The 56,417-nt window shown below is 39.8% G+C and carries 69 protein-coding genes, 2 rRNA genes and 2 other annotated features (2 of these 73 only partly in view); all 71 genes read left to right on the forward strand.

Annotated features, from left to right (window positions below):
- Positions 1–2,524 (forward strand): 23S ribosomal RNA (locus tag QUF93_RS02895); it begins 398 nt to the left of the window's first position.
- A gap of 49 nt (positions 2,525–2,573) precedes the next feature.
- A 5S ribosomal RNA gene (gene rrf / locus QUF93_RS02900) occupies positions 2,574–2,689 on the forward strand.
- Positions 2,690–2,900: 211 nt separating this feature from the next.
- Positions 2,901–3,362 carry a transcriptional regulator CtsR gene (gene ctsR / locus QUF93_RS02905; protein ID WP_002115277.1) on the forward strand — a complete coding sequence of 154 codons (462 nt, stop codon included), beginning with the start codon at positions 2,901–2,903 and terminating at the stop codon, positions 3,360–3,362.
- A gap of 169 nt (positions 3,363–3,531) precedes the next feature.
- On the forward strand, positions 3,532–4,080 hold the full coding sequence (gene mcsA / locus QUF93_RS02910) for a protein-arginine kinase activator protein McsA (protein WP_128283394.1): 549 nt from the start codon (positions 3,532–3,534) through the stop codon (positions 4,078–4,080).
- A 4-nt stretch (positions 4,081–4,084) separates the two neighbouring features.
- A complete protein-coding gene (gene mcsB / locus QUF93_RS02915; RefSeq protein WP_289357813.1) occupies positions 4,085–5,149 on the forward strand; it encodes a protein-arginine kinase McsB in 1,065 nt (354 codons plus the stop codon).
- Positions 5,150–5,171: 22 nt separating this feature from the next.
- Complete coding sequence (clpC, locus tag QUF93_RS02920; RefSeq protein ID WP_002115282.1) at positions 5,172–7,607, forward strand: ATP-dependent protease ATP-binding subunit ClpC; 2,436 nt, start codon at positions 5,172–5,174, stop codon at positions 7,605–7,607.
- 94 nt (positions 7,608–7,701) lie between these two features.
- Positions 7,702–9,078, forward strand: coding sequence for a DNA repair protein RadA (radA, locus tag QUF93_RS02925; RefSeq protein WP_002115283.1), 1,377 nt, complete (start codon positions 7,702–7,704; stop codon positions 9,076–9,078).
- A gap of 3 nt (positions 9,079–9,081) precedes the next feature.
- On the forward strand, positions 9,082–10,155 hold the full coding sequence (disA, locus tag QUF93_RS02930; protein ID WP_212935129.1) for a DNA integrity scanning diadenylate cyclase DisA: 1,074 nt from the start codon (positions 9,082–9,084) through the stop codon (positions 10,153–10,155).
- 160 nt (positions 10,156–10,315) lie between these two features.
- A complete protein-coding gene (locus tag QUF93_RS02935; protein WP_002115284.1) occupies positions 10,316–11,419 on the forward strand; it encodes a PIN/TRAM domain-containing protein in 1,104 nt (367 codons plus the stop codon).
- A 16-nt stretch (positions 11,420–11,435) separates the two neighbouring features.
- Entirely contained in the window at positions 11,436–12,116 is a 681-nt protein-coding gene (gene ispD / locus QUF93_RS02940) for a 2-C-methyl-D-erythritol 4-phosphate cytidylyltransferase (protein WP_002115286.1), read from the forward strand.
- Between the two features lie 117 nt (positions 12,117–12,233).
- The gene (gene ispF, locus QUF93_RS02945; protein ID WP_002115287.1) at positions 12,234–12,710 is read left to right on the forward strand and encodes a 2-C-methyl-D-erythritol 2,4-cyclodiphosphate synthase; all 477 of its coding nucleotides are present in this window, start codon (positions 12,234–12,236) and stop codon (positions 12,708–12,710) included.
- A gap of 89 nt (positions 12,711–12,799) precedes the next feature.
- A complete protein-coding gene (gltX, locus tag QUF93_RS02950; RefSeq protein WP_289357815.1) occupies positions 12,800–14,257 on the forward strand; it encodes a glutamate--tRNA ligase in 1,458 nt (485 codons plus the stop codon).
- A 47-nt stretch (positions 14,258–14,304) separates the two neighbouring features.
- Positions 14,305–14,550: a binding site (T-box leader), on the forward strand.
- 146 nt (positions 14,551–14,696) lie between these two features.
- Positions 14,697–15,362, forward strand: coding sequence for a serine O-acetyltransferase (gene cysE / locus QUF93_RS02955; protein ID WP_289357817.1), 666 nt, complete (start codon positions 14,697–14,699; stop codon positions 15,360–15,362).
- Complete coding sequence (gene cysS, locus QUF93_RS02960; protein ID WP_289357818.1) at positions 15,343–16,740, forward strand: cysteine--tRNA ligase; 1,398 nt, start codon at positions 15,343–15,345, stop codon at positions 16,738–16,740. The genes cysE and cysS overlap by 20 nt, the downstream gene beginning before the upstream one ends.
- 2 nt (positions 16,741–16,742) lie before the next feature.
- Positions 16,743–17,150 carry a Mini-ribonuclease 3 gene (locus QUF93_RS02965; RefSeq protein ID WP_000564269.1) on the forward strand — a complete coding sequence of 136 codons (408 nt, stop codon included), beginning with the start codon at positions 16,743–16,745 and terminating at the stop codon, positions 17,148–17,150.
- Positions 17,147–17,890: a 23S rRNA (guanosine(2251)-2'-O)-methyltransferase RlmB gene (rlmB, locus tag QUF93_RS02970; protein WP_212935126.1), complete on the forward strand. Its 744-nt coding sequence runs from the start codon at positions 17,147–17,149 to the stop codon at positions 17,888–17,890. The genes QUF93_RS02965 and rlmB overlap by 4 nt, the downstream gene beginning before the upstream one ends.
- A gap of 3 nt (positions 17,891–17,893) precedes the next feature.
- Complete coding sequence (locus tag QUF93_RS02975) at positions 17,894–18,406, forward strand: NYN domain-containing protein (RefSeq protein ID WP_002115295.1); 513 nt, start codon at positions 17,894–17,896, stop codon at positions 18,404–18,406.
- Between the two features lie 67 nt (positions 18,407–18,473).
- A complete protein-coding gene (locus QUF93_RS02980; RefSeq protein ID WP_002009799.1) occupies positions 18,474–19,133 on the forward strand; it encodes an RNA polymerase factor sigma-70 in 660 nt (219 codons plus the stop codon).
- A gap of 130 nt (positions 19,134–19,263) precedes the next feature.
- Complete coding sequence (gene rpmG, locus QUF93_RS02985; RefSeq protein ID WP_012260172.1) at positions 19,264–19,410, forward strand: 50S ribosomal protein L33; 147 nt, start codon at positions 19,264–19,266, stop codon at positions 19,408–19,410.
- A 23-nt stretch (positions 19,411–19,433) separates the two neighbouring features.
- Positions 19,434–19,613 carry a preprotein translocase subunit SecE gene (secE, locus tag QUF93_RS02990; RefSeq protein ID WP_001241321.1) on the forward strand — a complete coding sequence of 60 codons (180 nt, stop codon included), beginning with the start codon at positions 19,434–19,436 and terminating at the stop codon, positions 19,611–19,613.
- A gap of 131 nt (positions 19,614–19,744) precedes the next feature.
- Complete coding sequence (nusG, locus tag QUF93_RS02995) at positions 19,745–20,278, forward strand: transcription termination/antitermination protein NusG (RefSeq protein WP_000415794.1); 534 nt, start codon at positions 19,745–19,747, stop codon at positions 20,276–20,278.
- A 168-nt stretch (positions 20,279–20,446) separates the two neighbouring features.
- Positions 20,447–20,872 carry a 50S ribosomal protein L11 gene (rplK, locus tag QUF93_RS03000; protein ID WP_001085872.1) on the forward strand — a complete coding sequence of 142 codons (426 nt, stop codon included), beginning with the start codon at positions 20,447–20,449 and terminating at the stop codon, positions 20,870–20,872.
- A 179-nt stretch (positions 20,873–21,051) separates the two neighbouring features.
- On the forward strand, positions 21,052–21,744 hold the full coding sequence (gene rplA / locus QUF93_RS03005; protein ID WP_002074134.1) for a 50S ribosomal protein L1: 693 nt from the start codon (positions 21,052–21,054) through the stop codon (positions 21,742–21,744).
- 49 nt (positions 21,745–21,793) lie between these two features.
- Positions 21,794–21,939, forward strand: a sequence feature (ribosomal protein L10 leader region).
- A 39-nt stretch (positions 21,940–21,978) separates the two neighbouring features.
- Positions 21,979–22,479 (forward strand): 50S ribosomal protein L10, encoded by a 501-nt coding sequence (rplJ, locus tag QUF93_RS03010; RefSeq protein ID WP_204209847.1) that lies wholly within the window; start codon positions 21,979–21,981, stop codon positions 22,477–22,479.
- Positions 22,480–22,546: 67 nt separating this feature from the next.
- Positions 22,547–22,906: a 50S ribosomal protein L7/L12 gene (gene rplL / locus QUF93_RS03015; protein WP_128283402.1), complete on the forward strand. Its 360-nt coding sequence runs from the start codon at positions 22,547–22,549 to the stop codon at positions 22,904–22,906.
- Positions 22,907–22,982: 76 nt separating this feature from the next.
- Positions 22,983–23,582, forward strand: a complete 600-nt coding sequence (locus tag QUF93_RS03020; protein WP_002115301.1) for a class I SAM-dependent methyltransferase — start codon at positions 22,983–22,985, stop codon at positions 23,580–23,582.
- A 291-nt stretch (positions 23,583–23,873) separates the two neighbouring features.
- Entirely contained in the window at positions 23,874–27,407 is a 3,534-nt protein-coding gene (rpoB, locus tag QUF93_RS03025; protein WP_105587630.1) for a DNA-directed RNA polymerase subunit beta, read from the forward strand.
- Between the two features lie 37 nt (positions 27,408–27,444).
- Positions 27,445–31,056 (forward strand): DNA-directed RNA polymerase subunit beta', encoded by a 3,612-nt coding sequence (rpoC, locus tag QUF93_RS03030; protein WP_088057273.1) that lies wholly within the window; start codon positions 27,445–27,447, stop codon positions 31,054–31,056.
- Between the two features lie 113 nt (positions 31,057–31,169).
- Positions 31,170–31,418, forward strand: a complete 249-nt coding sequence (locus tag QUF93_RS03035) for a 50S ribosomal protein L7ae-like protein (protein ID WP_002115313.1) — start codon at positions 31,170–31,172, stop codon at positions 31,416–31,418.
- Between the two features lie 114 nt (positions 31,419–31,532).
- A complete protein-coding gene (rpsL, locus tag QUF93_RS03040; protein ID WP_001142341.1) occupies positions 31,533–31,955 on the forward strand; it encodes a 30S ribosomal protein S12 in 423 nt (140 codons plus the stop codon).
- Positions 31,956–31,984: 29 nt separating this feature from the next.
- Positions 31,985–32,455, forward strand: coding sequence for a 30S ribosomal protein S7 (gene rpsG, locus QUF93_RS03045; protein ID WP_001137492.1), 471 nt, complete (start codon positions 31,985–31,987; stop codon positions 32,453–32,455).
- Between the two features lie 206 nt (positions 32,456–32,661).
- Positions 32,662–34,740: an elongation factor G gene (gene fusA / locus QUF93_RS03050; protein ID WP_100062070.1), complete on the forward strand. Its 2,079-nt coding sequence runs from the start codon at positions 32,662–32,664 to the stop codon at positions 34,738–34,740.
- A gap of 117 nt (positions 34,741–34,857) precedes the next feature.
- Positions 34,858–36,045, forward strand: a complete 1,188-nt coding sequence (gene tuf, locus QUF93_RS03055) for an elongation factor Tu (RefSeq protein ID WP_048374300.1) — start codon at positions 34,858–34,860, stop codon at positions 36,043–36,045.
- Positions 36,046–36,445: 400 nt separating this feature from the next.
- Positions 36,446–36,754, forward strand: a complete 309-nt coding sequence (gene rpsJ, locus QUF93_RS03060) for a 30S ribosomal protein S10 (protein WP_001040595.1) — start codon at positions 36,446–36,448, stop codon at positions 36,752–36,754.
- Between the two features lie 34 nt (positions 36,755–36,788).
- The gene (gene rplC, locus QUF93_RS03065) at positions 36,789–37,421 is read left to right on the forward strand and encodes a 50S ribosomal protein L3 (protein WP_000160209.1); all 633 of its coding nucleotides are present in this window, start codon (positions 36,789–36,791) and stop codon (positions 37,419–37,421) included.
- A gap of 25 nt (positions 37,422–37,446) precedes the next feature.
- Complete coding sequence (gene rplD / locus QUF93_RS03070; protein WP_002115319.1) at positions 37,447–38,070, forward strand: 50S ribosomal protein L4; 624 nt, start codon at positions 37,447–37,449, stop codon at positions 38,068–38,070.
- Complete coding sequence (rplW, locus tag QUF93_RS03075) at positions 38,070–38,360, forward strand: 50S ribosomal protein L23 (protein ID WP_001205557.1); 291 nt, start codon at positions 38,070–38,072, stop codon at positions 38,358–38,360. The genes rplD and rplW overlap by 1 nt, the downstream gene beginning before the upstream one ends.
- Before the next feature lie 28 nt (positions 38,361–38,388).
- Positions 38,389–39,219 carry a 50S ribosomal protein L2 gene (gene rplB, locus QUF93_RS03080; protein ID WP_000511584.1) on the forward strand — a complete coding sequence of 277 codons (831 nt, stop codon included), beginning with the start codon at positions 38,389–38,391 and terminating at the stop codon, positions 39,217–39,219.
- Positions 39,220–39,279: 60 nt separating this feature from the next.
- Entirely contained in the window at positions 39,280–39,558 is a 279-nt protein-coding gene (gene rpsS / locus QUF93_RS03085) for a 30S ribosomal protein S19 (protein ID WP_000124454.1), read from the forward strand.
- A gap of 17 nt (positions 39,559–39,575) precedes the next feature.
- On the forward strand, positions 39,576–39,917 hold the full coding sequence (gene rplV, locus QUF93_RS03090) for a 50S ribosomal protein L22 (protein ID WP_001148024.1): 342 nt from the start codon (positions 39,576–39,578) through the stop codon (positions 39,915–39,917).
- 3 nt (positions 39,918–39,920) lie between these two features.
- Positions 39,921–40,580, forward strand: a complete 660-nt coding sequence (rpsC, locus tag QUF93_RS03095; protein ID WP_000529958.1) for a 30S ribosomal protein S3 — start codon at positions 39,921–39,923, stop codon at positions 40,578–40,580.
- Position 40,581: 1 nt separating this feature from the next.
- Positions 40,582–41,016, forward strand: a complete 435-nt coding sequence (rplP, locus tag QUF93_RS03100) for a 50S ribosomal protein L16 (protein ID WP_000928969.1) — start codon at positions 40,582–40,584, stop codon at positions 41,014–41,016.
- Positions 41,006–41,206: a 50S ribosomal protein L29 gene (gene rpmC / locus QUF93_RS03105; protein WP_000855718.1), complete on the forward strand. Its 201-nt coding sequence runs from the start codon at positions 41,006–41,008 to the stop codon at positions 41,204–41,206. Before rplP ends, rpmC begins: the two co-directional genes overlap by 11 nt.
- A 20-nt stretch (positions 41,207–41,226) precedes the next feature.
- The gene (rpsQ, locus tag QUF93_RS03110; RefSeq protein ID WP_000004106.1) at positions 41,227–41,490 is read left to right on the forward strand and encodes a 30S ribosomal protein S17; all 264 of its coding nucleotides are present in this window, start codon (positions 41,227–41,229) and stop codon (positions 41,488–41,490) included.
- A 43-nt stretch (positions 41,491–41,533) separates the two neighbouring features.
- Positions 41,534–41,902 carry a 50S ribosomal protein L14 gene (gene rplN, locus QUF93_RS03115; RefSeq protein WP_000615912.1) on the forward strand — a complete coding sequence of 123 codons (369 nt, stop codon included), beginning with the start codon at positions 41,534–41,536 and terminating at the stop codon, positions 41,900–41,902.
- Between the two features lie 38 nt (positions 41,903–41,940).
- Positions 41,941–42,252: a 50S ribosomal protein L24 gene (gene rplX, locus QUF93_RS03120; protein WP_000558201.1), complete on the forward strand. Its 312-nt coding sequence runs from the start codon at positions 41,941–41,943 to the stop codon at positions 42,250–42,252.
- 26 nt (positions 42,253–42,278) lie between these two features.
- Positions 42,279–42,818, forward strand: coding sequence for a 50S ribosomal protein L5 (gene rplE, locus QUF93_RS03125; RefSeq protein ID WP_002091528.1), 540 nt, complete (start codon positions 42,279–42,281; stop codon positions 42,816–42,818).
- 33 nt (positions 42,819–42,851) lie between these two features.
- On the forward strand, positions 42,852–43,037 hold the full coding sequence (gene rpsN / locus QUF93_RS03130; RefSeq protein WP_001085700.1) for a 30S ribosomal protein S14: 186 nt from the start codon (positions 42,852–42,854) through the stop codon (positions 43,035–43,037).
- A 29-nt stretch (positions 43,038–43,066) separates the two neighbouring features.
- Entirely contained in the window at positions 43,067–43,465 is a 399-nt protein-coding gene (rpsH, locus tag QUF93_RS03135) for a 30S ribosomal protein S8 (protein ID WP_000245511.1), read from the forward strand.
- Positions 43,466–43,497: 32 nt separating this feature from the next.
- Positions 43,498–44,037, forward strand: coding sequence for a 50S ribosomal protein L6 (gene rplF / locus QUF93_RS03140; protein ID WP_002115328.1), 540 nt, complete (start codon positions 43,498–43,500; stop codon positions 44,035–44,037).
- Positions 44,038–44,068: 31 nt separating this feature from the next.
- Positions 44,069–44,431 (forward strand): 50S ribosomal protein L18, encoded by a 363-nt coding sequence (gene rplR / locus QUF93_RS03145; protein ID WP_002009761.1) that lies wholly within the window; start codon positions 44,069–44,071, stop codon positions 44,429–44,431.
- Between the two features lie 21 nt (positions 44,432–44,452).
- Positions 44,453–44,953, forward strand: coding sequence for a 30S ribosomal protein S5 (gene rpsE / locus QUF93_RS03150; protein WP_002009759.1), 501 nt, complete (start codon positions 44,453–44,455; stop codon positions 44,951–44,953).
- A gap of 13 nt (positions 44,954–44,966) precedes the next feature.
- A complete protein-coding gene (gene rpmD, locus QUF93_RS03155) occupies positions 44,967–45,149 on the forward strand; it encodes a 50S ribosomal protein L30 (RefSeq protein WP_001085231.1) in 183 nt (60 codons plus the stop codon).
- A gap of 33 nt (positions 45,150–45,182) precedes the next feature.
- Positions 45,183–45,623 (forward strand): 50S ribosomal protein L15, encoded by a 441-nt coding sequence (gene rplO, locus QUF93_RS03160; protein ID WP_002009754.1) that lies wholly within the window; start codon positions 45,183–45,185, stop codon positions 45,621–45,623.
- Complete coding sequence (secY, locus tag QUF93_RS03165) at positions 45,623–46,924, forward strand: preprotein translocase subunit SecY (RefSeq protein ID WP_000490122.1); 1,302 nt, start codon at positions 45,623–45,625, stop codon at positions 46,922–46,924. The genes rplO and secY overlap by 1 nt, the downstream gene beginning before the upstream one ends.
- 54 nt (positions 46,925–46,978) lie before the next feature.
- The gene (locus tag QUF93_RS03170) at positions 46,979–47,629 is read left to right on the forward strand and encodes an adenylate kinase (protein ID WP_002063428.1); all 651 of its coding nucleotides are present in this window, start codon (positions 46,979–46,981) and stop codon (positions 47,627–47,629) included.
- On the forward strand, positions 47,629–48,375 hold the full coding sequence (map, locus tag QUF93_RS03175) for a type I methionyl aminopeptidase (protein ID WP_002115331.1): 747 nt from the start codon (positions 47,629–47,631) through the stop codon (positions 48,373–48,375). Before QUF93_RS03170 ends, map begins: the two co-directional genes overlap by 1 nt.
- Before the next feature lie 68 nt (positions 48,376–48,443).
- Positions 48,444–48,662, forward strand: a complete 219-nt coding sequence (gene infA, locus QUF93_RS03180) for a translation initiation factor IF-1 (protein ID WP_001029884.1) — start codon at positions 48,444–48,446, stop codon at positions 48,660–48,662.
- 35 nt (positions 48,663–48,697) lie between these two features.
- Positions 48,698–48,811 carry a 50S ribosomal protein L36 gene (rpmJ, locus tag QUF93_RS03185; RefSeq protein ID WP_000868344.1) on the forward strand — a complete coding sequence of 38 codons (114 nt, stop codon included), beginning with the start codon at positions 48,698–48,700 and terminating at the stop codon, positions 48,809–48,811.
- Between the two features lie 21 nt (positions 48,812–48,832).
- Complete coding sequence (gene rpsM, locus QUF93_RS03190; RefSeq protein ID WP_000090790.1) at positions 48,833–49,198, forward strand: 30S ribosomal protein S13; 366 nt, start codon at positions 48,833–48,835, stop codon at positions 49,196–49,198.
- 24 nt (positions 49,199–49,222) lie between these two features.
- Positions 49,223–49,612 carry a 30S ribosomal protein S11 gene (gene rpsK, locus QUF93_RS03195; RefSeq protein WP_002009745.1) on the forward strand — a complete coding sequence of 130 codons (390 nt, stop codon included), beginning with the start codon at positions 49,223–49,225 and terminating at the stop codon, positions 49,610–49,612.
- Positions 49,613–49,792: 180 nt separating this feature from the next.
- Positions 49,793–50,737 carry a DNA-directed RNA polymerase subunit alpha gene (locus tag QUF93_RS03200; protein ID WP_000569644.1) on the forward strand — a complete coding sequence of 315 codons (945 nt, stop codon included), beginning with the start codon at positions 49,793–49,795 and terminating at the stop codon, positions 50,735–50,737.
- Positions 50,738–50,772: 35 nt separating this feature from the next.
- Entirely contained in the window at positions 50,773–51,135 is a 363-nt protein-coding gene (gene rplQ, locus QUF93_RS03205; RefSeq protein ID WP_000331490.1) for a 50S ribosomal protein L17, read from the forward strand.
- A gap of 106 nt (positions 51,136–51,241) precedes the next feature.
- Positions 51,242–52,084: an energy-coupling factor ABC transporter ATP-binding protein gene (locus QUF93_RS03210; RefSeq protein ID WP_002115334.1), complete on the forward strand. Its 843-nt coding sequence runs from the start codon at positions 51,242–51,244 to the stop codon at positions 52,082–52,084.
- Positions 52,060–52,941, forward strand: coding sequence for an energy-coupling factor ABC transporter ATP-binding protein (locus QUF93_RS03215; RefSeq protein ID WP_289357828.1), 882 nt, complete (start codon positions 52,060–52,062; stop codon positions 52,939–52,941). The genes QUF93_RS03210 and QUF93_RS03215 overlap by 25 nt, the downstream gene beginning before the upstream one ends.
- The gene (locus QUF93_RS03220) at positions 52,929–53,723 is read left to right on the forward strand and encodes an energy-coupling factor transporter transmembrane component T family protein (RefSeq protein ID WP_128283409.1); all 795 of its coding nucleotides are present in this window, start codon (positions 52,929–52,931) and stop codon (positions 53,721–53,723) included. Before QUF93_RS03215 ends, QUF93_RS03220 begins: the two co-directional genes overlap by 13 nt.
- 14 nt (positions 53,724–53,737) lie before the next feature.
- A complete protein-coding gene (truA, locus tag QUF93_RS03225; protein ID WP_002115338.1) occupies positions 53,738–54,481 on the forward strand; it encodes a tRNA pseudouridine(38-40) synthase TruA in 744 nt (247 codons plus the stop codon).
- Positions 54,482–54,633: 152 nt separating this feature from the next.
- Positions 54,634–55,071: a 50S ribosomal protein L13 gene (gene rplM / locus QUF93_RS03230; RefSeq protein ID WP_001260795.1), complete on the forward strand. Its 438-nt coding sequence runs from the start codon at positions 54,634–54,636 to the stop codon at positions 55,069–55,071.
- A 21-nt stretch (positions 55,072–55,092) separates the two neighbouring features.
- Entirely contained in the window at positions 55,093–55,485 is a 393-nt protein-coding gene (rpsI, locus tag QUF93_RS03235) for a 30S ribosomal protein S9 (RefSeq protein ID WP_000079986.1), read from the forward strand.
- A 162-nt stretch (positions 55,486–55,647) separates the two neighbouring features.
- A complete protein-coding gene (locus QUF93_RS03240) occupies positions 55,648–56,076 on the forward strand; it encodes a DUF2521 family protein (protein WP_002113330.1) in 429 nt (142 codons plus the stop codon).
- 66 nt (positions 56,077–56,142) lie between these two features.
- On the forward strand, positions 56,143–56,417 hold the 5' portion of the coding sequence (gene cwlD / locus QUF93_RS03245) for an N-acetylmuramoyl-L-alanine amidase CwlD (protein ID WP_128283411.1). It continues 439 nt past the right edge of the window; the window shows 275 of its 714 coding nt (coding positions 1–275); the start codon lies at positions 56,143–56,145; its stop codon lies off the right edge, out of view.

Here is a 56,417-nt window from a genome sequence, read left to right on the forward strand (position 1 = left end):
CTCTCTTGAATGTATCCTGAGTACGGCGGAACACGTGAAATTCCGTCGGAATCTGGGAGGACCATCTCCCAAGGCTAAATACTACCTAGTGATCGATAGTGAACCAGTACCGTGAGGGAAAGGTGAAAAGCACCCCGGAAGGGGAGTGAAAGAGATCCTGAAACCGTGTGCCTACAAATAGTCAGAGCCCGTTAATGGGTGATGGCGTGCCTTTTGTAGAATGAACCGGCGAGTTACGATCCCGTGCGAGGTTAAGTTGAAGAGACGGAGCCGCAGCGAAAGCGAGTCTGAATAGGGCGTTTAGTACGTGGTCGTAGACCCGAAACCAGGTGATCTACCCATGTCCAGGGTGAAGTTCAGGTAACACTGAATGGAGGCCCGAACCCACGCACGTTGAAAAGTGCGGGGATGAGGTGTGGGTAGCGGAGAAATTCCAATCGAACCTGGAGATAGCTGGTTCTCCCCGAAATAGCTTTAGGGCTAGCCTTAAGTGTTAGAGTCTTGGAGGTAGAGCACTGATTGAACTAGGGGTCCTCATCGGATTACCGAATTCAGTCAAACTCCGAATGCCAATGACTTATCCTTAGGAGTCAGACTGCGAGTGATAAGATCCGTAGTCAAGAGGGAAACAGCCCAGATCGCCAGCTAAGGTCCCAAAGTGTGTATTAAGTGGAAAAGGATGTGGAGTTGCTTAGACAACTAGGATGTTGGCTTAGAAGCAGCCACCATTTAAAGAGTGCGTAATAGCTCACTAGTCGAGTGACTCTGCGCCGAAAATGTACCGGGGCTAAATACACCACCGAAGCTGCGAATTGATACCAATGGTATCAGTGGTAGGGGAGCGTTCTAAGTGCAGTGAAGTCAGACCGGAAGGACTGGTGGAGCGCTTAGAAGTGAGAATGCCGGTATGAGTAGCGAAAGACGGGTGAGAATCCCGTCCACCGAATGCCTAAGGTTTCCTGAGGAAGGCTCGTCCGCTCAGGGTTAGTCAGGACCTAAGCCGAGGCCGACAGGCGTAGGCGATGGACAACAGGTTGATATTCCTGTACCACCTCTTTATCGTTTGAGCAATGGAGGGACGCAGAAGGATAGAAGAAGCGTGCGATTGGTTGTGCACGTCCAAGCAGTTAGGCTGATAAGTAGGCAAATCCGCTTATCGTGAAGGCTGAGCTGTGATGGGGAAGCTCCTTATGGAGCGAAGTCTTTGATTCCCCGCTGCCAAGAAAAGCTTCTAGCGAGATAAAAGGTGCCTGTACCGCAAACCGACACAGGTAGGCGAGGAGAGAATCCTAAGGTGTGCGAGAGAACTCTGGTTAAGGAACTCGGCAAAATGACCCCGTAACTTCGGGAGAAGGGGTGCTTTCTTAACGGAAAGCCGCAGTGAATAGGCCCAAGCGACTGTTTAGCAAAAACACAGGTCTCTGCGAAGCCGTAAGGCGAAGTATAGGGGCTGACACCTGCCCGGTGCTGGAAGGTTAAGGAGAGGGGTTAGCGTAAGCGAAGCTCTGAACTGAAGCCCCAGTAAACGGCGGCCGTAACTATAACGGTCCTAAGGTAGCGAAATTCCTTGTCGGGTAAGTTCCGACCCGCACGAAAGGTGTAACGATTTGGGCACTGTCTCAACCAGAGACTCGGTGAAATTATAGTACCTGTGAAGATGCAGGTTACCCGCGACAGGACGGAAAGACCCCGTGGAGCTTTACTGTAGCCTGATATTGAATTTTGGTACAGTTTGTACAGGATAGGCGGGAGCCATTGAAACCGGAGCGCTAGCTTCGGTGGAGGCGCTGGTGGGATACCGCCCTGACTGTATTGAAATTCTAACCTACGGGTCTTATCGACCCGGGAGACAGTGTCAGGTGGGCAGTTTGACTGGGGCGGTCGCCTCCTAAAGTGTAACGGAGGCGCCCAAAGGTTCCCTCAGAATGGTTGGAAATCATTCGTAGAGTGCAAAGGCATAAGGGAGCTTGACTGCGAGACCTACAAGTCGAGCAGGGACGAAAGTCGGGCTTAGTGATCCGGTGGTTCCGCATGGAAGGGCCATCGCTCAACGGATAAAAGCTACCCCGGGGATAACAGGCTTATCTCCCCCAAGAGTCCACATCGACGGGGAGGTTTGGCACCTCGATGTCGGCTCATCGCATCCTGGGGCTGTAGTCGGTCCCAAGGGTTGGGCTGTTCGCCCATTAAAGCGGTACGCGAGCTGGGTTCAGAACGTCGTGAGACAGTTCGGTCCCTATCCGTCGTGGGCGTAGGAAATTTGAGAGGAGCTGTCCTTAGTACGAGAGGACCGGGATGGACGCACCGCTGGTGTACCAGTTGTTCTGCCAAGGGCATAGCTGGGTAGCTATGTGCGGAAGGGATAAGTGCTGAAAGCATCTAAGCATGAAGCCCCCCTCAAGATGAGATTTCCCATAGCGTAAGCTAGTAAGATCCCTGAAAGATGATCAGGTTGATAGGTTCGAGGTGGAAGCATGGTGACATGTGGAGCTGACGAATACTAATAGATCGAGGACTTAACCATATAATATGAAGCAAATGTTATCTAGTTTTGAAGGAATATGCCTTCATAGTTTGGTGATGATGGCAGAGAGGTCACACCCGTTCCCATACCGAACACGGAAGTTAAGCTCTCTAGCGCCGATGGTAGTTGGGACCTTGTCCCTGTGAGAGTAGGACGTCGCCAAGCAACTAAAACACGAGTCATTTGACTCGTGTTTTTTCGTGTTTTCTTTTATAATTCATAGTAATTTAAAAAATCTTTACTTAAAGAATCGTCCTTTTGATTAAAGATTGTGAAATGTGGCTAGGATAGTGAATAAGCAAAAGAGTTGCAAATTTTTTTAATACGTATATAATTAAAGTCAAAGATAGTCAAAGTCAATAAAGGTGGCGGATAAATGAGAAATATATCTGATATCATTGAGAAATATCTAAAGCAAGTTATTGACTTAAGCAATAATAATGTGATTGAAATCAAGAGGAATGAGATCGCTGATCGATTCGATTGTGTGCCGTCTCAAATCAACTATGTAATCAATACCCGTTTTACACTAGAAAGAGGATTTGTAGTAGAAAGTAAACGAGGTGGAGGGGGTTACATTCGCATTATAAAAGTCAAATTGCATGACGATATAGACATTATTGATCAAATGCTTCATATGATTGATCATAGTGTTGCGCAAGGAAATGCAGAAAGCATGATTATACGTTTAATAGAAGAGGGTATTATAACAAATCGTGAAGCTAAACTTATGCTAAGCGTACTAGATCGTTCTGTATTATTAATGGATGTCCCTTCTCGAGATGAACTTAGGGCTCGAATATTATGCGCAATGTTAAGAACACTGAAATATAAATAAATATAACTTTTGTTAAGAATGATAACTAAGATAATGCAGTTTAATATTGTAGGGATTTTGAAAGATGACATGTGCTTTTACTAAATGGATTAAGAAAAGAGAACAATCTAGTAATGTATGAAAAGTATCATGAGATAGATCGTTCCTGTTGTAAAGGTGGGAGATAGCGATGACTTGTCAAAACTGTAATATAAGACCAGCAACTTTACATTATACAAAAGTAATCAACGAAAAAAAGGCGGAAGTTCATCTTTGCGAGCAATGTGCAGAACAAAGTGGCTATACGTCTTTCTTTCAATCACCGCAGTCTAATTTTTCATTCCATGACCTATTAGCCGGATTATTGCATAGTGAACCAGCAATGTTTGAAGAAGGGCAAGATGCATTTTCAAATACAAATATATCAAGATGTCCGAATTGTAAGATGACATATGAACAATTTACAAAAGTGGGACGCTTTGGGTGTGCTTCTTGTTACGATACATTTAAGGGGCATTTAAAACCATTGTTAAAACGTCTTCACGGTGGGCATACAGAACATTGTGGAAAAATTCCTGAACGTATAGAAGGAAATATCTACTTAAAGAAAGAATTAGATGAACTAAAACTCAATCTGAAACAATATGTACAGAAAGAGGAATTTGAGAAAGCGGCTGAAGTACGAGATAAAATTCGAGGTCTTGAAAATCAGCTTAGTGAGCATAGAGAGGGGGAATAGTTCTATGTCACTGGACAGAATTATGAATGAAGCGATTAGTCCATGGATGAAGGGGGATGGCCCTGATTCTGATATTGTTTTAAGTAGTCGAATTCGTTTGGCTCGTAATTTTAAAAAATATCAATTCTCTACTATGCAAAACGAGGAAGAAGCTAAACAGATTCATGAGTTATTTAAGAAGAAGTTTATAAATAAACCTGTAGAACCTTTTGGGGCGTTTGAACTATTAAAAATGAATGAATTAAATCCTCTTCAAAGGAGAGTTTTAGTTGAGAAGCATTTAATTAGTCCAAATCTTGCAGGAACAGAATACGGAGCATGCCTACTATCAGGAAGTGAACATATAAGTATCATGCTTAATGAAGAGGATCATGTTAGGATTCAGTGCCTGTTTTCAGGTTTGCAGTTATCAGAGGCGCTTCAAAGTGCCAATCAAATAGATAATTGGATCGAGGAACAGGTTGAATATGCTTTTGATGAATCGCTTGGATATATTACGAGTTGCCCCACTAACGTCGGTACAGGATTAAGGGCTTCGGTAATGATTCATTTGCCGGGACTGGTTTTAACGAAAAGAATTAACCGTATTATACAAGTAATTCAAAAATTAGGGCTAGTAGTAAGAGGAATATACGGTGAAGGTAGCGAAGCGTTAGGTAATATATTTCAAGTGTCAAATCAAATGACACTAGGGAAATCAGAAGAAGATATTATTGCAGATTTAAAGAGTGTCATTCAACAAATCATCCATCAAGAAAAAATGGCTAGAGAATTAATTGTACAAAATTCAAGTATTGAGCTTGAAGATAAAGTATATCGTTCTTACGGAATACTAGCTAACAGTCGTTTAATTCAATCTGCAGAAGCAGCCACTTGCTTATCAGATGTACGACTTGGTATTGACTTAGGATATATACAAGGTATATCGAGAAATATTTTAACTGAGTTAATGGTTCTTACTCAGCCGGGCATTTTGCAACAATATGCAGGAGGACCCCTAGGACCAGAAGAAAGAGATTATCGAAGAGCAACCTTAATCCGTGAGCGATTACGAATTGAACAAAATTAAGCGCAAGTAGGAGGCGATTTCTATGATGTTTGGAAGATTTACAGAACGAGCACAGAAAGTATTAGCTTTATCTCAAGAGGAAGCAATTCGCATTGGGCATAATAATATTGGAACAGAACATATTTTACTTGGGCTTGTACGCGAAGGTGAAGGAATTGCAGCAAAAGCGTTAATTGCTCTTGGATTAAGTCCAGAGAAAGTTCAAAAAGAGGTAGAAGCATTAATTGGACGGGGAACAGAAGCTTCTCAAACAGTACATTACACACCTCGTGCTAAAAAAGTTATTGAGTTGTCTATGGACGAAGCTCGTAAATTGGGTCATTCATACGTTGGAACAGAACATATTTTACTTGGTTTAATCCGTGAAGGTGAAGGTGTAGCAGCACGTGTTTTAAATAATTTAGGTGTAAGCCTAAATAAAGCAAGACAACAAGTGTTACAACTCCTTGGAAGTAATGAAGCTAGTTCAGGTCACCAAGGTGGTTCATCGACAAATGCGAATACACCTACACTTGACAGTCTAGCACGTGATTTAACAGTTGTTGCACGTGAAAATCGTTTAGATCCTGTTATTGGACGTAGTAAAGAAATTCAACGTGTAATTGAAGTGTTAAGCCGTAGAACAAAAAACAATCCAGTATTAATTGGAGAACCTGGTGTAGGTAAGACAGCAATTGCAGAAGGATTAGCACAGCAAATTGTAAATAATGAAGTTCCTGAAACTTTAAGAGATAAGCGTGTTATGACATTAGATATGGGTACAGTTGTTGCTGGAACAAAATATCGTGGTGAATTTGAGGATCGTTTAAAGAAAGTGATGGATGAGATTCGCCAAGCTGGTAACATCATTCTATTTATTGATGAGCTTCATACGTTAATTGGTGCAGGAGGGGCGGAAGGTGCAATTGATGCATCGAATATTTTAAAACCATCTTTAGCACGTGGTGAATTACAATGTATTGGTGCAACAACTTTAGACGAATATCGTAAATATATTGAAAAGGATGCGGCATTAGAAAGACGTTTCCAACCAATTCATGTTGATGAACCAAACTTAGAAGAATCAGTTCAAATTTTAAAAGGTTTACGTGACCGTTACGAGGCGCATCACCGCGTATCTATTACAGATGATGCAATCGATGCGGCTGTAAAACTTTCAGATCGTTATATTACAGACCGTTTTTTACCTGATAAAGCAATCGATTTAATTGATGAGGCTGCATCAAAAGTGCGCTTACGTTCTTATACAACACCGCCAAACTTAAAAGAGCTTGAAGTGAAGCTTGAGGAAATTAGAAAAGAAAAAGATGCAGCTGTACAAAGCCAAGAATTTGAAAAGGCTGCTTCCTTACGTGATATGGAACAACGTTTACGTGAAAAGTTAGAAGATACAAAGCGTCAGTGGAAAGAGAAACAAGGACAAGAAAACTCGGAAGTAACAGTAGAAGATATTGCAAATGTTGTTTCTACATGGACACGTATTCCGGTTTCTAAACTTGCACAAACAGAGACAGATAAATTATTAAACTTGGAATCAATTTTACATGATCGTTTGATTGGACAGGATGAAGCAGTTGTAGCTGTGGCAAAAGCTGTTCGTCGTGCGAGAGCGGGATTAAAAGACCCGAAACGTCCAATTGGCTCATTTATTTTCCTAGGACCGACTGGTGTAGGTAAAACAGAACTAGCGAGGGCATTAGCGGAATCTATGTTCGGTGATGAGGATGCAATGATCCGCATTGATATGTCTGAGTACATGGAAAAACATTCTACTTCTCGTTTAGTTGGATCTCCCCCGGGATATGTTGGATATGAAGAAGGTGGACAATTAACAGAGAAAGTTCGTCGTAAGCCATATTCAGTTGTCTTATTAGATGAAGTAGAGAAAGCTCATCCTGATGTGTTTAATATTTTACTACAAGTATTAGAAGATGGCCGTTTAACAGATTCTAAAGGACGTACAGTTGATTTCCGTAATACAATTGTTATTATGACGTCTAATGTTGGTGCAGACGCATTAAAACGTAATAAACATCTTGGATTTAACGTACAAGATGAGAGCCGCGATTATTCAGATATGAAAGGTAAAGTAATGGATGAATTGAAAAAAGCATTTCGTCCAGAATTCTTAAACCGTATTGATGAAATTATCGTGTTCCATATGCTTGAGAAAAAACATATTCAAGAGATTGTAACACTTATGGTGAATCAGTTAGTGAATCGCTTAAAAGAACAAGAAATCGAATTGCACTTAACAGAAGGGGCAATTTCAGCTATTGCTGATAAAGGATTTGATCGTGAGTACGGTGCTCGTCCGCTTCGTAGGGCAATTCAGAAGCATGTAGAAGATAGACTATCGGAAGAACTGTTAAAAGGTGCTATTGAGAAAGGACAAAAAGTTATCTTTGATGTAGAAGGAGAATCATTTGTCATTCATAGTGCGGAAAAGGTAAAATAAGTATAGACAAACAAAGAGGGCTACGCGATAGCCCTCTTTCTTGTACGAGAAGGATAAACGTTTGTAGATGAAAGTGAAGTGAACTATAAAAGATATGGCTAAAAAGAAAACAAAATTTACATGTCAAGAATGTGGTTATCAGTCGCCAAAATATATGGGTAAATGTCCTGGATGTGGTCAATGGAATACGCTTGTTGAAGAGATGGAACCAGTTGTATCATCAAGACGCCTTAATTATGCCAATGCAATTCAATCAGAAGTAACAAAACCAAGACGCTTAACGGAGGTAGAAACAAAGTCTGAGGCGCGTATTGAAACGAAATTTCAAGAGTTTAACCGTGTACTTGGTGGCGGGATTGTAGATGGATCTTTAGTACTTATCGGTGGAGACCCTGGGATTGGGAAATCAACATTGTTATTACAAATTTCATCGCAATTAGCAGATTCTTCATATGATGTACTATACATATCAGGTGAGGAGTCAGCAAAGCAGATTAAACTTCGTGCAGATCGTTTGCATGTAAAGGGTAGTAATCTATTTGTTGTAGCAGAGACTGACCTGCAGCGAATTGCAGCGCACATTGAAGAGATGAATCCAGCTTTTGTTGTTATTGACTCTATTCAAACGATACATTTACCTGAAGTGACGTCAGCCCCTGGAAGTGTGGCGCAAGTACGTGAATGTACAGCGGAATTAATGAAACTTGCAAAGACGAAAGGGATTCCTATTTTTATCGTTGGACATGTGACAAAAGAAGGAGCAATTGCAGGACCACGCATGCTGGAACATATGGTCGATGCAGTTCTTTACTTTGAAGGAGATCGTCACCATACATATCGTATTTTGCGAGCTGTGAAGAACCGTTTTGGTTCCACAAATGAAATGGGTATCTTTGAAATGAAGGAACTAGGTCTTGCAGAAGTACTAAACCCTTCTGAAATTTTCCTTGAGGAAAGGCCAGTTGGAGTTGCAGGGTCCACAGTGGTTGCTTCAATGGAAGGAACAAGACCGGTTCTAGTAGAAATCCAAGCATTAATCTCCCCTACTAGTTTTGGAAATCCTCGAAGAATGGCGACCGGAATTGATCATAACCGCGTTTCACTTATTATGGCAGTGCTAGAAAAAAGAACAGGTTTATTGTTGCAAAATCAAGACGCATATTTAAAAGTCGCGGGTGGTTTGAAATTAGATGAACCAGCAATCGATTTAGCTGTCGCCTTAAGTATTGCTTCAAGTTTCAGAGACAAAGCTACTGCACCAACCGATGCGGTGATAGGAGAAGTAGGACTAACTGGAGAAATAAGAAGAGTATCAAGAATCGAACAACGTGTACAAGAAGCAGCTAAGTTAGGATTTCAACGTGCTATTATCCCTAGAAAAAATTTAGGGGGTTGGACAATTCCGGATGGGATTGAGGTAGTAGGTGTTTCTAATCTAGGAGAAGCGCTTCGTTTGACATTAGGAGGCTAGGCTATGGAAGAAAACAAGCAACGTGTCAAAAGTATGATTAATATTCTACAGCTCGTTGCCCCAGGAACGCCACTGCGCGAAGGGATAGATAACGTACTTCGTGCGCAAACAGGAGGATTAATTGTTCTTGGATATAATGAGCAGATTAAAAGTATTGTTGATGGAGGATTTCACATTAATTGTGCATTCTCACCTGCTAGTTTATATGAATTAGCAAAAATGGATGGGGCGCTTATTTTAAATGAAACAGGGAGCAAAATTTTGATTGCGAATGCACAATTAGTCCCAGAGGCATCTATTGATTCTATTGAAACAGGTATGCGTCACCGAACGGCGGAGCGTGTAGCGAAGCAGACGGGTAGCCTTGTTGTTGCCATTTCACAAAGACGTAACGTAATTACGCTATATCAAGGGAGCTTACGTTATACACTAAAAGATATAGGTGTAATTTTAACAAAAGCAAACCAAGCTATTCAAACGTTAGAAAAATATAAGGCCGTATGGAATGATGGTATTACGAATTTGGGCATTCTAGAATTTGAAGAGGTTGTTACAATGTCCGAGGTAGTTCACGTTTTACATAGTGTCGAAATGGTACTGCGTATAAAAAATGAAATATTGAGCTATATTCATGAGTTAGGAACAGAAGGAAGATTAATTCGTTTACAACTTACAGAATTACTAGCCGACTTAGAAGCAGAGGCAGCGCTATTAATTAAAGATTATTATCAAGAAAAAACGCAAGATCACCATCAAATTTTGAAAAAGTTACAAGATCTTGCAAATACACAACTTCTAGAGGATAGTGATTTAGTTAAACTGCTGGGCTATCCAGGACAAATGAGCTTAGAAGAAAGCGTGACGCCGAGAGGATATCGAATCACAAGCAAAATTTCTCGTGTTCCACCACTTATCATTGAAAATTTAATTAATCGATTTAAAACGTTACAAGGTGTTTGTCGTGCAACTATTAATGAATTGGACGATGTGGAAGGAATTGGGGAAGTCAGGGCGAAGAAAATACGAGAAGGTTTAAAAAGAATTCAAGAGCATCTCTATATGAGTAGACACAATTAAGAATATTACATTGATTCCATAATATAACGACACTAGAACATTTTTGTTATATGATATGGTATATTGGTAAATAAAACTATTTACAAAAAAATACATCCACTTTTGCATTCGGCGTTTTGATTAGTGAAACAATGGTTAATAATGAGTAGGAGGTGGTTGGATGTTAAAACGGATCGTACAGCTCTTCTTTTTAGTGATCGGGGGAGCATTAGGGATTTTCTTAATTCCAAAAGTTATTAATGTAATGGACATCGGCGCTGTTCCTTGGTTGGAAGGGTCTTATGTTCGTGCAATTATTGGTGCAATTATTTTATTTTTAACAACATTTTGGCTTGTAGATTATATTGTTCAACTTATTAAGCATATCGAAGAAGCTCTTGTAAAGGCACCTGTAGCAGATGTTTTATTTGGTACATTAGGGTTGATCTCTGGTCTTATTGTTGCATATTTAATTTTGATACCAATTCGTGAATTCACGATTCCGGTCATTAGTACAGTATTACAAGTGTTCTTTACACTTTTACTTGGTTATTTAGGATTCCAAGTAGGGTTTAAAAAGAGAAATGAATTGTTAGGATTATTTACATTACCCCAGCGCGGAGGTAAGAAGAAAAACAATAGTGAGAACGAAGAGGTAGAGGTGGAAAAATCTACAGCTCATTGGAAAATTCTCGATACGAGTGTAATTATTGATGGACGTATTGCAGATATTTGCCAAACGAAGTTTTTAGAAGGAACAATTGTGATTCCACAATTCGTATTAGAAGAGCTTCAACATATTGCCGATTCTTCTGATGCATTAAAGCGTAATCGTGGTCGCAGAGGATTAGACATTTTGAATCGTATTCAAAAAGAGATGCCAATTCCGGTAGAAATTTATGAAGGCGATTTTGAGGATATCCAAGAAGTGGATAGCAAACTTGTAAAGTTAGCGAAAGTCACTGGTGGAACTGTTGTAACAAATGATTTCAACTTAAACAAAGTTTCTGAATTACAAGGAGTAACAGTGTTAAACATTAATGATTTAGCAAATGCAATTAAACCAGTGGTACTCCCTGGAGAAGAACTAAGTGTTTATGTTGTAAAAGATGGTAAAGAGCAAAATCAAGGTGTTGCATACTTAGATGATGGCACGATGATTGTAGTGGAAGATGGTAGAGAATATGTTGGTTCGCAACTAAATGTACTTGTTACAAGTGTGTTGCAAACATCGGCTGGTCGTATGATTTTCGCAAAACGTAAATTATTAGAAAAAGCATTATAAGTAGAGGGTTATTAATATGTATACATTAATTATTCCAGCAGCGGGACAAGGAAAACGGATGGGTGCTGACAAAAATAAGTTATTCTTACTTATAAATGAAGTGCCGATTATTGTGCATACATTACGTGCTTTTGAAAAAGATAGAGCATGCAAAAGTATTATTATGGCAATTAACGAAGAAGAACGCCCGTATTTTGAGGAATTAATACAGAAGTATCCGATTGAAAAGCCATTACACTTTATTCAAGGCGGAGCTGAAAGGCAAGATAGCGTATATAACGCGATTCAGCATGCGAGTAATGTTGAATATGTTCTTGTGCATGATGGGGCACGCCCATTCGTAACGACTAAAGTGATTCAAGATGTATTAACTGCAGCAGAAAAATATGGAGCCTCCATTTGTGCAGTGCCAGTAAAGGATACGGTTAAGAAAGTAGAGCAGGGTGTTGTTGTCGAAACGGTAGAACGATCTCAGCTTAAGGCTGTACAAACACCGCAAGGATTTTCTGTTTCTCTTTTGTTAGAAGCTCATAGAAGTGCAAAACAGAGCTGTTTTCTTGGTACAGATGATGCAAGTCTCGTAGAACGTATCGGAAAGCAAGTGGGTGTAGTAGATGGGAGTTACTATAATATTAAAGTGACGACCCCAGAGGATTTATTAATTGCTGAAAGTTTCCTTCATGTTCAGAAGAAATAGAAGTGATGGTATCATAGCAAAGAAAAGCTCGGCAACGGCCGGGCTTTTCTTTATAGGGATAGCGATATAATATAGAGTCATAAAGCTCAGTAGTTTAGCTTGAGGAGGATGTAAAGAATGTTTCGAATTGGACAAGGTTTTGATGTACATGAATTTGCGGAAGGTAGACCGTTAATTATCGGTGGAATTACAATTCCTCATGAGAAAGGACTAATCGGTCACTCGGATGCGGACGTATTGTTACATACGATTGCTGATGCATGTTTAGGGGCAATTGCAGCAGGGGATATTGGAAAGCATTTTCCTGATACAGATCCTGCTTTTAAAGATGCAGATTCAGCTTTATTATTACAAAAGGTTTGGGAATTTGTGCGTGAACAAGGTTACGAACTAGGGAACCTAGATTGTACAATTATTGCTCAGAAGCCAAAGATGGCACCTCATATTGAAAGTATGCGTAAACGTATTAGTGAGCTGTTAGAAACTTCTGTCGACAACGTTAATGTAAAGGCAACAACGACAGAAAAATTAGGCTTTACAGGAAGAGAAGAAGGAATCGCATCTCAAGCAGTGGTATTATTACAGAAAAAATAATGGTTTTTAATTCGTAAGATGGATAATCACATTTTTTTGTTGTACAATTATAGAATGTGTAGACATTAAGAATGGAAGGTGTACCAATTATGGAAAAGCAAGTGAGAGTGCGCTATGCGCCAAGTCCAACAGGACACTTACATATCGGAAATGCGCGTACGGCATTATTTAATTATTTATTTGCTCGTCATCAAGATGGCAAGTTTATTATTCGTATTGAAGATACTGATGTGAAACGTAATGTTGCTGGTGGAGAAGAAAGCCAATTAAAATACTTGAAATGGCTCGGTATGGACTGGGATGAAGGTGTTGATGTTGGTGGTGAATTTGGACCATATCGTCAAACAGAGCGTTTAGATATTTATAAAAAATTATATGTAGATTTATTAGAGCGTGGTTTAGCTTACAAATGTTATATGACAGAAGAAGAGCTAGAAGCAGAACGTGAAGGGCAAATCGCTCGTGGTGAAACACCACGTTATGCAGGAAACCACCGTGATTTAACTGAGGAGCAAACTAAAGGATTTGAGGCTGAAGGCCGTATTCCAAGTATTCGCTTCCGTGTACCAGCTGATAGCGACTACACGTTTAAAGATATCGTAAAAGATGAAGTTGCATTCCATTCAAATGATTTTGGCGATTTCGTTATCGTGAAAAAAGATGGAATTCCAACTTATAACTTTGCGGTAGCAGTAGATGATCACTTAATGGAGATTACACACGTACTTCGTGGTGATGATCATATTTCTAATACACCAAAACAAATGATGATTTATGAAGCTTTCGGATGGGATATCCCGCAATTCGGTCATATGACTTTAATTGTAAATGAAAGCCGTAAAAAGCTAAGTAAGCGTGATGAGTCTATTATTCAATTTATTGAACAATATAAAGAGCTTGGATATCTTCCAGAAGCAATCTTTAACTTTATCGCATTACTAGGTTGGTCACCAGTGGGAGAGGAAGAAATCTTCTCTAAAGATGAGTTTATCAAAATGTTTGATGCAGCCCGTTTATCGAAATCACCTGCATTATTCGATTCTCAAAAACTAAAATGGATGAACAACCAATATATGAAAAAACAAGATTTAGATGCTGTTGTTACATTAAGCTTACCGCATTTAGTTAAAGCGGGCCGCGTAGGTGAAAACTTAAGCGAACAAGAACAAGCTTGGGTTCGTGATGTAATTGCTTTATATCATGACCAAATGAGCTTTGGAGCTGAAATTGTAGAGCTTTCTGAAATGTTCTTTAAAGATCATGTCGATCATGACGAAGAGGGACAAGAAGTATTGAACGGTGAACAAGTACCTGAAGTGCTTCGTACATTTGCCAATCAATTAGAAGCTCTAGAAGAAATGGAGCCAGCAGCAGTTAAGGCGGCTATTAAAGCAGTTCAAAAGGAAACAGGACATAAAGGTAAAAATTTATTTATGCCAATCCGTGTTGCAACTACTGGACAAACACACGGTCCAGAGCTTCCTAACGCCATTGCACTTCTTGGAAAAGAAAAAGTTTTAAATCGTATTCAAAAAGTAATTGGTTAACATTTTCTAGGTTTAGAAATATAATAAGTATACCTAAAATCTAATAAGGAAAAGCGACGAGAAGGAGAAGTAGAAAATCAGGCTTTTTACAGAGAGAACCACCTTTAGGCTGGGAGTGGTTTATAAGCGGATTTTTGAAATGCCCCTTCGAGTCTTCTGTTGAACAGCGAAGTATTTCGCGGGACGCCTTAGGGCGCAAAGTAAACAGAAGCGGTGTAAACCGTTATCATGGATGAGTTTGAGGCTTCTTTAGCCTAAACAGAGTGGAACCGCGCTTATAAGGCGTCTCTGTCTATATGACAGAGGCGTCTTTTTTTATACCATGTAAATGGGTGAGGGTATAAGTTTTATCCCCTTGTATAAAGATTTAGGGGTAAGTGGAGAGTTAGGGGAGTTAGTTCACTCGAAAAAAGCAGCCCATAAAGGGGAGGGAACATCGATGTTTAAGAGGCTTCGGGAAGATATTGAAGTCGTTTTTGAACAGGATCCAGCGGCACGAAGTTATTTCGAAGTCATTTTAACTTACTCTGGATTACATGCAGTTTGGGCCCATCGAATTGCACATGCTTTTTATAAAAGGAAATTTTTCTTTGTGGCACGTTGGATTTCGCAGGTTAGTCGTTTTTTTACTGGCATTGAGATTCACCCAGGAGCAACTATTGGTCGTCGTTTTTTCATTGATCATGGAATGGGGGTTGTAATTGGAGAAACGTGTGAAATTGGCGAAAACGTAACAATTTATCAAGGTGTCACATTAGGTGGTACAGGTAAAGAAAAAGGAAAGAGGCATCCTACAATTCAGGATAATGTATTAATTGCAACAGGTGCTAAAGTACTAGGTTCTATTACTGTTGGAGAGAATTCTAAAATTGGAGCAGGATCTGTCGTGTTAAAGGAAGTTCCTGCGCATTCTACAGTTGTAGGTATACCTGGCCGAGTCGTTATTCAAAATGGAGTAAAGATTGGCCAAGAATTAAATCATTCTGATCTTCCAGATCCGATTTTTGATAAATTAAAGGTTATGGAAGCAGAACTTGATAAATTGAGAAAGCAACTCGAAGTAAAGGTAGAAAGGAAGGATAAAAATGACTATTCACATTTATAATACGTTAACGCGTCAAAAAGAAGAGTTTATGCCATTAGAAGAAAATAAGGTAAAGATGTATGTGTGCGGACCTACAGTATATAACTACATTCACATTGGGAATGCGAGACCACCTATGGTATTTGATACAGTACGCCGTTACTTAGAATATAAAGGATATGATGTGCAGTATGTATCTAACTTTACTGACGTGGATGATAAATTAATTAAGGCGGCAAACGAATTAGGTGAAGATGTGCCAACAATTGCAGATCGTTTTGTTGAAGCTTACTTTGAAGATGTAACAGCACTAGGTTGCAAACATGCAACGGTTCATCCGCGTGTGACAGAAAATATGGATATCATTATTGAATTTATTCAAGAACTTGTGAATAAAGGGTATGCATATGAATCAGAAGGTGATGTATACTTTAGAACGAAAGAATTCGAAGGTTACGGTAAATTATCGCATCAGCCAATCGCTGATTTACGTCACGGTGCACGTATTGAAGTAGGAGAAAAGAAACAAGATCCTCTTGATTTTGCTTTGTGGAAAGCTGCGAAAGAAGGAGAGATCTTCTGGGAAAGCCCTTGGGGGAAAGGACGTCCAGGGTGGCATATTGAATGCTCAGCGATGGCACGTAAGTACCTAGGGGATACAATTGACATTCATGCTGGCGGTCAAGATTTAGCATTTCCTCATCATGAGAATGAAATTGCACAGTCCGAGGCGTTGACAGGAAAAACATTTGCACGTTACTGGATGCATAATGGATATATTAATATTGATAATGAGAAGATGTCTAAGTCACTTGGAAACTTCATTTTAGTTCACGATATCATTAAACAATATGATCCACAGTTAATCAGGTTCTTTATGCTATCGGTACATTATCGTCACCCAATTAACTTTAGCGAAGATTTATTGCAAAGTACTAATAATGGGCTAGAAAGAATTAAAACAGCTTACGGTAACTTAAAGCATCGTATGGAAAGTAGTACGGATTTAACGGACCATAATGAGAAATGGTTAGCTGAAATGGAAAAATTCCAGGCTGCATTTGAAGAAGCAATGGATGATGATTTCAATACTGCTAATGCGATTACTGAATTATATAATGTAGCAAATCACGCAAATCAATATTTATTAGAAGAACATACTTCTAAAGTTGTAATTGAAGCATACGTGAAACAACTTGAAACATTATTTGATATTTTAGGATTAGAATTAGCACAAGAAGAATTGCTTGATGAAGAAATTGAGGCACTTATCCAAAAGCGTATTGAGGCTCGTCAAAATCGTGATTTCGCATTATCTGATCAAATTCGCGATGATTTAAAAGAACGTAATATTATTTTAGAAGATACCGCTCAAGGTACAAGATGGAAAAGAGGATAAAAATGATTGATGCAAAGCAATTGAACAGCTTAGCGTTAGCATATATGGGTGATGCGGTATATGAACAATATATCCGCTATCACCTTCTTCAAAAAGGAACAGTTCGTCCTAATCAATTACATCGCTTAGGGACGAGCTTTGTTTCGGCAAAAGCACAGGCGAAAGTTGTTTATCATTTATTAGAGACGGCATTTTTGACAGAGGAAGAAGAGGCAGTACTAAGAAGAGGGCGCAATGCGAATTCGGGTACTGTTCCGAAGAATACGGATGTACAAACATACCGATATAGTACAGCGTTGGAAGCTCTAATCGGTTATCATCACTTATTAAATAATCGTGAAAGATTAGACGAAATTGTATATAAGGCAATTGCTGTTTTAGAAGAAAAGGAAGGGAGCACATCATCATGAGTAGTGAATATATTATCGGACGTAACCCTGTAATTGAAGCGTTACGATCAGGGAGAGATATTAATAAAATTTGGATCGCAGAAGGTGCTGCCAAAGGGCAAGTACAGATTGTACTGGCATTAGCGAAAGAAAATAAGGTTATTTTGCAACATGCACCGAAGAAGAAATTAGATCAATTAGTTGAGGGAAATCATCAAGGTGTAATTGCTCAAGTAGCTGCATATCAATATGCTGAGCTAGAAGATTTATTTAAAGTAGCAGAAAAACGTAATGAAGATCCGTTCTTCTTAATTTTAGATGAAATTGAAGATCCACATAATCTAGGTTCTATTATGCGTACAGCTGATGCGACGGGAGCTCATGGAATTATTATTCCGAAAAGAAGAGCAGTGGGACTTACAGCGTCAGTTGCGAAAGCATCGACTGGGGCAATTGAATATATTCCTGTTGCACGTGTAACAAATTTATCGCGTACAATTGATGAATTAAAAGAACGTGGACTTTGGATTGCTGGTACAGATGCCAAAGGGAAAACGGATTACCGTAATTTAGATGGTAATATGCCAATCGGATTAGTAATTGGTAGCGAAGGAAAAGGTATGAGTCGTATTATTGGTGAAAAGTGTGATTTCCTAATTACTTTACCGATGGTCGGTAAAGTTACATCCTTAAATGCTTCAGTAGCCGCAAGTTTGTTAATGTATGAGGTATATCGTAAACGTCACGAAATTGGTAAATAAAAAATGGACGATATTTTAATCGTTGACGGTTACAACATTATCGGGGCTTGGGGAGACTTGAAGAAACTGCGGGATGTAGATTTACAATCATCAAGAGACGCACTTATTGATAAGATGGCGGATTATCAAGGCTATACAGGCACAAAGGTAATGATTGTCTTTGATGCCTATACAGTCTATGGTATTGAAAAAAAGATGAAACAATCGCGGGTGGAAGTAATATTCACGAGAAAGAATCAAACTGCAGATGAAAAGATAGAACAACTTGCGATTGAGCTTAGAAATATAAATACACAAATATACGTTGCAACCTCGGATTATACGGAGCAATGGATTATATTTGCGCAAGGTGCACTTCGAAAATCTGCGCGTGAATTAGAGTTAGAAGTGCAAGCGATGGAACAACAAGTAAGAAGGCGTACAAAAGACACGAAAGAAAAACAACCCGCCATGCGAAAGATATTTAGTAAAGATATTACAGAAAAATTAGAAAAATTAAGAAGAGGAGAGCGTTGAAGCATTGACGCTCTTTATCTTTTTACTGTATAATATTGCTAAATATATAGCGGTCGGAGGGATCAGGGTGGAAGCAGGCTTCGTAAGTGTAGGCGACGTTACATTTCGTGATTTAGAGGATGAGGCAATCGTTGAGTTAGTTCGAAAAGGTAATACTGACGCTCTAGAGTATTTAATTCACAAATATAAGAACTTTGTTCGCGCGAAATCAAGATCTTATTTCTTAGTGGGTGCCGATCGAGAAGATATTGTTCAAGAAGGTATGATTGGATTGTTTAAAGCAATTCGTGATTATAAAGGGGACAAGCTGTCTTCGTTCAAAGCATTTGCTGAACTGTGTATCACTCGACAAATTATTACCGCTATTAAAACAGCAACAAGGCAAAAGCATATTCCGTTAAATTCGTATGTGTCTTTAGATAAGCCAATTTACGATGAGGAATCTGATCGAACACTATTAGATGTTATTTCGGAATCGAAAGTAACTGATCCAGAAGAGATGATTATAAGTCAGGAAGAATATACAGACATAGAATCTAAAATATCTGAATTATTAAGCGATTTAGAAAGAAAAGTGCTCTCTTTATACTTGGATGGTCGTTCCTATCAAGAAATTTCAGAACAGTTAAACAGGCATGTGAAATCTATTGATAACGCATTGCAGCGTGTAAAAAGGAAATTAGAAAGATATATGGAGATGAGAGAGAGTACAACTTTAAATTCATAGCAAGTGCCGCAGGTGTAAAATAATTCACCTGTTTTCTTTTTGCGAAGAGAGTGAAAGTCATGACATTGACATTGTCTTTTGTTGTATGATACATTTTTAGGGACATAATGTTACAAGGTTGGTGTAACTAATGAGGAAAAAAGTTGTACTCTCATGTGAAGAGTGTAAAAATCGAAACTACTCTACGATGAAAGATACGAGCTCAGTAGAGCGACTTGAGATAAAGAAGTTTTGTAAAACATGCAATAAGCATACAGTTCATAAGGAAACAAAATAAATAATACACTGGAGGTCCCGTAGATGCGTTTAACGAACTTTTTCGGCGATGTAGGTCGCGAAATGAAAAAAGTAAGTTGGCCTAAAAAAGATGAATTACTCCGCTCAACAGCGACTGTTATCGCTACAGTTGTCTTCTTTGCGATTTTCTTCGCAGTAGTTGATATGGGCATTTCTTCTTTAATTCGGTTAATTCTTGGTTAATTCTTGAATAAGAAGCACTTATCCATGATATAATGTTATTTATAAGAACTGTGTAAAAGCCCGGTGAACGGGTTTTTTCATTTGCGCAAAAAAATGTACGTCAGGGAGGGAAGGACGCTCGTCCTAAATGAATGGAAAAAAGTTGGTATGTTGTCCATACTTATTCTGGATATGAAAATAAAGTAAAAGCAAACCTAGAGAAACGTGTAGAATCAATGGGTATGCAAGATAAAATTTTCCGTGTTGTTGTCCCGGAAGAAGTAGAAGTAGAAATGAAAAATGGTAAAGAAAAATTAATGAAAAGAAAAGTGTTCCCAGGTTACGTATTAGTAGAACTAATCATGACTGATGATTCTTGGTATGTTGTTCGTAATACACCGGGTGTAACTGGTTTTGTCGGTTCTTCTGGTTCTGGGTCTAAACCTTCACCTCTATTAGAAGAGGAAGTTGTTACCATCATGAAGCATATGGGAATGGACAATGAAGTGGTTGATTTCGACTTTGAACTTCATGAAACAGTGCGTGTAAATGAGGGGCCATTCGCGGATTATACAGGTGCAATTGAAGAAATTGATGTGGAAAAGAAAAAAGTTAGCGTGCTTGTAGACATGTTTGGTCGCGAGACTCCGGTTGAACTTGATTTCCATCAAATTGAAAAATTATAAAATGAAACTTGAAATGAATTGTAAAAAGTGATAATATCTTTTAAGTCAGTACGTCTTCGGTAACGGAGACGTTTTTTGAAAAAGATTTTATCATTATGATAAAATATGAAGTGGGAGGGCAAATCACTGCCCAATTGACCACATCACGGACTTAAGGAGGTGTGTCTCGTGGCTAAAAAGGTAATTAAAATGGTAAAACTTCAGATTCCTGCAGGTAAAGCTAATCCAGCTCCACCGGTTGGTCCAGCATTAGGACAAGCAGGTGTTAACATCATGGGCTTCTGTAAAGAGTTTAACGCTCGTACAGCTGATCAAGCTGGTCTTATCATCCCTGTTGAAATTACGGTATTTGAGGACCGTTCATTCACTTTCATTACTAAAACTCCTCCTGCTGCTGTTCTTCTTAAGAAAGTAGCTGGTATTGAGTCTGGTTCTGGTGAACCAAACCGTAATAAAGTGGCAACTGTTAAGCGTGATAAAGTACGCGAAATCGCTGAAACTAAAATGCCTGACCTAAACGCTGCTAGCGTAGAAGCTGCAATGCGTATGGTTGAAGGTACTGCACGCAGTATGGGCATCGTTATCGAAGACTAATTCGATTTGTTTTTTGTAAAAAGGTTGCGGGTCTGGAATTCCAATTCGCAACCTTTATTATCGTAAATGATTATCGTTTTTAAATAAATGGATGGGCGCACATCCTCGGGGGTTCCCGGACTGAAGGCGTAAACGTGGGAGGTTATTCCGCTAAAACCACATTCAAGGAGGAAACAAACATGGCTAAAAGAGGTAAAAAGTACGTAGAAGCTGCGAAGCTTGTTGATCGTGCGGCTGCTTACTCTGCAACAGAAGCAGTAGAATTAGTAAAGAAAACAAACACAGCTAAATTTGATGCAACTGTAGAAGCTGCATTCCGTTTAGGTGTTGATCCTAAGAAAGCTGACCAACAAATTCGTGGTGCAGTTGTTCTTCCACACGGTACTGGTAAAGTACAACGTGTATTAGTATTCGCTAAAGGCGAAAAAGCAAAAGAAGCTGAAGCTGCTGGCGCTGAATTCGTAGGCGATGCTGATTACATCGGTAAAATCCAACAAGGTTGGTTCGATTTCGATGTAGTAGTAGCAACTCCTGACATGATGGGTGAAGTTGGTAAACTTGGTCGTGTATTAGGACCTAAAGGTTTAATGCCAAACCCTAAAACTGGAACAGTTACTTTCGATGTAACTAAAGCTGTTAACGAAATCAAAGCTGGTAAAGTTGAATACCGCGTTGATAAAGCTGGTAACATCCACGTTCCAATCGGTAAAGTATCTTTCGAAGATGCTAAATTAGTAGAAAACTTCAAAACAATTGCTGACACGCTACAAAAAGCTAAGCCAGCTGCTGCAAAAGGTACTTACATGAAGAACGCAACTGTTGCTTCTACAATGGGACCTGGCGTACGCGTAGACGTTTCTACACTTGCGTAAAAATTGGAAGTTGACTTCATAAAGAAGTTTTAATATAATCATTTATGTTGTGAATTTTAATAGTGTACCGTAGACAGTAGGTGTCGATTCGACTTAATTTCCTACCTAGGTGTTAATATACGAAGCGGAATCTTTTTTCTGTGACTATATGCCTCCATGTCTACAAGTTGGGCATGGAGGTTTTTAGTGCACTTTCGGTACATCTTCTATATAATCTACAGGAGGTGTAATAACATGAGCAAAGTAATCGAAACTAAACAACAAGTTGTAACTGAAATCGCTGAAAAACTTCGTGCGAGTAAATCTACAATCGTTGTTGACTACCGTGGTTTAACAGTTTCTGAAGCAACAGAATTACGTAAAAACTTACGTGAAGCTGGCGTTGAGTTCAAAGTTTACAAAAACTCTTTAACTCGTCGTGCTGCAGAGTCTGCTGAAATGGCTGAGTTAAACGAATTCTTAACAGGACCAAACGCAATCGCGTTCAGTAACGAGGATGTAGTTGCTCCTGCGAAAGTATTAAACGACTTCGCTAAAAAACATGAAGCTTTAGAAATTAAAGCGGGCGTAATCGAAGGTAAACTTGTAACACTTGATGAGGTTAAAGCTATCGCTACTCTTCCATCACGTGAAGGCTTACTTTCTATGCTTCTTAGCGTTCTTCAAGCTCCAATCCGTAACCTTGCACTTGCTACTAAAGCAGTTGCAGATCAAAAGGAAGAGCAAGGCGCTTAATTTTTTAAAAGATAATTACTTGTTATCTATAAAACAATACAAACCTATTTAAGGGAGGATATTTACAATGACTAAAGAACAAATCATTGAAGCAGTTAAATCTATGACTGTATTAGAACTTAACGACTTAGTAAAAGCTATCGAGGAAGAATTCGGCGTAACTGCTGCTGCTCCTGTAGCTGTAGCTGGTGGCGCTGGTGAAGCTGCTGCTGAGCAAACTGAATTTGACGTAGTACTTGCAAGTGCTGGCGCTCAAAAAATCAAAGTTATCAAAGCTGTACGTGAAATCACTGGTCTTGGCTTAAAAGAAGCTAAAGAATTAGTTGACAACACTCCAAAAGCAATCAAAGAAGGCGTTGCTAAAGAGGAAGCTGAAGAAATGAAAGCTAAACTTGAAGAAGTTGGCGCTGTTGTAGAAGTTAAGTAATTAACTTTTGGTGCTTTAAAAAAAGCTCGCTCTCATGCGAGCTTTTTTTTTAACTGTAAAGAAAAGAGGTGGCCATATGGCAGACCATTATTTTTCTAACGACCCTTCTAGTAAAAGTGATCGTAAACGATGGGAATTTACACTTCGTGAATCTCGATTTACTTTTTTATCTGACCATGGGGTGTTCTCGAAAAACGAAGTGGACTTTGGTTCTCGTCTTTTAATTGAAGCGTTTCAAATGCCAGATGTTAAAGGTAATGTGTTAGACGTAGGATGTGGGTACGGTCCAATCGGTTTGTCGTTAGCGAAAGAGTTTCAAAATCGTGAAATTCACATGGTGGATGTGAATGAAAGGGCCTTGGGACTTGCAAAAGAAAATGCCGCTAATAACAGAATTGAAAATATACGTATTTTGCAAAGTAGTGTCTATGAAAATGTAGATGGCAAGTATGCTGCTATTCTATCTAATCCTCCAATTCGTGCTGGTAAAGATATCGTGCATGAGATTTTAGAAAAGGCTGTGGAGTATTTAGTTTCAGGTGGGGAATTGTGGATTGTTATTCAAAAGAAACAAGGTGCACCATCTGCGCTGAAAAAACTAGAAGAAGTGTTTTCTGAAGTTGAAGTTGTAGAAAAGAAAAAAGGATATTATATCATAAAATCAAAAAAGCGTTGACGGTTATTTTTGGCTATGTTAACATTATACAATGCCAATATATGATTTTCTGCGTTGAGAAAGATGTATATTTTTGTTTCTCTTGGAAAAGATAGTAAAATCAGCAGATTATGAAACAGAATGATGGTTTTCTTATAGAAGCCATTTTTCTTTTTTGAGCAGGTAGAAAGACTCAACGTATCTATCTTTAAGAGAAAAAAACTACGCTAATAGCAGTAGTTGTATTTATTTGTGATTTTGCACAAATTTTTTTGTGTGTTTATAATACTCATGATTTGAGGGGTGAAGCAGTTGACAGGTCAACTAGTTCAATACGGACGCCACCGCCAACGAAGAAGTTATGCCCGTATTAGTGAAGTATTAGAGTTACCAAATCTTATCGAAATTCAAACCTCTTCTTATCAGTGGTTTCTTGATGAGGGTTTGCGAGAAATGTTCCAAGACATTTCTCCGATCGAAGACTTTACGGGAAATCTATCGCTTGAATTTATCGACTACAGCTTAGGTGAACCTAAATACTCTGTAGAAGAATGCAAAGAGCGTGATGTGACGTATGCAGCACCACTTCGTGTAAAAGTGCGTCTAATCAACAAGGAAACTGGTGAAGTAAAAGAACAAGATGTGTTCATGGGAGATTTCCCACTCATGACAGAGACTGGAACATTCGTAATTAACGGTGCAGAACGTGTTATCGTTTCCCAGTTAGTTCGCTCTCCAAGCGTATACTATAGTGGCAAAGTGGATAAAAACGGAAAACGTGGTTTTACTGCTACTGTAATTCCAAACCGCGGAGCTTGGTTAGAGTATGAAACAGATGCTAAGGATGTTGTATATGTGCGTATTGACCGTACGCGTAAACTTCCTGTAACTGTTTTGTTACGCGCATTAGGGTTTGGCTCTGATCAAGAAATCACCGAGCTTTTAGGTGATAACGAATACTTAAGCAATACGTTAGAAAAAGATAACACAGATAGCACAGAGAAAGCATTGCTTGAAATTTATGAGCGTCTACGTCCTGGTGAACCACCAACAGTAGAAAATGCAAAGAGCTTACTTGTGTCTCGTTTCTTTGATCCGAAGCGCTACGATTTAGCAAATGTAGGTCGCTATAAGATCAACAAAAAGCTACACATTAAAAACAGATTGTTTAACCAACGTTTAGCTGAAACACTAGTGGATCCAGAAACTGGTGAAATTTTAGCGGCAGAAGGAACAGTCTTAGATCGTCGTACACTGGATCGCATTCTACCTTACCTAGAGAAAAACATTGGATTCAAAACAGCGAAACCAATGGGTGGAGTGGTAGCAGGTGATGTTGAGCTGCAATCTATTAAGATTTATGCTCCAGAATCAGAAGGCGAACGATCTATAAACGTAATTGGGAATGCAAATATTACTCGTGATATAAAACACATCACACCAGGTGATATTCTTGCTTCTATTAGCTACTTCTTTAACTTGCTATATAAAGTAGGGGATACAGATGATATTGACCACTTAGGAAATCGTCGTCTGCGCTCTGTAGGAGAGTTACTACAAAACCAATTCCGTATCGGTCTTTCTCGTATGGAACGTGTTGTTCGTGAGAGAATGTCGATTCAAGATACAAATGCAATTACACCACAAGCGTTAATTAACATTCGCCCGGTTATTGCATCTATTAAAGAGTTCTTCGGAAGTTCTCAGTTATCTCAGTTCATGGATCAAACAAACCCATTAGCAGAGTTAACTCACAAACGAAGACTATCTGCATTAGGACCCGGTGGTTTAACGCGTGAGCGCGCAGGCTTTGAAGTACGTGACGTTCACTACTCTCACTATGGTCGTATGTGTCCAATTGAAACACCAGAGGGACCAAACATCGGTTTGATCAACTCATTATCTTCGTTTGCGAAAGTAAATGAGTTTGGTTTCATTGAAACGCCATACCGTCGTGTTGACCCAGAAACTGGTCTTGTAACAGGGCATGTTGATTATTTAACAGCAGATGAAGAAGATAACTATGTTGTAGCCCAAGCGAATATGAAATTATCTGAAGAAGGGGAATTCCTTGATGAAGATATCGTAGCTCGTTTCCGTGGTGAAAACATTGTCACAAATAAAGAACGCATCGACTACATGGATGTATCTCCAAAACAAGTAGTGTCGGCAGCGACAGCTTGTATTCCGTTCTTAGAAAACGATGACTCTAACCGCGCACTTATGGGAGCGAACATGCAACGTCAGGCGGTTCCGTTAATGAATCCGGAATCTCCGATTGTAGGTACAGGTATGGAGTACGTATCAGCAAAAGACTCAGGAGCTGCAGTGATCTGTAAACACCCTGGTGTTGTTGAACGCGTAGAAGCACGTGAAGTTTGGGTACGTCGCTATGTAGAAGTTGACGGTCAAACAGTAAAAGGCGATTTAGATCGCTATAAAATGCAGAAATTCATTCGTTCTAACCAAGGAACTTGTTACAATCAACGTCCAATCGTAAGTGTTGGAAATGAAGTTGTAAAAGGTGAAATCCTTGCGGATGGTCCTTCTATGGAATTAGGTGAACTAGCACTTGGACGTAACGTGCTTGTTGGCTTTATGACATGGGACGGTTATAACTATGAGGATGCGATCATTATGAGTGAGCGCCTTGTAAAAGATGATGTGTACACTTCTATTCATATTGAAGAATATGAATCAGAAGCTCGTGATACGAAGCTTGGACCAGAAGAAATTACACGTGATATTCCGAATGTTGGAGAAGATGCACTTCGTAACCTTGACGAGCGCGGTATTATTCGCGTAGGTGCGGAAGTAAAAGATGGAGACCTACTTGTTGGTAAAGTAACACCTAAAGGTGTAACAGAATTAACAGCAGAAGAACGTCTATTACATGCAATCTTCGGTGAAAAAGCACGTGAAGTACGTGATACATCACTACGTGTACCACACGGTGGTGGCGGTATTATCTTAGACGTAAAAGTATTCAACCGTGAAGATGGCGATGAATTGCCACCAGGCGTGAATCAACTTGTACGTGCATATATCGTTCAAAAACGTAAAATTTCTGAAGGTGACAAGATGGCCGGACGTCACGGTAACAAAGGTGTTATCTCTCGTATTTTACCAGAAGAAGATATGCCTTACTTACCAGACGGTACGCCAATCGATATCATGTTAAACCCATTAGGGGTACCATCTCGTATGAATATCGGTCAGGTATTAGAGCTTCATCTTGGTATGGCAGCAAGATACCTTGGTATTCACATTGCAACACCAGTATTCGATGGTGCTCGTGAGGAAGATGTATGGGGCACAATTGAAGAAGCTGGTATGGCAAATGACGCGAAAACAATCCTGTATGACGGACGTACTGGTGAACCATTCGATAACCGCGTATCTGTTGGTGTCATGTATATGATCAAACTTGCGCACATGGTTGACGATAAACTTCATGCTCGTTCTACTGGACCATACTCACTTGTAACGCAGCAACCTCTTGGAGGTAAAGCTCAGTTCGGTGGACAGCGTTTCGGTGAGATGGAGGTTTGGGCACTTGAAGCTTATGGTGCTGCTTATACTCTTCAAGAAATCTTAACAGTGAAGTCTGATGATGTTATTGGACGTGTTAAGACGTATGAAGCCATTGTTAAAGGTGAAAATGTTCCAGAACCAGGCGTTCCTGAATCATTCAAAGTATTGATTAAAGAACTGCAAAGTTTAGGTATGGACGTTAAAATGATGTCTATCAACGATACAGAAATTGAAATGCGTGATACGGAAGATGACGATGATCATCAATCAGCAGATAAATTGAATGTTGAAGTTGAGACAACTAAGGAATAATTGGGATAACCTGTAGACTAAAAGGGAGGTAGGCCCCTTGATAGATGTAAATAACTTTGAATATATGAAGATTGGACTTGCTTCACCTGACAAGATTCGTTCTTGGTCATACGGTGAAGTTAAGAAACCAGAAACAATTAACTATCGTACGTTAAAGCCTGAAAAAGATGGCTTGTTCTGTGAGCGTATTTTCGGACCACAAAAGGACTGGGAATGTCATTGCGGAAAATATAAACGTGTACGTTATAAAGGTGTAGTTTGTGATCGATGTGGCGTTGAAGTAACGCGTGCAAAAGTTCGTCGTGAACGTATGGGTCATATCGAATTAGCTGCTCCTGTATCTCATATTTGGTATTTCAAAGGTATCCCGAGCCGCATGGGACTTGTCTTAGACATGTCCCCTCGCGCGCTTGAAGAAGTAATTTATTTCGCTTCTTATGTTGTAACAGAAAGTGGAGATACACCACTTGATAAGAAGCAATTACTTTCTGAAAAAGAATACCGTGCATATCGTGATCGATATGGCAGCACATTCCATGCTGCTATGGGTGCAGAAGCTATTAAAAAGCTACTGCAAGACATCGATTTAGATAAAGAAGTAGACTTCTTAAAAGAAGAATTAAAAACAGCACAAGGACAACGCCGTACTCGTGCTATTAAACGTCTAGAAGTATTAGAAGCATTCCGTAACTCTGGAAATCACCCATCTTGGATGATCTTAGATGTTCTTCCAGTTATCCCACCAGAACTACGCCCGATGGTACAGTTAGATGGTGGACGTTTTGCTACTTCTGACTTAAACGACTTATACCGTCGTGTAATTAACCGTAACAATCGTTTAAAACGTCTATTGGACTTAGGTGCACCAAGCATCATCGTTCAAAACGAAAAACGTATGTTACAAGAAGCTGTAGACGCATTAATCGATAATGGTCGCCGTGGCCGTCCAGTTACTGGACCAGGTAACCGTCCATTAAAATCACTATCTCACATGCTTAAAGGTAAACAAGGACGTTTCCGTCAAAACTTATTAGGTAAACGTGTTGACTACTCTGGCCGTTCTGTAATCGTTGTAGGACCGAACTTAAAGATGTACCAATGTGGATTACCGAAAGAAATGGCGCTTGAATTGTTTAAACCTTTCGTTATGAAAGAGTTAGTTGGAAAAGGATTAGCACACAACATTAAGAGTGCTAAACGTAAAATCGAGCGTGTACACCCTGAAGTTTGGGACGTTTTAGAATCTGTGATCAAAGAGCATCCAGTACTTCTAAACCGCGCACCAACACTTCACCGTCTTGGTATCCAGGCGTTTGAACCTACATTAGTAGAAGGTCGTGCAATCCGTCTTCACCCACTTGTATGTACTGCATACAACGCGGACTTTGACGGTGACCAAATGGCGGTTCACGTTCCGTTATCATCAGAGGCACAAGCAGAAGCTCGTATTCTTATGTTAGCGGCACAAAACATCTTGAATCCAAAAGACGGAAAACCAGTTGTTACTCCATCTCAGGATATGGTATTAGGTAACTATTACTTAACACTTGAGCGTGAGGGTGCAATCGGTGAAGGTATGGTCTTCAAAGATGCAAACGAAGCAATACTTGCATACCAAAATGGATATGTACATCTGCACACACGTGTTGCAGTTGCTGCGAGCTCGGTAAATAATGTAACGTTTACTGAAGAGCAAAAGAGTAAGCTTCTATTAACAACAGTTGGTAAATTAATATTTAACGAAATCTTACCAGAGTCGTTCCCTTATATTAATGAACCAACAAACTCAAACCTTGAAAAAGAAACACCAGCGGAATATTTCGTTGAAAAAGGTGCGAACATTAAAGAAATTATTGCTAGTCGCGAAGAAGTGGCACCATTTAGCAAGAAAATCCTTGGTAATATTATTGCGGAAGTATTCAAACGTTTCCAAATTACAGAAACATCTCGCATGCTTGACCGTATGAAAAACTTAGGATTTAAATACTCTACAAAAGCTGGTATTACAGTTGGGGTATCAGACATTCTTGTATTAGGTGAAAAAGATGAAATTCTCCATGAAGCACAAGCAAAAGTAGATAATGTAATTAAACAATTCCGTCGCGGTTTAATCACGGAAGAAGAACGTTACGATCGCGTTATCTCTATTTGGAGTAATGCAAAAGATGTTATCCAAGGAAAGCTGATGAAATCCTTGAATAAACGCAACCCAATCTTCATGATGAGTGATTCCGGTGCCCGTGGTAACGCATCGAACTTTACTCAGCTTGCTGGTATGCGTGGTCTGATGGCCAATCCATCTGGTCGTATCATTGAGCTTCCGATCAAATCAAGTTTCCGTGAAGGTTTAACAGTACTTGAGTACTTCATCTCTACGCATGGTGCGCGTAAAGGTCTTGCCGATACAGCACTTAAAACTGCCGATTCTGGTTACTTAACACGTCGTCTTGTAGACGTTGCACAAGATGTAATCGTTCGTGAAGATGATTGTGGAACAGATCGTGGTTTATTAATTGGCGCAATTAAAGAAGGTAATGAAGTTATTGAGTCACTATATGATCGTCTTGTTGGACGTTTTGCGAGAAAAACTGTAAAACATCCTGAAACAGGTGAAGTATTAGTTAGTGAAAACCAATTAATTACTGAAGATATCGCTCATATCGTTGAAAATTCGGGTGTTGAAACTGTAAATATCCGTTCAGCGTTTACGTGTAATACTCGCCACGGTGTATGTAAGAAGTGTTACGGTCGTAACTTAGCAACTGGTACAGACGTAGAAGTAGGAGAGGCGGTAGGTATTATCGCAGCTCAATCTATCGGTGAACCAGGTACACAGTTAACGATGCGTACGTTCCATACAGGTGGGGTTGCCGGAGATGATATCACACAAGGTTTACCTCGTATCCAAGAGATCTTCGAAGCTCGTAATCCGAAAGGTCAGGCAGTTATCAGTGAAATCGACGGTGTTATCGCAGCGATCAACGATGTTAAAGATCGCCAAGAAGTAGTTGTACAGGGTGAAGTTGAAGCTCGTACGTATGCTATTCCTTACGGTGCTCGTCTGAAAGTAACTCTAGGACAGCCAATCAGCCACGGTAAAGAGTTAACAGAAGGTTCTATTGATCCGAAAGAATTACTAAAAGTAACGGACATTACAGCCGTTCAAGAATACTTATTACGTGAAGTTCAAAAAGTATACCGTATGCAAGGGGTAGAAATTGGTGACAAACACGTAGAAGTAATGGTACGTCAAATGCTACGTAAAGTTCGTGTAAGTGACGCGGGTGAAACAGATGTATTACCAGGAACATTACTAGATATCCATCAGTTTACTGATGCGAATGCGAAGGTGTTACTGAAAGGTAAACAACCAGCAACGGCTAGACCGGTTCTACTTGGTATTACAAAAGCTTCACTTGAGACAGATTCGTTCTTATCTGCAGCATCGTTCCAAGAAACAACTCGTGTTCTAACAGATGCAGCAATTAAGGGTAAACGCGATGAACTTCTAGGATTGAAAGAAAATGTTATTATCGGTAAGCTTGTTCCTGCTGGAACGGGTATGAATCGTTATCGCAAAGTGGATCTTGTAAAAACAACACAAGATAACATGAATGTAGAAAACGATGAAGTTTATGTGGAACAGTAAAATTTTCCGTCGTAAATTTTGTATAAAAACAGCTAATCCTAGTTGACATTGTATGAGTCAAAATGTTACTATAATCAAGGTTGCTCCTGAATGATGCTTTGGAGGATATTTATATGTCTTATCAAAAAGTGTCAAATGCTGAAAATGTAGTCGTTGGTCATAAACGAACATTGGAAGCAATCAAAGCTGGTATAGTTAAAGAAGTTGTCATTGCAGAAGATGCTGATGTGAGATTAACTCATGTTATCATTCGTACTGCCTTGCAACATAACATACCCATAACCAAAGTTGAATCAGTTCGTAAGCTTGGAAAAGTTTCGGGGATTCAAGTGGGAGCTTCAGCAATAGGAATAATAAGTTAAAACTGTTTTTGTGAGGAGAGAGCATTTGCTCTTCCTTGCAAAAACTTTGTTTTCAACTAATAATGAACCACCTGGATATGTGGTCATACAAACATGCGAAGGGAGGATAATCAAATGCCTACTATTAACCAATTAGTGAGAAATGGTCGTACTGATAAAGTATGGAAGTCTAAATCACCTGCGTTAAACAAAGGTTTTAACTCTTTAAAGAAAAAATCAACTGATATCTCTGCACCTCAAAAACGTGGTGTATGTACTCGTGTTGGTACAATGACTCCGAAGAAACCGAACTCAGCGTTACGTAAATACGCTCGTGTACGTTTAACAAATGGTATTGAAGTTACAGCTTACATCCCAGGTATCGGTCATAACCTACAAGAGCATAGCGTAGTATTAATTCGCGGTGGTCGAGTAAAGGATTTACCAGGGGTACGTTACCACATCGTTCGTGGTGCGCTTGATACAGCTGGTGTTGACAAACGTATGCAAGGACGTTCTAAATATGGTACTAAGCGACCAAAACCTGCTAAAAAATAATAAACTTATAATGAAAGGAGGAACTCAATATGCCTCGTAAAGGACCTGTTGCGAAACGTGACGTGTTACCAGATCCAATGTACAATTCTAAACTTGTAACACGCCTAATCAACAAAATGATGGTTGACGGTAAAAAAGGTAAATCTCAAACAATTCTTTATAACGCTTTCGATATCGTTCGTGAACGTTCAGATAAAGAACCAATGGAAGTATTCGAGCAAGCTCTTAAGAACATCATGCCTGTTCTTGAAGTACGCGCTCGTCGTGTTGGTGGTGCTAACTACCAAGTTCCAGTTGAGGTTCGTCCAGAACGCCGTACAACTTTAGGTCTTCGCTGGTTAGTAAACTATGCTCGTCTTCGTGGTGAAAAAACTATGGAAGAGCGTCTAGCTTACGAAATCTTAGATGCAGCTAACAACGCTGGTGCATCTGTTAAGAAACGTGAAGACACTCATAAAATGGCAGAAGCTAACAAAGCATTTGCTCATTACCGTTGGTAGGATTCAACGTAAAATAAATGTAAGCATAAACCGCTTTATTTGTCGCTTATGGAAGTGTGGAGAGGGAGAATGCCTCTCCCTTTCGTTGGGCGCTCGTTTTACATAATGAGGGTACTGGACACTGGCATATGTAACAATATAAAGTGGCTTTTTTGCTACTTAAAATAAAAAAATCCAATCCATATATGGAAGGAGCAAGACACCAAATGACAAGAGAGTTCTCTTTAGAAAACACTCGTAATATTGGTATCATGGCTCACATCGATGCTGGTAAAACAACAGCAACTGAGCGTATTCTGTATTACACAGGACGTATTCATAAAATCGGTGAAACTCATGAAGGTGCATCTCAGATGGACTGGATGGAGCAAGAGCAAGAGCGTGGTATCACAATTACTTCTGCTGCAACTACAGCTCAATGGAAAGGTCATCGTGTAAACATCATTGATACTCCAGGACACGTAGACTTCACAGTAGAAGTAGAACGTTCTTTACGCGTACTTGATGGTGCGGTAGCAGTACTTGATGCACAATCTGGTGTAGAACCACAAACAGAAACTGTTTGGCGTCAGGCTACTACTTACGGTGTACCTCGTATCGTATTCGTTAACAAAATGGATAAGATTGGTGCAGATTTCTTATACTCTGTAGGAACAATCCACGATCGTTTACAAGCAAACGCACATCCAATTCAGTTACCAATCGGTGCTGAAGACGAGTTCAATGGTATCATTGACCTTGTTGAAGAGTGTGCTTACATGTACGGTAACGATTTAGGAACAGACATCGAGCGTGTCGAAATTCCTGAAGAGCACAAAGAATTAGCTGAAGAATACCGTGGAAAACTTATTGAAGCGGTAGCTGAGCTTGATGAAGAAATGATGATGAAGTACCTAGAAGGTGAAGAAATCACTGTAGAAGAGCTTAAAGCTGGTATCCGTAAGGCTACAACTTCTGTAGAATTCTTCCCAGTAATCTGTGGTTCTGCATTCAAAAATAAAGGTGTTCAAATTCTGTTAGACGCAGTTATCGACTACTTACCATCTCCATTAGATGTACCTGCTATTAAAGGTACTCTTCCGGATACAGATGAAGCTGTTGAGCGTAAGTCTAGCGATGAAGAACCATTCGCAGCTTTAGCATTCAAAATCATGACTGACCCTTATGTTGGTAAGTTAACGTTCTTCCGTGTGTACTCTGGTGTGTTAAACTCTGGATCATACGTGAAAAACTCAACTAAAGGTAAGCGTGAGCGTGTAGGACGTATCCTACAAATGCACGCTAACAGCCGTGAAGAGATTTCAACAGTTTACGCTGGTGATATCGCTGCTGCTGTAGGTTTAAAAGATACTACTACTGGTGATACTCTTTGTGATGAGAAGAGTCTTGTTATCCTTGAGTCTATGGAATTCCCAGAACCAGTTATCTCTGTAGCTATCGAACCAAAATCTAAAGCTGACCAAGATAAAATGGGTACAGCATTATCTAAGCTTTCTGAAGAAGATCCAACATTCCGTGCTCACACTGACCAAGAAACTGGCCAAACAATCATCGCTGGTATGGGTGAACTTCACCTTGATATCATCGTTGACCGTATGCGTCGTGAATTCAAAGTGGAAGCAAACGTTGGTGCTCCTCAGGTAGCATACCGTGAGACTTTCCGCGCTGCTGCGAAAGTTGAAGGTAAGTTCGCTCGTCAATCTGGTGGTCGTGGACAATTCGGTCACGTTTGGATTGAGTTTGAACCTAATGAAGAAGGTAAAGGTTTTGAATTCCAAAACAAAATCGTCGGTGGTGTAGTTCCACGTGAATACATCCCAGCTGTTGGAGCGGGTCTTGAAGACTCACTTAAAAATGGTGTACTAGCTGGTTATCCACTAGTTGACATCAAAGCTGCGTTAGTTGACGGATCTTACCATGATGTCGATTCATCTGAGATGGCGTTCAAAATCGCTGCATCTATGGCGCTTAAAGCTGCGGTTTCTAAATGTAGCCCAGTAATTCTTGAGCCAATGATGAAAGTTGAAGTTGTAATTCCTGAAGAGTACATGGGTGACATTATGGGCGACGTAACATCTCGTCGTGGACGTGTAGAAGGTATGGAAGCACGCGGTAACGCACAAGTTGTTCGCGCTATGGTTCCACTTTCTGAAATGTTCGGTTATGCAACGGCATTACGTTCTAACACTCAAGGACGCGGAACATTCTCAATGACATTTGATCATTATGAAGAAGTACCGAAGTCTGTTTCTGAAGAAATTATTAAAAAAAATAAAGGTGAATAATTGATTTTTATCGATTGTTCAAGTATAACTACTTATGTAAGCTTAGAAAGTGAGACTTGAGTTTCACTTTCTAGTCTAAATATAAAATAACCTATATAAACTAAGGAGGAATTTAGAATGGCTAAGGCTAAATTCGAACGTTCTAAACCCCATGTTAACATCGGTACAATCGGCCACGTTGACCATGGTAAAACTACATTAACTGCTGCGATCACTACAGTTCTTGCAAAAGCTGGTGGTGCTGAAGCACGCGGATACGATCAAATCGACGCTGCTCCAGAAGAAAGAGAGCGCGGAATCACAATCTCAACTGCACACGTTGAGTACGAAACTGAAACTCGTCACTATGCACACGTTGACTGCCCAGGTCACGCTGACTATGTTAAAAACATGATCACTGGTGCTGCTCAAATGGACGGCGGTATCTTAGTAGTATCTGCTGCTGATGGCCCAATGCCTCAAACACGTGAGCACATCCTTCTTTCTCGTCAAGTAGGTGTTCCTTACATCGTTGTATTCTTAAACAAATGCGACATGGTAGATGACGAAGAATTATTAGAATTAGTAGAAATGGAAGTTCGCGACCTATTATCTGAATACGGATTCCCAGGCGACGATATTCCTGTAATTAAAGGTTCTGCTCTTAAAGCTCTTCAAGGAGAAGCTGAGTGGGAAGAAAAAATCATCGAATTAATGACTGAAGTTGATGCTTACATCCCAACTCCAGAACGTGAAACTGACAAACCATTCTTAATGCCTATCGAGGATGTATTCTCTATCACAGGTCGTGGTACAGTTGCAACTGGTCGTGTTGAGCGCGGTATCGTTAAAGTTGGTGACGTAGTAGAAATCATCGGTCTTGCTGAAGAGAATGCTTCTACAACTGTAACTGGTGTAGAAATGTTCCGTAAGCTTCTTGACCAAGCACAAGCTGGAGACAACATCGGTGCTCTACTTCGTGGGGTTGCTCGTGAAGACATCCAACGTGGACAAGTTCTTGCTAAAACTGGCTCTGTAAAAGCACACGCTAAATTCAAAGCTGAAGTTTTCGTATTATCTAAAGAAGAAGGTGGACGTCACACTCCATTCTTCGCTAACTACCGTCCTCAGTTCTACTTCCGTACAACTGACGTAACTGGTATCATCCAATTACCAGAAGGTACTGAAATGGTAATGCCTGGTGACAACATCGAAATGACTATCGAACTTATCGCTCCAATCGCTATCGAAGAGGGAACTAAATTCTCTATTCGTGAAGGTGGACGTACAGTAGGTTACGGTGTAGTTGCTACTATCGTTGAGTAATCTTAACTGATATAAAAAACCCCAAGGGATTTTCCTTTGGGGTTTTTCTTTGTGTTGATATAAGGAATAAGATAATGTTTTTACGTTTTGACGAGTTTCTTCTATAGTATATAAAAAAGCAATAAAACAAAACCCAGAAACTGTAAAATGAATTATGGTAGATGAAAACTTGAAATTCTTTAAAGTGCCATGTATAATAGCAAAAGTAGAGAAAAGCAGATGCAAACAAAAAGATGCTTGCATCTAGACGAATAACATTGTATAATAGACAATGTTGGTCTTTGACTGCGATGAAGTGGAAGGTTGCTGACACACCCGGCCGCTTTGCCATGGCATGGTGTGGGGAAATTTCCATGGAGAAGGTCTATTTTAGAAATAGGCGAACGAAGGAGGGAAAATAATGGCAAAAGAAAAAATTCGTATCCGTTTAAAAGCTTATGATCACCGTATTCTTGATCAATCAGCTGAGAAAATTGTAGAAACAGCTAAGCGTTCTGGGGCAACAGTTTCTGGTCCGATCCCATTACCAACTGAGAAGACTATTTACACAATTCTTCGTGCTGTTCATAAGTACAAAGATTCTCGTGAACAATTCGAAATGCGTACGCACAAACGTCTAATCGACATCGTGAGTCCTACTCCGCAAACAGTAGATTCATTAATGCGTTTAGACTTACCATCTGGTGTAGATATCGAAATCAAACTATAATTCATATAACTTAAAAATGTAGGAGGTGTAACTCATGACCAAAGGAATCTTAGGAAGAAAGATCGGTATGACTCAAGTATTTGCTGAGAACGGTGAGTTAATCCCAGTAACGGTAATCGCTGCTAATCCAAACGTTGTTCTTCAAAAGAAAACAACTGAAACTGATGGCTACAACGCAATTCAGTTAGGATTTGAAGATAAACGTGAAAAGTTAACTAACAAACCTGAACAAGGCCACACTGCTAAAGCATCTACAACTCCTAAGCGCTTCATTCGCGAAATCCGCGATGCAGACGTGGACGGATTAGAGGTTGGTCAAGAGGTAAAAGTTGAAGTTTTCGCTGCAGGTGAAATCGTTGACGTAACAGGAATTTCTAAAGGTAAAGGTTTCCAAGGTGTTATCAAACGCCACGGACAATCTCGCGGACCTATGTCTCATGGTTCTCGCTATCACCGTCGTCCAGGTTCAATGGGGCCAGTTGCTCCGAACCGTGTATTCAAAGGTAAAAAACTTGCTGGACGTATGGGTGGAGACCAAGTTACTATCCAAAACTTAGAAATCGTTCAAGTTGACACTGAGCGCAACTTATTACTAGTAAAAGGTAACGTTCCAGGTGCTAAGAAATCTCTTGTAGTTGTTCAAGGCGCTGTGAAGGTTAGCAAATAATTCACAATAGGAAGGAGGAATTCCAATGCCAAAAGTTACTGTATATAACCAAACTGGTTCACAGGTTGGTGAAATCGAATTAGCTGAAGCTATTTTCGGTATCGAACCAAATGAAGCTGTACTTTTCGAAGCTGTAATGATGCAACGTGCATCTTTACGTCAAGGTACACACAAAGTAAAAACTCGCTCTGAAGTTCGCGGTGGTGGTCGTAAACCATGGCGTCAAAAAGGAACTGGACGTGCTCGTCAAGGTTCTATCCGCTCTCCTCAATGGCGTGGTGGTGGTACGGTATTCGGACCTACACCAAGAAGCTATGCGTACAAACTTCCTAAGAAAGTTCGTCGTTTAGCGATCAAATCTGCATTAGCTACTAAAGTAGTTGAGAACAACATTGTAGTTCTTGAAGACCTAGTGTTAAATGCACCAAAAACAAAAGACATGGTAACAGTACTTAAAGGATTAACTGTTGAGAAGAAAGCTCTTATCGTAACTGCTGATGCAAACGAATCTGTAGAGTTATCTGCTCGCAATATCCCTGGAGTAACAGTAATCACTGCTGATGGCGTAAACGTGCTAGATGTGCTTCATCATGATAAGTTAATCATGACAAAAGCGGCAGTGGCAAAAGTAGAGGAGGTGCTTGCATAATGAGAGATCCTCGTGATATCATTAAGCGCCCAGTTATCACTGAACGTTCTATGGAAATGATGGCTGAAAAAAAATATACGTTCGACGTGGACGTTAAATCTAATAAAACAGAAGTTAAAGACGCTATCGAAGCGATCTTTGGTGTTAATGTAGACAAAGTAAACATCATGAACTACAAGCCGAAAGCAAAACGTGTTGGTCGTCACGCTGGTTTTACTAGCCGTCGTCGTAAAGCAATCGTTAAGCTAACTGCTGACAGCAAAGAAATCGAAATCTTCCAAGGCGTTTAATTCTTACTAAAGAAGGAGGGAAATTGAGATGGGAATTAAAAAGTATAATCCAACTACTAACGGTCGTCGTAACATGACTACGAATGATTTCGCTGAAATCACGACTGACAGACCAGAAAAGTCTTTACTTGCTCCTTTAAGCAAAAAGGCTGGTCGTAATAACCAAGGTAAAATTACTGTACGTCATCAAGGTGGCGGACATAAGCGTCAATACCGTATCATCGACTTTAAGCGTAACAAAGATGGAATTCCAGGACGCGTTGCTACGATCGAATACGATCCAAACCGCTCTGCGAATATCGCATTAATTAATTACGTTGACGGTGAAAAACGTTACATTCTTGCTCCTAAAACTTTAGAAGTAGGTATGGAAGTTATGTCTGGCCCAGAAGCTGACATTAAAATCGGTAACGCATTACCATTAATCAACATTCCAGTAGGTACTGTTGTTCATAACATCGAGCTTAAGCCTGGTCGTGGCGGACAATTAGTTCGTTCTGCTGGTACATCTGCTCAAGTACTTGGTAAAGAAGGTAAATACGTACTTGTACGTTTAACTTCTGGTGAAGTACGTCTTGTATTATCTGCTTGTCGCGCTTCAATCGGTCAAGTTGGTAACGAACAACACGAACTTATCAAAATCGGTAAAGCAGGTCGCTCTCGCTGGTTAGGTAAGCGCCCAACAGTTCGTGGTTCTGTAATGAACCCGGTTGATCACCCACACGGTGGTGGTGAAGGACGCTCTCCAATCGGACGTAAGTCTCCAATGTCTCCATGGGGTAAACCAACTCTTGGATTCAAGACTCGTAAGAAAAACAAAGCGTCTGATAAATTTATCGTTCGTCGTCGTAAAAAATAATGGGATTGTAGTACGGTTCATTTCAAGAACCGTACGCCAATCACGAAGGGAGGCACCAAAATGGCTCGTAGCTTAAAAAAAGGACCATTTGTCGATGATCACTTAATGAGCAAAATGGAAAAATTAGTTGCATCTGAGCAAAAACAAGTTGTTAAAACTTGGTCTCGCCGTTCAACTATCTTCCCTCAGTTCATCGGACACACAATCGCTGTATATGATGGTCGTAAACACGTACCTGTGTACATCACTGAGGATATGGTTGGCCATAAGTTAGGTGAATTCGCACCAACTCGTACGTATAAAGGTCACCTTGCTGACGATAAGAAAACTAGAAGATAATGAGAGGAGGCACTTCAATGCAAGCTAAAGCAGTAGCGAGAACAGTTCGTATTGCTCCTCGTAAAGTTCGTTTAGTAGTAGACTTAATCCGAGGTAAGCAAGTGGGTGAAGCGATTGCTATCCTTAACCACACACCAAAAACTGCTTCTCCAGTTGTAGAAAAAGTTTTAAAATCTGCAATCGCAAATGCAGAGCACAATTATGAGATGGATATTAACAACCTAGTTGTTGAAAAAGTCTTCGTTGACGAAGGTCCAACGTTGAAACGTTTCCGTCCACGTGCAATGGGTCGTGCAAGCCAAATTAACAAACGCACAAGCCACATCACAGTTGTGGTATCAGAAAAGAAGGAGGGATAATCGATGGGTCAGAAGGTTAATCCAATTGGTCTTCGTGTCGGTGTTATCCGTGACTGGGAATCTCGTTGGTTCGCTGAGAAAGATTACGCTACATTATTACATGAAGACATCAAAATCCGTGAGTACATTACTGTACGCTTAAAAGATTCTGCTGTTGCTAAAGTAGAAATCGAACGTGCAGCAAATCGTGTAAATGTTACAATTCACACTGCAAAACCTGGTATGGTAATTGGTAAAGGTGGTACTGAAGTTGAAGCACTTCGTAAAGCTCTTAACCAATTAACAGGCAAGCGTGTACACATCAACATTTTAGAAGTTAAGAGAGCTGATCTTAACGCTAAATTAGTAGGCGAAAACATCGCTCGTCAATTAGAAAACCGTGTATCATTCCGTCGTGCACAAAAGCAAGTTATTCAACGTGCTATGCGTGCAGGTGCTAAAGGTATTAAAACACAGGTTTCTGGTCGTCTTGGCGGAGCTGATATCGCTCGTGCAGAATCTTACAGTGAAGGAACTGTTCCACTTCATACACTTCGCGCTGATATTGACTATGCAGCAGTTGAAGCTGATACAACATACGGTAAATTAGGCGTAAAAGTATGGATCTACCGTGGAGAAGTCCTTCCTACAAAAAAGAAAGCTTCTGAGGAAGGAGGAAAATAATATGTTAATGCCAAAACGCGTAAAATATCGTAGAGAGCATCGTGGTAAAATGCGTGGTCGTGCAAAAGGTGGAACTGAAATTGCTTTCGGTGAATTCGGTTTACAAGCACAAGCTGCTTCATGGATTACAAACCGTCAAATCGAAGCTGCTCGTCGTGCAATGACTCGTTACATGAAACGTGGCGGTAAAGTATGGATTAAAATTTTCCCTTCTAAACCTTACACTGCAAAACCTCTAGAAGTACGTATGGGTTCCGGTAAAGGGGCACCAGAAGGCTGGGTAGCAGTAGTAAAACCTGGGAAAATTATGTTTGAAATCGCGGGTGTATCTGAAGAGGTAGCACGCGAAGCATTACGTCTTGCAGCTCACAAGTTACCTGTGAAATGTAAATTCGTAAAACGTGAAGAAAATGGTGGTGAATCTAATGAAAACTAATGATATTCGTGAATTAACCACTGCCGAAATCGAAACAAAAGTTAAAGCTTTAAAGGAAGAATTGTTCAATCTTCGCTTCCAACTTGCTACAGGACAATTAGAGAATCCAACTCGCATCCGTGAAGTGCGTAAAGCGATTGCTCGTATGAAAACTGTAGTTCGTGAAAGAGAGATCGGAATTAATCGATAAATTGAGGGGAGGTTTGCATAGTGAGCGAACGTAACCAACGCAAAGTTTATACTGGTCGTGTTGTGTCTGATAAAATGGACAAAACGATTACAGTTTTAGTTGAAACTTACAAAACTCATTCCTTGTACGGAAAACGCGTTAAGTATTCTAAAAAGTACAAAGCCCATGATGAGCAAAACCAAGCGAAACTTGGCGATATCGTTAAAATCATGGAAACTCGCCCGCTTTCTGCTACTAAGCGTTTCCGTTTAGTTGAAATCGTTGAAGAAGCGGTTATTATCTAAATAGACGAATCGGAATTTTTAGTCCGAAGGGAGGTTTCATAACATGATCCAACAAGAATCTCGTTTGAAAGTTGCTGACAACTCTGGTGCACGTGAACTTTTAACAATTAAAGTATTAGGCGGCTCTGGTCGTAAATATGCTAATATTGGTGATATTATCGTTGCTACGGTAAAACAAGCAACACCAGGTGGCGTTGTTAAAAAAGGTGACGTTGTTAAGGCAGTAGTGGTACGTACGAAGAGCGGAGCTCGTCGTCCGGACGGTTCTTACATTAAATTTGATGAAAACGCAGCGGTTATCATCAAAGACGATAAGAGCCCACGTGGTACTCGTATCTTCGGACCAGTAGCTCGTGAATTACGTGATAGCAACTTCATGAAGATCGTTTCTTTAGCTCCAGAAGTTCTATAATTTAAGGTATTGCCTTGCTAAGGAGGTGCAGAATTAAGATGCATGTAAAAAAAGGTGATAAAGTTCAGGTAATCACTGGTAAAGACAAAGGAAAACAAGGTGTTATCCTTGTGGCTTTCCCAAAGCAAAACCGTGTTATCGTTGAGGGTGTTAACATCGTTAAAAAACACTCTAAGCCATCTCAATTAAATCCACAAGGTGGAATTATTACGAAAGAAGCACCTATTCACGTTTCTAATGTTATGGTATTAGATCCGAAAACAGGCGAACCTACTCGCGTAGGCTTCAAAGTAGAAGATGGTAAAAAAGTTCGTATTGCAAAAAAATCTGGTGAATTATTAGATAAATAATTTTCTTAAGAAAGGAGGTCACTTCATTGAATCGCCTTAAAGAGAAGTTCCAAAAGGAAATTACTCCTGCTCTAATGAGCAAGTTTAACTATAAATCTGTGATGGAAGTACCGAAAATCGAAAAGATCGTAATCAACACTGGTGTTGGTGACGCGGTATCTAACTCAAAAGCTTTAGACAATGCAGTAGAAGAATTAACTCAAATCGCAGGTCAAAAACCTGTTGTAACTCGCGCTAAAAAATCAATCGCTGGTTTCCGTCTTCGTGAAGGTATGCCAATCGGTGCGAAAGTAACTTTACGCGGACAACAAATGTATGAGTTCTTCGACAAATTAGTATCAGTTTCTTTACCACGTGTACGTGATTTCCGTGGTGTTTCTAAGAAATCATTCGATGGTCGTGGGAACTACACATTAGGTGTTAAAGAGCAACTAATTTTCCCTGAGATTGATTATGATAAAGTAAGTAAAGTCCGCGGTATGGACATCGTAATCGTTACTACAGCGAAAACTGATGAAGAAGCTCGTGAACTTTTAACACAATTCGGTATGCCATTCCAAAAATAATGGAAGCCAACGCTAAGTAGAGGAGGCGAAAACGTGGCTAAAAAATCTATGATCGCGAAACAAAAGCGTACTCCTAAGTTTAAAGTACAAGAGTATACACGTTGCGAACGCTGCGGTCGTCCGCATTCTGTATACCGCAAATTTAAGCTTTGCCGTATTTGTTTCCGTGAACTTGCATATAAAGGTCAAATTCCTGGTGTTAAAAAAGCTAGTTGGTAAAACCCACAAATGGGAAGGAGGTAAAACACATGGTGATGACAGATCCAATTGCAGACATGCTTACTCGCATCCGTAATGCGAACATGGTACGTCATGAGAAATTAGAAGTTCCTGCTTCTAAAATCAAAAAAGAGATCGCTGAACTTTTAAAACGTGAAGGTTTCATTCGTGATGTAGAATACATCGAGGATAACAAACAAGGTATCCTTCGTATTTTCCTGAAATATGGTGCAAACAATGAACGTGTAATCACTGGATTAAAACGTATCAGTAAACCTGGCTTACGCGTTTACGCTAAAGCTGACGAAGTACCACGTGTACTTAACGGATTAGGTATCGCTCTTGTTTCTACATCTAAGGGAGTAATGACAGACAAAGACGCTCGTCAATTACAAACTGGTGGAGAAGTAGTAGCATACGTTTGGTAATATATATTTAAAACGAACGGAGGTGTGACCACATGTCTCGTATTGGTAAAAAGATTCTTGAAATCCCTGCAGGTGTTACTATTACAATTGCAGAAGACAATACTGTAACAGTAAAAGGCCCTAAAGGTGAATTAACTCGTACATTCAATGCTGATATGTCTATCAAAATTGAAGAAAATACACTAACAGTTGAGCGTCCATCTGAACAGAAGGAACACCGTGCATTACACGGTACAACTCGTGCTTTAATCGGAAACATGGTTGAAGGTGTAACTGCAGGTTTCGCACGCGGACTTGAATTAGTCGGTGTTGGTTACCGTGCTCAAAAACAAGGAGATAAACTTGTTTTAAGCGTAGGTTATTCTCATCCAGTAGAAATGACTCCGGAAGCAGGTCTTGAAGTTGAAGTACCTGCACCAACTAAAATCGTAATTAAAGGTATCGACAAGCAACGTGTTGGCGAATTTGCTGCTAACATCCGTGCTGTACGTGCTCCTGAACCATATAAAGGTAAAGGTATTCGTTACGAAGGCGAAGTTGTTCGTCGTAAAGAAGGTAAAACTGCTAAGTAAACCCGTTAGGTGAGAGAAAGGAGTGACAAGAATGATCACTAAAGCTGCTAAAAATGCGACTCGTAAGAAAAGACATGCACGTGTACGTGCTAAACTTACTGGTACTGCAGAACGTCCACGTTTAAACGTGTACCGTTCTAACCAACATATTTACGCTCAAGTTATTGATGATGTAAATGGTGTAACATTAGTAAGTGCATCTACTCTTGATAAAGACCTTGCTCTTAACGGTACTAGCAACACTGAAGCTGCTACGAAAGTTGGAGAATCAGTTGCTAAGCGTGCTGTAGAGAAAGGCGTTAAAGAAGTAGTATTTGATCGCGGTGGTTACTTATACCATGGCCGTGTTAAAGCTCTAGCTGAAGCTGCTCGTGAGGCTGGATTACAATTTTAATGGTCAAAGGAGGGAAAATTGATGCAACGCATTGACCCAAGTAAATTAGAACTTGAAGAACGTGTAGTTACGATAAATCGTGTCGCGAAAGTTGTTAAGGGTGGTCGTCGTTTCCGCTTTGCTGCACTAGTTGTAGTTGGCGATAAAAACGGTCATGTTGGATTCGGTACTGGTAAAGCACAAGAGGTACCAGACGCAATTCGTAAAGCTATCGAAGACGCTAAGAAAAACCTAATCGCAGTACCATTAGTTGGTACAACAATTCCACACACAATCAACGGTCATTTTGGAGCTGGTGAAGTATTCTTAAAACCTGCTGCTGAGGGTACTGGTGTTATTGCTGGTGGACCTGTTCGTGCGGTACTAGAATTAGCTGGTGTACAAGATATTCTTTCGAAATCTCTTGGTTCTAACACACCAATCAACATGATTCGCGCTACTGTGAACGGATTAAGCGAACTTAAGCGCGCTGAAGATGTTGCAAAATTACGCGGTAAATCTGTAGAAGAGCTACTAGGTTAAGGAGGGAAAACAAATGGCGAAAAAGTTAGAAATTACCCTCACTCGTAGTGTAATTGGTCGTCCACAAGATCAACGTGCGACGGTAGAAGCTTTAGGTCTTAAAAAGTTGAATTCAACTGTAGTTAAGGAAGAAACTCCTGCTATTCTTGGTATGATCAACAAAGTTTCTCACCTTATAACTGTAAAAGAAGCTTAAGGATAACTCATTAATATAAGGAGGTGCCTGGGAATGAAACTTCATGAATTAAAACCTGCAGAAGGTTCTCGTAAAGTACGTAACCGTGTCGGTCGTGGTATCGGTTCTGGTAACGGTAAAACTGCTGGTAGAGGTCATAAAGGACAAAACGCACGTTCTGGCGGCGGTGTTCGTCTTGGCTTCGAAGGTGGTCAAACTCCACTATTCCGTCGTTTACCAAAACGCGGCTTCACAAACATTAACCGTAAAGAGTTTACTATTGTAAACTTATCAACGTTAAATCGTTTTGAAGATGGTACAGAAGTAACACCTGAATTATTGCTGGAAACTGGCGTTATCAGCAAATTAAACGACGGTGTTAAAATTCTTGCAAGCGGTGCAGTAGAGAAAAAATTAACTGTTAAAGCGCACAAGTTCTCTTCAAGTGCTAAAGAAGCAATTGAAGCAGCTGGCGGATCAGTTGAGGTGATCTAATGTTTCGTACAATCTCCAACTTTATGCGCGTTGCTGAGATAAGACGTAAAATATTATTCACTTTAGCGATGTTAATCGTATTCAGGATTGGCACATTTATCCCAGTGCCATTTACAAATGGAGACGTACTGAAAGCACAAGATCAATTAAATGCCTTAGGTATACTAAATACATTTGGCGGTGGCGCCTTGAAGAACTTCTCCATCTTCGCGATGGGAATCATGCCGTATATTACAGCATCCATCATCGTGCAATTATTGCAGATGGATGTTGTTCCTAAATTTTCGGAATGGTCGAAGCAAGGTGAAATGGGCCGTCGTAAACTAACGCAATTCACGCGTTACTTTACAATTGTTCTTGCGTTTATTCAGGGGTTTGGTATGTCAATCGGTTTTAACGGTATGGTAGGTGGGCAATTAATTTTGAATCCTGGTTGGAGCACTTATTTATACATTGCTACGGTACTGACTGCTGGTACTGCATTTTTAATGTGGTTAGGTGAACAGATTACATCTAAAGGTGTAGGTAATGGTATTTCCATCCTCATCTTTGGTGGTATTGCCGCAGCGATCCCAAGTGTTATATCTCAAGTGTATCAACAACAGTTTCAAAATATCGGAGATCAATTGTTCATGAGTATCGTTAAAGTTGCATTGATCTTACTAGCTGTGCTAGCAGTTATTGTTGGTGTTATTTTCATTCAACAGGCTGTTAGAAAGATCCCAATTCAATATGCGAAGCGTGTAACAGGAGGGAATGGGAATCATGCTGGAGCACAAAACACTCATTTACCACTTAAGGTAAATAGTGCGGGTGTTATTCCAGTCATTTTTGCTGTTTCATTCTTAATTACGCCACCAACTATTGCACAGTTCTTCCCGAACCATGATGTGTCGCAGTGGATTATTGCAAACTTTAACTATTCTCACCCAGTGGGAATGATTATATATGTTGCGCTCATTGTAGCCTTCACATATTTCTATGCATTTGTTCAGGTTAATCCAGAGCAAATGTCAGAGAATCTAAACAAGCAAGGTGGATATGTTCCAGGTATTCGTCCGGGTAAGAATACAGAACAATATCTAACAAAAATCTTGTATCGTTTGACCTTTGTAGGATCAATTTTCCTAGCAGCGATTGCAATCTTACCAGTTATCTTTACGAAATTGGGAAATCTTCCTCCATCTGCACAGATTGGTGGAACGAGTATGTTAATCGTTGTCGGCGTTGCTTTAGAAACAATGAAGCAGCTAGAAAGCCAATTGGTAAAACGCCATTACAAAGGGTTTATCAAGCAGTGAGTAAGTGGGAAGAATTGTCTTCCCTACATGCTCATGTACTGAGGGGGAACAAGGATGAACTTAATCTTAATGGGGCTTCCTGGTGCTGGTAAAGGTACACAAGCCGAACAGATTGTTGCCAAGTATAACATCCCTCACATCTCAACAGGAGATATGTTCCGTGCAGCTATGAAGGCTGAAACTGAACTTGGTTTACAAGCAAAATCTTTTATTGATAAAGGCGCGCTTGTTCCAGATGAAGTTACAATCGGAATTGTTCGTGAACGTTTAAGTCAAGAAGACTGTATTAAAGGCTTCTTATTAGATGGTTTCCCACGAACTGTTGCACAAGCATCAGCTCTTGAAGAGATTATGAAAGATCTTGGCAAAAAAATCGACTATGTTTTAAACATTAATGTGGATTCAGGGTTGTTATTAACACGCCTTACAGGCCGTCGTATTTGTAAAGAGTGCGGTGCGACTTACCACTTAGAATTCAATCCACCAGCAAAAGCTGATGTGTGCGATAAATGTGGTGGCGAATTATATCAACGCTCTGATGACAATGAAGAAACTGTAGCAAATCGTTTAGATGTAAATATTAAGCAAACAAAACCTTTGCTTGATTTCTACGAGGAGCTTGGTTACTTACAAAGCATTAATGGTGAGCAAGATATCAATAAAGTATTTGCTGATATCGATGTTCTCATCGGGGGCTTAGCGTAATGATCATCTGCAAAACTCCTCGCGAGATAGAAATCATGCGAGAAGCTGGCAGGATCGTTGCTTTAACTCATCAAGAGTTGAAACAACATATTACTCCAGGAATTACAACGAAAGAGCTCGATCAAATAGCGGAAAAGACGATTCGAAAATATGGTGCTACGCCATCTTTTAAAGGATACAACGGATTTCCGGGGAGCATATGTGCTTCTGTAAATGAAGAGCTTGTACACGGGATTCCAGGGAAGCGTAAGCTCGAAGAGGGCGATATCATCAGTATCGATATTGGTGCAAAATACAATGGGTACCATGGAGATTCTGCATGGACGTATCCAATTGGAAACATTTCTGAATCTGTTCAAAAGCTACTTGATGTCACAGAAAAATCGTTGTATCTTGGTCTAGAACAAGTAAAACCAGGCGAAAGATTATCAAATATCTCGCATGCGGTTCAAACCCATGCTGAAGAGAATGGATTCTCGATCGTTAGGGAGTATGTTGGTCACGGAATCGGGCAAGACTTACATGAGGACCCTCAAATCCCGCACTATGGTCCACCAAATAGAGGCCCTAGATTAAAGCCGGGAATGGTCATCTGTGTTGAGCCGATGGTGAATCAAGGAAGACGATATGTAAAAACACTATCTGATGACTGGACAGTGGTAACGGTAGATGGTAAATGGTGTGCACACTTTGAGCACACGATTGCTCTTACAGAAGCAGGATACGAAATCCTTACCACTTTATAAGTAGCTGGCTCTCCGGGATTTCAGAGCAGTGTAAAATGTTACTGATTTGAAGAAGGGAGAACTATTGAATGGCTAAAGATGATGTAATTGAAGTCGAAGGTACCGTTCTTGAAACGTTGCCAAATGCTATGTTCAAAGTAGAATTAGAGAATGGGCATGTCGTATTGGCTCACGTTTCTGGTAAAATCCGTATGAACTTCATTCGTATTTTACCAGGAGACAAAGTTACGGTAGAATTATCTCCGTACGATTTAAATCGTGGTCGTATTACGTACCGTTTTAAATAATATAGCACTCCGTAATCTTTAAGGAGGTTCGAGACATGAAAGTAAGACCGTCAGTTAAACCAATCTGCGAAAAATGTAAAGTTATTCGTAGACGTGGAAAAGTAATGGTTATTTGTGAAAACCCTAAACATAAACAAAAACAAGGTTAATCAGAAGGAGGTGCATTCAGAATGGCACGTATCGCAGGTGTAGATATTCCTCGTGACAAGCGCGTTGTTATTTCTTTAACTTACGTATTCGGCATTGGTCGCACAACTGCTGAAAAAATTCTTACAGAAGCTGGTATTTCTTCGGAAACACGAGTTCGTGATTTAACAGAAGATGAATTAGGACGTATCCGTGATATCATCGATCGTATTAAAGTTGAGGGAGACCTTCGTCGTGAAGTATCTCTTAACATTAAACGTCTAATGGAGATCGGTTCTTACCGTGGTCTTCGTCACCGTCGTGGTTTACCAGTTCGTGGTCAAAACTCTAAAAACAATGCTCGTACACGTAAAGGTCCACGTCGTACAGTAGCAAATAAAAAGAAATAATAAGTAAAGGAGGTTGAACTAACAATGGCACGTAAAACAAACACTCGTAAAAAACGTGTGAAAAAGAATATTGAAGCTGGTATAGCTCATATTCGTTCTACTTTCAACAACACAATCGTAACTCTTACAGATACTCACGGTAACGCACTTTCTTGGTCTAGTGCTGGTGCACTTGGTTTCCGTGGATCTCGTAAATCTACTCCATTCGCTGCGCAAATGGCTGCAGAAGCTGCTTCTAAAGTTGCAATGGAGCACGGTTTAAAAACTTTAGAGGTTACTGTTAAAGGTCCTGGTGCTGGTCGTGAAGCTGCAATTCGTGCTCTTCAAGCTGCAGGCCTAGAAGTAACAGCAATTAGAGATGTTACTCCAGTTCCTCATAATGGATGTCGTCCACCAAAACGTCGTCGTGTGTAATTTTTCTGTATAGAATTTTCCCTTTTGTCTATAATGGATATGATGCATTATCGAGAAATTTCGTACAGAAACATCGCTTGTTGTGCACAATCGGGAACTGCCTAAGGGGGACTTTCGGTTAAACAGAGGTTTGTCCTTTGTTTAACCGGGGTTTCGACGTTTTGAAGGAGGGTTTAGTTAATGATTGAAATCGAAAAACCGAAAATCGAAACGGTTGAACTTAACGAAGATGCTAAGTATGGCAAATTCGTGATTGAACCGCTTGAGCGTGGATATGGTACTACTTTGGGTAACTCCTTACGTCGTATTCTTTTATCCTCACTCCCTGGTGCCGCTGTAACTGCTATCCAAATCGATGGCGTTTTACACGAATTTTCAACAGTTGAGGGCGTAGTAGAGGACGTTACGACGATCATCTTAAACTTGAAAAAGTTAGCTCTTAAAATCTACTCTGAAGAAGAGAAGACGTTGGAAATCGATGTACAGGGCGAAGGTATTGTCACAGCTGCTGATATTACTCACGATAGTGATGTTGAAATCTTAAATCCAGATTTACACATTGCGACGTTAGCAAAAAATGCGCATTTCCGCATGCGTTTAACTGCAAAGCGTGGCCGTGGGTATACGCCAGCTGATGCAAATAAAAGCGAAGATCAACCAATAGGAGTAATTCCTATTGATTCTATTTATACTCCAGTATCACGTGTGACTTACCAAGTGGAAAAGACACGTGTCGGACAAGTGGCTAATTATGATAAGCTTACGCTTGATGTATGGACGGATGGAAGCATCGGGCCAAAAGAAGCTATCTCTTTAGGTGCCAAAATCTTAACTGAGCATTTAAATATCTTTGTTGGTTTAACTGACGAAGCACAAAATGCTGAGATTATGGTCGAGAAGGAAGAAGATCAAAAAGAAAAAGTTCTAGAGATGACTATTGAAGAACTGGATCTTTCTGTTCGTTCTTATAATTGCCTAAAACGTGCAGGAATTAATACTGTACAAGAGCTTGCGAACAAAACAGAAGAAGATATGATGAAAGTTCGTAACTTAGGACGTAAATCCTTAGAAGAAGTTAAACATAAACTTGAGGAATTAGGTTTAGGTTTACGTAAAGACGACTGAGGATTTAAACCCATCAACAAAGGAGGGAACTACGAATGGCATACAGAAAATTAGGCCGTACAAGTGCGCAACGTAAAGCTATGTTACGTGATTTAGCTACTGATTTAATTATCAACGAGCGCATCCAAACGACAGAAACTCGTGCAAAAGAACTTCGTTCTGTAGTGGAAAAAATGATCACTTTAGGTAAACGCGGAGATCTTCATGCTCGCCGTCAAGCAGCAGCTTTCATCCGTAATGAAGTTGCTAACGCTGAGACTGGTCAAGATGCACTTCAAAAATTATTCGCTGATGTAGCTCCACGCTATGCTGAGCGCCAAGGCGGATACACTCGTATTGCAAAAATTGGTCCACGTCGCGGAGACGCAGCACCAATGGTAATTATCGAGTTAGTATAATGATGATTAAAAGGGCAGGACAGTTCTTTTCAAGTAACTGGTCATGGCCCTTTTTTTTTAAGTATAAAAAAACGTGCTAACTTGGTGAAGGAAAGGGTGCCTTGTATTGAAAAAAGAGAAACTTCGGACAGAAAATATATCATTTCAATATCCTGGGGCAGCCTCTTATGCATTAAAAGATGTTTCGTTTTCCTTATATGAAGGAGAATGGGTATCTGTTATTGGACAAAATGGTTCAGGGAAGTCTACACTTGCAAAATTATTGAATGGCTTATTTTTACCGGAATCAGGGACAATTACTGTAAATGATACAATGATTTTATCAGAGGAAACAGTATGGGATGTTCGAAAGCAAATTGGGATGGTATTTCAAAATCCAGATAATCAATTTGTTGGAACGACAGTACAAGATGACGTTGTATTCGGCCTAGAGAACATCGGAATGCCAAGGGAGCAGATGATAGAAAGACTAGAACAAGCTCTGCAACTTGTCCGTATGGAAGATTTTTTAAATGAAGAACCCCATTCGTTATCTGGTGGACAAAAGCAGCGAGTCGCAATAGCAGGTGTTTTAGCACTTCAGCCATCTATTTTAATACTAGATGAAGCAACTTCAATGTTAGACCCTCAGGGGAGACGTGAAGTGGTAGAAACGGTCAGACAACTTGTTAATCAAAAGGGTATTACGGTGTTATCGATTACGCACGATTTAGAAGAAGCGGCACAGTCAGACCGTATTATTATTTTAAACAAGGGAGAAATATTAGAGGAAGGTACTCCAGAGCAAATTTTCAAATCCTCTCATATGCTCCAAGAGATTGGATTAGATGTACCTTTTTCGGTAAAAATAGCAGAATTATTAAAAAGAAATGAAATTCACTTGCAAAATACGCATCTTACAATGGAAAGCTTGGTGAACGAACTTTGGAGATTACATTCCAAAAAGTAGAACATCGTTATCAATATAAAACTCCATTTGAAAGACGCGCACTTTATGATGTAGACGTGTCGTTTCCAAGTGGGGGCTATTATGCCATTATCGGTCATACTGGTTCAGGTAAGTCGACGATGATTCAACATTTAAATGGTTTATTGCAGCCGACAAATGGTACGGTTCAAATTGGTGAACATTTAATTTCAGCAGGAAAAAAAGAGAAGAAACTTAAGCCGCTACGAAAAAAAGTAGGGGTTGTCTTTCAGTTTCCAGAACATCAACTATTTGAAGAAACAGTTGAAAAGGACATTTGTTTTGGGCCTACTAATTTTGGTGTATCTGAAGAAGAGGCAAAACAAAAGGCGAAAGATGCAATCCAGCTTGTTGGATTGGACATAGAGTTATTAGCACGTTCTCCATTTGAATTAAGCGGTGGGCAGATGAGGCGTGTTGCAATAGCAGGCGTACTTGCGATGGAACCCGAAGTGCTTGTATTAGATGAACCTACAGCAGGGCTTGATCCGAAAGGACAGCACGAGCTCATGGAGATGTTTTACAATTTGCATAAGGAACAGAGGCTTACAGTCATTCTTGTTACTCATAATATGGAGCATGCCGCTAAGTATGCAGATCAAATAGTGGTCATGCATAAAGGAACGGTCTTTTTGCAAGGAAGAGCAGAGGAAGTATTTTCACATGCTGATGAATTAGAACAAATCGGTGTGGATCTTCCAATGTCTTTAAAGTATAAACGTGCAATTGAAGAGAAGTTTGGTATTTCAATTTCGAAGGCTACCTTATCTTTAGAGGATCTTACTCATGAAGTTGTACAGGTGTTACGAAAAGGTGGTCATGAATCATGCAGCAGTTGATTATTGGAAGGTATATTCCAGGGAATTCTCTTATTCATCAACTTGATCCACGTACGAAGCTGCTGATTGTCTTTTTATATGTATTTGTTGTTTTCTTGGCAAATAATGCGATTTCATATGGATTTTTATTTTTATATGCACTCATTGCTTTATTTTTTGCAAAAGTGCCGATTCGTTATGTACTTTCGGGCTTAAAACCAATTTTATGGATTTTTCTTTTTACATTTTTCCTGCATATTTTTACGAATAAAGAAGGGGAAGTACTATTCCAGCTTGGTTGGTTTTCGATACATGAAAAAGGATTAGAGCAAGGGATCTACATTTCTATACGATTTTTCGTTATTATTTTAATGACGACATTATTAACGTTAACAACGACACCAATTGAGATTACAGATGGTTTAGAGACGTTATTAAAGCCGTTGAAGCGTATGAAAGTTCCTGTTCATGAAATCGCATTAATGATGTCAATTTCTCTTCGATTTATCCCCACATTAATGGATGAAACGAGTAAAATTATGAAAGCGCAGGCGTCACGTGGTATTGATTTTGCAGGTGGACCGATAAAGGATAGGATGAAAGCTATTATCTCACTACTCGTTCCACTATTTATCAGTGCTTTTAAGCGTGCAGAGGACTTAGCGATTGCGATGGAAGCTCGTGGATACCAAAGTGGCGAAGGACGTACTAAATTTAGGCAACTGCGCTGGAAAATAAGTGATACAGTAACAATTGTAAGCTTACTTTGTTTAGCTTGTATTTTGGCATGGGTGCGATCGTAATGGAGAATAGAGAAATGGAAAGAATAAAATGTACAGTTGCATATGATGGCATTCATTTTTGTGGTTACCAAATTCAACCACAGCATCGTACTGTTCAACAAGAAATAGAGAAAGCATTGCAGAAGTTGCATAAAGGAGAACTTGTTCGTGTGCAGGCATCAGGCAGAACGGATTCTACTGTTCACGCCAAAGGACAAGTGATACACTTTGATACACCTTTGTCTCTTGAAGAGTGGCAATGGAGTAATGCTTTAAATACAATGTTGCCGGATGATATTGTTATCAGGCAGGTAGAGAAGAAAACAGAAGAATTTCATGCACGTTACGGTGTTGAGAAAAAAGAATATCGCTATCGTGTATTATTATCAAAGACTGCGGATGTATTCCGTAGAAATTACGTATATCAATATCCATATCCGCTCGAAATAGATTCTATAAGAAAAGCGATTCCTTATTTTATTGGAACGCATGACTTTACTTCTTTTTGTTCGGCAAAAACTGACAAAAAAGATAAAGTGCGAACAATTTATGAAATCGAATTAATTGAGCAAGACGATGAATTAATTTTTCGTTTTGTAGGTAATGGATTTTTATATAATATGGTCAGAATTATTGTTGGTACGTTACTTAGCATAGGGCAAGGAAAGCTTGATCCTGATAGCATTCCAGAGATTTTAGCGAAACAAAATCGCCAGTGTGCTGGAAAGATGGCTCCAGGTCATGGACTTTACTTATGGCAGGTAAACTATAACAACTAATCCTGGTGTAACATTTGCTTGACATTAGAAACTCAAAAGTATATCATAACATATGGTATTGTTTCTAAAACCACGATTAGCCCCGGAAGGAAATCGTGTTTAAGATAAACAATAGATTTTTTCTATGGAAAAGATAACGAGGAGGGAAACACATGCGTACGACTTTTATGGCAAAAGCTAACGAAGTTGAGCGTAAATGGTATGTGGTTGACGCTGAAGGTCAAACTTTAGGTCGCCTATCTACGGAAGTAGCATCTATTTTACGCGGTAAAAACAAACCTACATTTACACCACACGTTGACACGGGTGATCATGTAATTATTATTAACGCTGAGAAAATTCATTTAACAGGTAATAAATTAAACGATAAAATTTACTACCGTCACACTAACCACCCAGGTGGACTTAAACAAAGAACAGCTCTAGAAATGCGTACAAACTACCCTGTACAAATGTTAGAGCTTGCAATTAAAGGCATGCTTCCAAAAGGACGCTTAGGCCGTCAAGTTTCTAAGAAACTAAACGTGTATGCTGGAGCAGAGCATCCACACCAAGCACAAAAACCAGAAGTTTACGAACTTCGCGGATAATTAATTAAAGGAGGGCTTACTTTGGCACAGGTTCAATACTATGGCACTGGACGTCGTAAGAGTTCAGTAGCGCGCGTACGCCTAGTTCCAGGCGAAGGACGCGTTATCATTAACGGTCGTGATTTTGAAAACTATATCCCATTTGCTGCATTACGTGAAGTAGTGAAACAACCTCTAGTTGCAACAGAAACTTTAGGTAACTACGATGTACTTGTAAACGTAAATGGTGGTGGATACACTGGTCAAGCTGGTGCTATTCGTCACGGTATTTCTCGCGCTTTATTAAAAGCTGATCCAGAATACCGTCTAACACTAAAACGTGCAGGTCTATTAACTCGTGACGCACGTATGAAAGAGCGTAAAAAATACGGTCTTAAAGGCGCACGTCGTGCACCTCAGTTCTCAAAACGTTAATTTTTGCGAACTTCAAACCCCAACCATTTTGGTTGGGGTTTTTTTATGTTTAATTCCTCTTTTATAATTTTTGTATCTTGGAATATTTTAGTGCTACCGTCTCGCGTATGCTTCTTCTTTAGAAGCTTAGACTAATACGTATTAGGGAGGTTTATAAGTACTATGAATGTCATTGTCAGCTTACAAGAAAAACAAAAAGAAAAGCAGTTAAAATACGAGCGGAAGATGCTGCGAGAATTATCATTAAAAACATTGCGTTCAAATATTCGTGATGCCTTTCAGATGCAAGAACTTCATCGTCAGTATGAAGATTATTGTATTGAACTAGGGATAGAATCTTATTTATTAGGAGCGAGATACAGTAAATTTGGTTATCATGGTGAATCATTCTTTGATGTGAAATATAGGGCTTTAGAAGAAGAGCAACAATTAACTGAAACGTTATTTCAATTTTTAACGAGTATGACTATACGTGAAATTAAATTGCAAGACGAGGAATTACTTTTTGAATCTTGCCAGCAGTTTATCGGCTTGTGGTGGCAGGAAGGGTATGAAAAAGGCGAAAGAAGATATCGATTAAAGCTACATTAAGACAAGCATAAACTTTCCTCTTGTCCCATATAAGTAATTAGAGGGACTAGCTGGAGGAGGAAAGGTATGAAGAGAATTCGAATTATCTCTTTTGCGCTCGCTGCGGTTGTTTTGTTTTTTTTAGTTAAACAAGAATTTCAAATTACAAAATCGTGGCGAGCTTGGAATTTACCCTTATCAGGGAAAGTAATTGTATTGGATGCTGGGCATGGTGGACCAGACGGAGGGGCTGTTGGTGGAAAGGATATTGTAGAAAAAGATATTACGATTGAGATTACAAAAAAGGTACAAGATTATTTACAAGAACAAGGTGCTTTAGTTATTTTAACGCGTGAAGGAGA

It is taken from the genome of Bacillus hominis, from assembly GCF_030348325.1.
Taxonomy (GTDB): Bacteria; Bacillota; Bacilli; order Bacillales; family Bacillaceae_G; genus Bacillus_A; species Bacillus_A hominis.

What these genes read in the sequence shown, in the direction of transcription:
- QUF93_RS03035 (WP_002115313.1), top strand. Translation starts at nt 31,170, where the DNA reads ATGTCTTATCAAAAAGTGTCAAATGCTGAAAATGTAGTCGTTGGTCAT.
- rpsH (WP_000245511.1), top strand. Translation starts at nt 43,067, where the DNA reads ATGGTGATGACAGATCCAATTGCAGACATGCTTACTCGCATCCGTAAT.
- rpsJ (WP_001040595.1), top strand. Translation starts at nt 36,446, where the DNA reads ATGGCAAAAGAAAAAATTCGTATCCGTTTAAAAGCTTATGATCACCGT.
- secY (WP_000490122.1), top strand. Translation starts at nt 45,623, where the DNA reads ATGTTTCGTACAATCTCCAACTTTATGCGCGTTGCTGAGATAAGACGT.
- rpsS (WP_000124454.1), top strand. Translation starts at nt 39,280, where the DNA reads ATGGCTCGTAGCTTAAAAAAAGGACCATTTGTCGATGATCACTTAATG.
- rplM (WP_001260795.1), top strand. Translation starts at nt 54,634, where the DNA reads ATGCGTACGACTTTTATGGCAAAAGCTAACGAAGTTGAGCGTAAATGG.
- rpsG (WP_001137492.1), top strand. Translation starts at nt 31,985, where the DNA reads ATGCCTCGTAAAGGACCTGTTGCGAAACGTGACGTGTTACCAGATCCA.
- rplO (WP_002009754.1), top strand. Translation starts at nt 45,183, where the DNA reads ATGAAACTTCATGAATTAAAACCTGCAGAAGGTTCTCGTAAAGTACGT.
- rplR (WP_002009761.1), top strand. Translation starts at nt 44,069, where the DNA reads ATGATCACTAAAGCTGCTAAAAATGCGACTCGTAAGAAAAGACATGCA.
- infA (WP_001029884.1), top strand. Translation starts at nt 48,444, where the DNA reads ATGGCTAAAGATGATGTAATTGAAGTCGAAGGTACCGTTCTTGAAACG.
- QUF93_RS02935 (WP_002115284.1), top strand. Translation starts at nt 10,316, where the DNA reads ATGTTAAAACGGATCGTACAGCTCTTCTTTTTAGTGATCGGGGGAGCA.
- rplB (WP_000511584.1), top strand. Translation starts at nt 38,389, where the DNA reads ATGGGAATTAAAAAGTATAATCCAACTACTAACGGTCGTCGTAACATG.
- fusA (WP_100062070.1), top strand. Translation starts at nt 32,662, where the DNA reads ATGACAAGAGAGTTCTCTTTAGAAAACACTCGTAATATTGGTATCATG.
- mcsB (WP_289357813.1), top strand. Translation starts at nt 4,085, where the DNA reads ATGTCACTGGACAGAATTATGAATGAAGCGATTAGTCCATGGATGAAG.
- rpsC (WP_000529958.1), top strand. Translation starts at nt 39,921, where the DNA reads ATGGGTCAGAAGGTTAATCCAATTGGTCTTCGTGTCGGTGTTATCCGT.
- rplC (WP_000160209.1), top strand. Translation starts at nt 36,789, where the DNA reads ATGACCAAAGGAATCTTAGGAAGAAAGATCGGTATGACTCAAGTATTT.
- QUF93_RS02965 (WP_000564269.1), top strand. Translation starts at nt 16,743, where the DNA reads ATGATTGATGCAAAGCAATTGAACAGCTTAGCGTTAGCATATATGGGT.
- mcsA (WP_128283394.1), top strand. Translation starts at nt 3,532, where the DNA reads ATGACTTGTCAAAACTGTAATATAAGACCAGCAACTTTACATTATACA.
- rpsM (WP_000090790.1), top strand. Translation starts at nt 48,833, where the DNA reads ATGGCACGTATCGCAGGTGTAGATATTCCTCGTGACAAGCGCGTTGTT.
- rplD (WP_002115319.1), top strand. Translation starts at nt 37,447, where the DNA reads ATGCCAAAAGTTACTGTATATAACCAAACTGGTTCACAGGTTGGTGAA.
- cysS (WP_289357818.1), top strand. Translation starts at nt 15,343, where the DNA reads ATGACTATTCACATTTATAATACGTTAACGCGTCAAAAAGAAGAGTTT.
- rplN (WP_000615912.1), top strand. Translation starts at nt 41,534, where the DNA reads ATGATCCAACAAGAATCTCGTTTGAAAGTTGCTGACAACTCTGGTGCA.
- rplX (WP_000558201.1), top strand. Translation starts at nt 41,941, where the DNA reads ATGCATGTAAAAAAAGGTGATAAAGTTCAGGTAATCACTGGTAAAGAC.
- QUF93_RS03170 (WP_002063428.1), top strand. Translation starts at nt 46,979, where the DNA reads ATGAACTTAATCTTAATGGGGCTTCCTGGTGCTGGTAAAGGTACACAA.
- QUF93_RS03220 (WP_128283409.1), top strand. Translation starts at nt 52,929, where the DNA reads ATGCAGCAGTTGATTATTGGAAGGTATATTCCAGGGAATTCTCTTATT.
- ctsR (WP_002115277.1), top strand. Translation starts at nt 2,901, where the DNA reads ATGAGAAATATATCTGATATCATTGAGAAATATCTAAAGCAAGTTATT.
- rplJ (WP_204209847.1), top strand. Translation starts at nt 21,979, where the DNA reads ATGAGCAAAGTAATCGAAACTAAACAACAAGTTGTAACTGAAATCGCT.
- truA (WP_002115338.1), top strand. Translation starts at nt 53,738, where the DNA reads ATGGAAAGAATAAAATGTACAGTTGCATATGATGGCATTCATTTTTGT.
- secE (WP_001241321.1), top strand. Translation starts at nt 19,434, where the DNA reads ATGCGTTTAACGAACTTTTTCGGCGATGTAGGTCGCGAAATGAAAAAA.
- cysE (WP_289357817.1), top strand. Translation starts at nt 14,697, where the DNA reads ATGTTTAAGAGGCTTCGGGAAGATATTGAAGTCGTTTTTGAACAGGAT.
- rplA (WP_002074134.1), top strand. Translation starts at nt 21,052, where the DNA reads ATGGCTAAAAGAGGTAAAAAGTACGTAGAAGCTGCGAAGCTTGTTGAT.
- disA (WP_212935129.1), top strand. Translation starts at nt 9,082, where the DNA reads ATGGAAGAAAACAAGCAACGTGTCAAAAGTATGATTAATATTCTACAG.
- rplQ (WP_000331490.1), top strand. Translation starts at nt 50,773, where the DNA reads ATGGCATACAGAAAATTAGGCCGTACAAGTGCGCAACGTAAAGCTATG.
- rpmD (WP_001085231.1), top strand. Translation starts at nt 44,967, where the DNA reads ATGGCGAAAAAGTTAGAAATTACCCTCACTCGTAGTGTAATTGGTCGT.
- rlmB (WP_212935126.1), top strand. Translation starts at nt 17,147, where the DNA reads ATGAGTAGTGAATATATTATCGGACGTAACCCTGTAATTGAAGCGTTA.
- radA (WP_002115283.1), top strand. Translation starts at nt 7,702, where the DNA reads ATGGCTAAAAAGAAAACAAAATTTACATGTCAAGAATGTGGTTATCAG.
- ispD (WP_002115286.1), top strand. Translation starts at nt 11,436, where the DNA reads ATGTATACATTAATTATTCCAGCAGCGGGACAAGGAAAACGGATGGGT.
- QUF93_RS02975 (WP_002115295.1), top strand. Translation starts at nt 17,894, where the DNA reads ATGGACGATATTTTAATCGTTGACGGTTACAACATTATCGGGGCTTGG.
- rplW (WP_001205557.1), top strand. Translation starts at nt 38,070, where the DNA reads ATGAGAGATCCTCGTGATATCATTAAGCGCCCAGTTATCACTGAACGT.
- tuf (WP_048374300.1), top strand. Translation starts at nt 34,858, where the DNA reads ATGGCTAAGGCTAAATTCGAACGTTCTAAACCCCATGTTAACATCGGT.
- clpC (WP_002115282.1), top strand. Translation starts at nt 5,172, where the DNA reads ATGATGTTTGGAAGATTTACAGAACGAGCACAGAAAGTATTAGCTTTA.
- rplP (WP_000928969.1), top strand. Translation starts at nt 40,582, where the DNA reads ATGTTAATGCCAAAACGCGTAAAATATCGTAGAGAGCATCGTGGTAAA.
- rplV (WP_001148024.1), top strand. Translation starts at nt 39,576, where the DNA reads ATGCAAGCTAAAGCAGTAGCGAGAACAGTTCGTATTGCTCCTCGTAAA.
- QUF93_RS03240 (WP_002113330.1), top strand. Translation starts at nt 55,648, where the DNA reads ATGAATGTCATTGTCAGCTTACAAGAAAAACAAAAAGAAAAGCAGTTA.
- rpmG (WP_012260172.1), top strand. Translation starts at nt 19,264, where the DNA reads ATGAGGAAAAAAGTTGTACTCTCATGTGAAGAGTGTAAAAATCGAAAC.
- map (WP_002115331.1), top strand. Translation starts at nt 47,629, where the DNA reads ATGATCATCTGCAAAACTCCTCGCGAGATAGAAATCATGCGAGAAGCT.
- rpsK (WP_002009745.1), top strand. Translation starts at nt 49,223, where the DNA reads ATGGCACGTAAAACAAACACTCGTAAAAAACGTGTGAAAAAGAATATT.
- gltX (WP_289357815.1), top strand. Translation starts at nt 12,800, where the DNA reads ATGGAAAAGCAAGTGAGAGTGCGCTATGCGCCAAGTCCAACAGGACAC.
- rplL (WP_128283402.1), top strand. Translation starts at nt 22,547, where the DNA reads ATGACTAAAGAACAAATCATTGAAGCAGTTAAATCTATGACTGTATTA.
- QUF93_RS03200 (WP_000569644.1), top strand. Translation starts at nt 49,793, where the DNA reads ATGATTGAAATCGAAAAACCGAAAATCGAAACGGTTGAACTTAACGAA.
- rpsL (WP_001142341.1), top strand. Translation starts at nt 31,533, where the DNA reads ATGCCTACTATTAACCAATTAGTGAGAAATGGTCGTACTGATAAAGTA.
- rpsE (WP_002009759.1), top strand. Translation starts at nt 44,453, where the DNA reads ATGCAACGCATTGACCCAAGTAAATTAGAACTTGAAGAACGTGTAGTT.
- QUF93_RS03020 (WP_002115301.1), top strand. Translation starts at nt 22,983, where the DNA reads ATGGCAGACCATTATTTTTCTAACGACCCTTCTAGTAAAAGTGATCGT.
- rpmJ (WP_000868344.1), top strand. Translation starts at nt 48,698, where the DNA reads ATGAAAGTAAGACCGTCAGTTAAACCAATCTGCGAAAAATGTAAAGTT.
- nusG (WP_000415794.1), top strand. Translation starts at nt 19,745, where the DNA reads ATGGAAAAAAGTTGGTATGTTGTCCATACTTATTCTGGATATGAAAAT.
- rpmC (WP_000855718.1), top strand. Translation starts at nt 41,006, where the DNA reads ATGAAAACTAATGATATTCGTGAATTAACCACTGCCGAAATCGAAACA.
- rplF (WP_002115328.1), top strand. Translation starts at nt 43,498, where the DNA reads ATGTCTCGTATTGGTAAAAAGATTCTTGAAATCCCTGCAGGTGTTACT.
- ispF (WP_002115287.1), top strand. Translation starts at nt 12,234, where the DNA reads ATGTTTCGAATTGGACAAGGTTTTGATGTACATGAATTTGCGGAAGGT.